Annotated in this window: 51 protein-coding genes and 2 pseudogenes (1 of these 53 only partly in view); 30 read left to right on the plus strand and 23 right to left on the minus strand. The window is 66.9% G+C overall.

Features of this window, described 5'->3' with window-relative positions; translation table 11 throughout:
* Positions 1-285 (minus strand): annotated as a pseudogene (locus tag AmiPiv_RS23940) (deoxyribose-phosphate aldolase); the annotation flags it as partial.
* 222 nt (positions 286-507) lie between these two features.
* Entirely contained in the window at positions 508-1335 is an 828-nt protein-coding gene (locus AmiPiv_RS23945; RefSeq protein WP_340041588.1) for a ferredoxin--NADP reductase, read from the minus strand.
* A gap of 206 nt (positions 1336-1541) precedes the next feature.
* Here AmiPiv_RS23945 and AmiPiv_RS23950 point away from each other — a divergent pair, with 206 nt between their 5' ends.
* Both AmiPiv_RS23950 and AmiPiv_RS23955 read left to right on the plus strand, forming a co-directional pair.
* Positions 1542-3611 (plus strand): hydantoinase/oxoprolinase family protein, encoded by a 2070-nt coding sequence (locus AmiPiv_RS23950; RefSeq protein ID WP_340041589.1) that lies wholly within the window; start codon positions 1542-1544, stop codon positions 3609-3611.
* A gap of 187 nt (positions 3612-3798) precedes the next feature.
* Entirely contained in the window at positions 3799-5532 is a 1734-nt protein-coding gene (locus tag AmiPiv_RS23955; RefSeq protein ID WP_340041591.1) for a hydantoinase B/oxoprolinase family protein, read from the plus strand.
* Between the two features lie 7 nt (positions 5533-5539).
* Here AmiPiv_RS23955 and gcvA read toward each other — a convergent pair whose 3' ends face one another.
* A complete protein-coding gene (gene gcvA / locus AmiPiv_RS23960) occupies positions 5540-6502 on the minus strand; it encodes a transcriptional regulator GcvA (protein WP_340041593.1) in 963 nt (320 codons plus the stop codon).
* Positions 6503-6707: 205 nt separating this feature from the next.
* Between gcvA and speB the strand changes: the two genes are divergently transcribed.
* From speB to AmiPiv_RS24000, 8 genes are all read left to right on the plus strand, one after another.
* Positions 6708-7769: an agmatinase gene (speB, locus tag AmiPiv_RS23965; RefSeq protein WP_340041594.1), complete on the plus strand. Its 1062-nt coding sequence runs from the start codon at positions 6708-6710 to the stop codon at positions 7767-7769.
* A gap of 98 nt (positions 7770-7867) precedes the next feature.
* The gene (locus AmiPiv_RS23970; RefSeq protein ID WP_340041595.1) at positions 7868-8671 is read left to right on the plus strand and encodes a transporter substrate-binding domain-containing protein; all 804 of its coding nucleotides are present in this window, start codon (positions 7868-7870) and stop codon (positions 8669-8671) included.
* A 3-nt stretch (positions 8672-8674) separates the two neighbouring features.
* Positions 8675-9343, plus strand: coding sequence for an amino acid ABC transporter permease (locus AmiPiv_RS23975; RefSeq protein WP_340041596.1), 669 nt, complete (start codon positions 8675-8677; stop codon positions 9341-9343).
* Positions 9340-9987: an amino acid ABC transporter permease gene (locus AmiPiv_RS23980; protein ID WP_340041597.1), complete on the plus strand. Its 648-nt coding sequence runs from the start codon at positions 9340-9342 to the stop codon at positions 9985-9987. The genes AmiPiv_RS23975 and AmiPiv_RS23980 overlap by 4 nt, the downstream gene beginning before the upstream one ends.
* A gap of 74 nt (positions 9988-10061) precedes the next feature.
* On the plus strand, positions 10062-11150 hold the full coding sequence (locus AmiPiv_RS23985) for an ABC transporter substrate-binding protein (RefSeq protein ID WP_445206993.1): 1089 nt from the start codon (positions 10062-10064) through the stop codon (positions 11148-11150).
* 192 nt (positions 11151-11342) lie between these two features.
* Positions 11343-12380, plus strand: coding sequence for an ABC transporter ATP-binding protein (locus AmiPiv_RS23990; RefSeq protein WP_340041598.1), 1038 nt, complete (start codon positions 11343-11345; stop codon positions 12378-12380).
* Positions 12377-13231: an ABC transporter permease gene (locus AmiPiv_RS23995; RefSeq protein WP_340041600.1), complete on the plus strand. Its 855-nt coding sequence runs from the start codon at positions 12377-12379 to the stop codon at positions 13229-13231. Before AmiPiv_RS23990 ends, AmiPiv_RS23995 begins: the two co-directional genes overlap by 4 nt.
* Positions 13228-14028, plus strand: a complete 801-nt coding sequence (locus AmiPiv_RS24000) for an ABC transporter permease (protein WP_340041601.1) — start codon at positions 13228-13230, stop codon at positions 14026-14028. The genes AmiPiv_RS23995 and AmiPiv_RS24000 overlap by 4 nt, the downstream gene beginning before the upstream one ends.
* A gap of 32 nt (positions 14029-14060) precedes the next feature.
* On the opposite strand, the gene AmiPiv_RS24005 is transcribed toward AmiPiv_RS24000, so the two are convergent.
* The 9 genes from AmiPiv_RS24005 to AmiPiv_RS24045 all read right to left on the minus strand — a co-directional run bounded on the left by AmiPiv_RS24005 (position 14061) and on the right by AmiPiv_RS24045 (position 25014).
* Complete coding sequence (locus AmiPiv_RS24005; protein ID WP_340041602.1) at positions 14061-15464, minus strand: MATE family efflux transporter; 1404 nt, start codon at positions 15462-15464, stop codon at positions 14061-14063.
* A 166-nt stretch (positions 15465-15630) separates the two neighbouring features.
* Complete coding sequence (locus tag AmiPiv_RS24010; protein ID WP_340041603.1) at positions 15631-17202, minus strand: FGGY-family carbohydrate kinase; 1572 nt, start codon at positions 17200-17202, stop codon at positions 15631-15633.
* 159 nt (positions 17203-17361) lie between these two features.
* On the minus strand, positions 17362-18840 hold the full coding sequence (locus tag AmiPiv_RS24015; RefSeq protein WP_340041605.1) for a mannitol dehydrogenase family protein: 1479 nt from the start codon (positions 18838-18840) through the stop codon (positions 17362-17364).
* 210 nt (positions 18841-19050) lie between these two features.
* Positions 19051-19827, minus strand: a complete 777-nt coding sequence (locus AmiPiv_RS24020) for an L-iditol 2-dehydrogenase (protein WP_340041606.1) — start codon at positions 19825-19827, stop codon at positions 19051-19053.
* A complete protein-coding gene (locus tag AmiPiv_RS24025) occupies positions 19824-20822 on the minus strand; it encodes an ABC transporter ATP-binding protein (RefSeq protein WP_340041607.1) in 999 nt (332 codons plus the stop codon). Before AmiPiv_RS24025 ends, AmiPiv_RS24020 begins: the two co-directional genes overlap by 4 nt.
* Positions 20823-20843: 21 nt before the next feature.
* Positions 20844-21668, minus strand: a complete 825-nt coding sequence (locus AmiPiv_RS24030; protein WP_340041608.1) for a carbohydrate ABC transporter permease — start codon at positions 21666-21668, stop codon at positions 20844-20846.
* A 10-nt stretch (positions 21669-21678) separates the two neighbouring features.
* Positions 21679-22551: a carbohydrate ABC transporter permease gene (locus AmiPiv_RS24035; protein WP_340041609.1), complete on the minus strand. Its 873-nt coding sequence runs from the start codon at positions 22549-22551 to the stop codon at positions 21679-21681.
* Positions 22552-22630: 79 nt separating this feature from the next.
* Complete coding sequence (locus AmiPiv_RS24040) at positions 22631-23941, minus strand: ABC transporter substrate-binding protein (protein WP_340041610.1); 1311 nt, start codon at positions 23939-23941, stop codon at positions 22631-22633.
* 173 nt (positions 23942-24114) lie between these two features.
* Positions 24115-25014: a LysR substrate-binding domain-containing protein gene (locus AmiPiv_RS24045; RefSeq protein WP_340041611.1), complete on the minus strand. Its 900-nt coding sequence runs from the start codon at positions 25012-25014 to the stop codon at positions 24115-24117.
* Between the two features lie 118 nt (positions 25015-25132).
* On the opposite strand from AmiPiv_RS24045, the gene AmiPiv_RS24050 reads away from it, so the two are divergent.
* Positions 25133-25315, plus strand: a complete 183-nt coding sequence (locus AmiPiv_RS24050; protein ID WP_340041613.1) for a hypothetical protein — start codon at positions 25133-25135, stop codon at positions 25313-25315.
* A 92-nt stretch (positions 25316-25407) separates the two neighbouring features.
* Here AmiPiv_RS24050 and AmiPiv_RS24055 read toward each other — a convergent pair whose 3' ends face one another.
* Positions 25408-26367, minus strand: a complete 960-nt coding sequence (locus tag AmiPiv_RS24055) for a sugar-binding transcriptional regulator (protein ID WP_340041616.1) — start codon at positions 26365-26367, stop codon at positions 25408-25410.
* A gap of 195 nt (positions 26368-26562) precedes the next feature.
* Here AmiPiv_RS24055 and AmiPiv_RS24060 point away from each other — a divergent pair, with 195 nt between their 5' ends.
* Positions 26563-27198 (plus strand): HAD family hydrolase, encoded by a 636-nt coding sequence (locus AmiPiv_RS24060; RefSeq protein WP_340041717.1) that lies wholly within the window; start codon positions 26563-26565, stop codon positions 27196-27198.
* Between the two features lie 24 nt (positions 27199-27222).
* Here the strand turns inward: AmiPiv_RS24060 and AmiPiv_RS24065 are convergent, their stop codons facing one another.
* Entirely contained in the window at positions 27223-27420 is a 198-nt protein-coding gene (locus tag AmiPiv_RS24065) for an oligopeptide/dipeptide ABC transporter ATP-binding protein (RefSeq protein WP_340041619.1), read from the minus strand.
* Between the two features lie 157 nt (positions 27421-27577).
* Between AmiPiv_RS24065 and AmiPiv_RS24805 the strand changes: the two are divergent.
* Positions 27578-27889 (plus strand): annotated as a pseudogene (locus AmiPiv_RS24805) (ornithine cyclodeaminase family protein); the annotation flags it as partial.
* 219 nt (positions 27890-28108) lie between these two features.
* On the opposite strand, the gene AmiPiv_RS24070 reads toward AmiPiv_RS24805, so the two are convergent.
* The 5 genes from AmiPiv_RS24070 to AmiPiv_RS24090 all read right to left on the minus strand — a co-directional run bounded on the left by AmiPiv_RS24070 (position 28109) and on the right by AmiPiv_RS24090 (position 30529).
* Positions 28109-28669 carry a threonine transporter gene (locus tag AmiPiv_RS24070; protein ID WP_340041621.1) on the minus strand — a complete coding sequence of 187 codons (561 nt, stop codon included), beginning with the start codon at positions 28667-28669 and terminating at the stop codon, positions 28109-28111.
* Positions 28670-28844: 175 nt separating this feature from the next.
* Complete coding sequence (locus AmiPiv_RS24075; RefSeq protein WP_340041622.1) at positions 28845-29078, minus strand: hypothetical protein; 234 nt, start codon at positions 29076-29078, stop codon at positions 28845-28847.
* Between the two features lie 45 nt (positions 29079-29123).
* Positions 29124-29765 (minus strand): GntR family transcriptional regulator, encoded by a 642-nt coding sequence (locus AmiPiv_RS24080; protein ID WP_340041623.1) that lies wholly within the window; start codon positions 29763-29765, stop codon positions 29124-29126.
* 139 nt (positions 29766-29904) lie between these two features.
* Positions 29905-30201, minus strand: a complete 297-nt coding sequence (locus tag AmiPiv_RS24085) for a hypothetical protein (RefSeq protein WP_340041625.1) — start codon at positions 30199-30201, stop codon at positions 29905-29907.
* Positions 30176-30529 (minus strand): iron-containing redox enzyme family protein, encoded by a 354-nt coding sequence (locus AmiPiv_RS24090; protein ID WP_340041627.1) that lies wholly within the window; start codon positions 30527-30529, stop codon positions 30176-30178. Before AmiPiv_RS24090 ends, AmiPiv_RS24085 begins: the two co-directional genes overlap by 26 nt.
* A 193-nt stretch (positions 30530-30722) precedes the next feature.
* Between AmiPiv_RS24090 and AmiPiv_RS24095 the strand changes: the two genes are divergently transcribed.
* From AmiPiv_RS24095 to AmiPiv_RS24105, 3 genes are read left to right on the plus strand one after another with little or no spacing between them, the layout of a single operon-like run.
* Complete coding sequence (locus tag AmiPiv_RS24095) at positions 30723-31295, plus strand: sigma-70 family RNA polymerase sigma factor (protein WP_340041628.1); 573 nt, start codon at positions 30723-30725, stop codon at positions 31293-31295.
* Complete coding sequence (locus AmiPiv_RS24100; protein ID WP_340041630.1) at positions 31292-31954, plus strand: anti-sigma factor; 663 nt, start codon at positions 31292-31294, stop codon at positions 31952-31954. Before AmiPiv_RS24095 ends, AmiPiv_RS24100 begins: the two co-directional genes overlap by 4 nt.
* A complete protein-coding gene (locus tag AmiPiv_RS24105) occupies positions 31951-33465 on the plus strand; it encodes a S8 family serine peptidase (RefSeq protein ID WP_340041631.1) in 1515 nt (504 codons plus the stop codon). The genes AmiPiv_RS24100 and AmiPiv_RS24105 overlap by 4 nt, the downstream gene beginning before the upstream one ends.
* 377 nt (positions 33466-33842) lie before the next feature.
* Here AmiPiv_RS24105 and AmiPiv_RS24110 read toward each other — a convergent pair whose 3' ends face one another.
* A complete protein-coding gene (locus tag AmiPiv_RS24110; protein WP_340041632.1) occupies positions 33843-34862 on the minus strand; it encodes a substrate-binding domain-containing protein in 1020 nt (339 codons plus the stop codon).
* A 353-nt stretch (positions 34863-35215) separates the two neighbouring features.
* Here AmiPiv_RS24110 and AmiPiv_RS24115 point away from each other — a divergent pair, with 353 nt between their 5' ends.
* The 5 genes from AmiPiv_RS24115 to AmiPiv_RS24135 all read left to right on the plus strand — a co-directional run bounded on the left by AmiPiv_RS24115 (position 35216) and on the right by AmiPiv_RS24135 (position 41873).
* Positions 35216-36571 carry an ABC transporter substrate-binding protein gene (locus AmiPiv_RS24115; protein ID WP_340041634.1) on the plus strand — a complete coding sequence of 452 codons (1356 nt, stop codon included), beginning with the start codon at positions 35216-35218 and terminating at the stop codon, positions 36569-36571.
* 218 nt (positions 36572-36789) lie between these two features.
* On the plus strand, positions 36790-37806 hold the full coding sequence (locus tag AmiPiv_RS24120) for a carbohydrate ABC transporter permease (protein ID WP_340041636.1): 1017 nt from the start codon (positions 36790-36792) through the stop codon (positions 37804-37806).
* A gap of 1 nt (position 37807) precedes the next feature.
* Positions 37808-38962: a carbohydrate ABC transporter permease gene (locus tag AmiPiv_RS24125; protein WP_340041637.1), complete on the plus strand. Its 1155-nt coding sequence runs from the start codon at positions 37808-37810 to the stop codon at positions 38960-38962.
* Positions 38963-38967: 5 nt separating this feature from the next.
* A complete protein-coding gene (gene bglA / locus AmiPiv_RS24130) occupies positions 38968-40632 on the plus strand; it encodes a beta-galactosidase BglA (RefSeq protein WP_340041639.1) in 1665 nt (554 codons plus the stop codon).
* Between the two features lie 131 nt (positions 40633-40763).
* Complete coding sequence (locus tag AmiPiv_RS24135) at positions 40764-41873, plus strand: ABC transporter ATP-binding protein (protein WP_340041642.1); 1110 nt, start codon at positions 40764-40766, stop codon at positions 41871-41873.
* Between the two features lie 1314 nt (positions 41874-43187).
* Here the strand turns inward: AmiPiv_RS24135 and AmiPiv_RS24140 are convergent.
* Complete coding sequence (locus AmiPiv_RS24140; protein ID WP_340041644.1) at positions 43188-43946, minus strand: glycosyltransferase domain-containing protein; 759 nt, start codon at positions 43944-43946, stop codon at positions 43188-43190.
* A 244-nt stretch (positions 43947-44190) separates the two neighbouring features.
* Between AmiPiv_RS24140 and AmiPiv_RS24145 the strand changes: the two genes are divergently transcribed.
* The 6 genes from AmiPiv_RS24145 (at position 44191) to AmiPiv_RS24170 (ending at position 50135) form a co-directional block, all read left to right on the plus strand.
* Positions 44191-44628 (plus strand): Fur family transcriptional regulator, encoded by a 438-nt coding sequence (locus tag AmiPiv_RS24145; RefSeq protein ID WP_340041646.1) that lies wholly within the window; start codon positions 44191-44193, stop codon positions 44626-44628.
* Positions 44629-44757: 129 nt separating this feature from the next.
* On the plus strand, positions 44758-46176 hold the full coding sequence (gene gndA / locus AmiPiv_RS24150; protein WP_340041647.1) for an NADP-dependent phosphogluconate dehydrogenase: 1419 nt from the start codon (positions 44758-44760) through the stop codon (positions 46174-46176).
* A gap of 22 nt (positions 46177-46198) precedes the next feature.
* Complete coding sequence (locus tag AmiPiv_RS24155) at positions 46199-46945, plus strand: sugar phosphate isomerase/epimerase family protein (RefSeq protein ID WP_340041648.1); 747 nt, start codon at positions 46199-46201, stop codon at positions 46943-46945.
* Between the two features lie 12 nt (positions 46946-46957).
* Positions 46958-48094: a Gfo/Idh/MocA family protein gene (locus tag AmiPiv_RS24160; protein ID WP_340041649.1), complete on the plus strand. Its 1137-nt coding sequence runs from the start codon at positions 46958-46960 to the stop codon at positions 48092-48094.
* Between the two features lie 382 nt (positions 48095-48476).
* The gene (gene mgrA / locus AmiPiv_RS24165; RefSeq protein WP_340041652.1) at positions 48477-49529 is read left to right on the plus strand and encodes an L-glyceraldehyde 3-phosphate reductase; all 1053 of its coding nucleotides are present in this window, start codon (positions 48477-48479) and stop codon (positions 49527-49529) included.
* 192 nt (positions 49530-49721) lie between these two features.
* Positions 49722-50135: a Fur family transcriptional regulator gene (locus AmiPiv_RS24170; RefSeq protein ID WP_340041654.1), complete on the plus strand. Its 414-nt coding sequence runs from the start codon at positions 49722-49724 to the stop codon at positions 50133-50135.
* Between the two features lie 186 nt (positions 50136-50321).
* Here the strand turns inward: AmiPiv_RS24170 and polA are convergent, their stop codons facing one another.
* Both polA and AmiPiv_RS24180 read right to left on the minus strand, forming a co-directional pair.
* Complete coding sequence (polA, locus tag AmiPiv_RS24175; RefSeq protein ID WP_340041656.1) at positions 50322-53333, minus strand: DNA polymerase I; 3012 nt, start codon at positions 53331-53333, stop codon at positions 50322-50324.
* Between the two features lie 99 nt (positions 53334-53432).
* On the minus strand, positions 53433-54242 hold the full coding sequence (locus AmiPiv_RS24180; RefSeq protein ID WP_340041658.1) for a GNAT family N-acetyltransferase: 810 nt from the start codon (positions 54240-54242) through the stop codon (positions 53433-53435).
* Between AmiPiv_RS24180 and AmiPiv_RS24810 the strand changes: the two genes are divergently transcribed.
* From AmiPiv_RS24810 to AmiPiv_RS24190, 3 genes are all read left to right on the plus strand, one after another.
* Positions 54208-54360 carry a hypothetical protein gene (locus AmiPiv_RS24810; RefSeq protein ID WP_445206994.1) on the plus strand — a complete coding sequence of 51 codons (153 nt, stop codon included), beginning with the start codon at positions 54208-54210 and terminating at the stop codon, positions 54358-54360. The two genes, AmiPiv_RS24180 and AmiPiv_RS24810, sit on opposite strands and share 35 nt — an antisense overlap.
* Positions 54297-54506 carry a tautomerase family protein gene (locus tag AmiPiv_RS24185; protein WP_340041659.1) on the plus strand — a complete coding sequence of 70 codons (210 nt, stop codon included), beginning with the start codon at positions 54297-54299 and terminating at the stop codon, positions 54504-54506. Before AmiPiv_RS24810 ends, AmiPiv_RS24185 begins: the two co-directional genes overlap by 64 nt.
* Before the next feature lie 338 nt (positions 54507-54844).
* Positions 54845-55404 carry the start of a M20/M25/M40 family metallo-hydrolase gene (locus tag AmiPiv_RS24190; RefSeq protein WP_340041663.1) on the plus strand. Its footprint extends 829 nt past the window's final position, so only the first 560 of its 1389 coding nucleotides appear in the window; it begins with the start codon at positions 54845-54847; the stop codon falls past the right edge of the window.

Raw genomic sequence — 55404 nt, forward strand, 5'->3', positions numbered from 1 at the left:
GTCGTTGGAGTTGAGCGTCGTCAGGTCCATCAGCGAGATGGACCGCAACAGCCACGCCGCCTGGTTGTCGGCCTTGATCGAGCGCCGCTTGGTCAGCGTCGCCACCCGCCGCTCCAGCGCCGAACGGTTGACGCTGCGCATCGATTCCAGGAAGCCAAGATCCAGCGCCATCCCCGGATTGCGCACGATCCCGTGTGCATCCGCCACGTTGGCGGCCTGGCGCGACGCCAACGGCGTGACGATGGCTGTAGGTTGGGTCTCGGCTTCGCGCAACTTGCCGCTCATCTGACTGCCTTTCCTCCGGACGCCCTGCCACCAGCGTGAGACTGTGGTCGGCGTAACATCTCAGGCACCGCCTGCAGCGGCACGACAAAGAATAGCCCGTGGCGCCAGGCGCCACGAGTCCCCGGAGGTGGAAGATAGACGAAAAATCGGAACGGCGCAGCGTTATTTTGACCGGATGGTCAAAACGCCGGACCGACAGGCGATCCGGCGCTAGGAAAGACGTCAGCCGACGAAGGCGCGCTCGACGACGAAGCTGCCCGGCTCGTGCAGCGAGCCTTCGACGAAGCCGAGGCTTTCGGCGAGTTCCTTGACGTCCTTGAGCATGTGCATCGAGCCGCAGATCATGATGCGGTCGGTTTCGGGATCGAGCTTGTCGATGCCGAGGTCCGAATAGAACTTGCCCGACGAGATCAGCGCGGTGATGCGGCCCATGCGCTCGGACACCTCGCGCGTGGTCGAGTTGTACAGGGTGACGCGGCCCTGGGTCAGTTCGCCGATCAGCGGGTCGTTTTCGAGATCGGCCACCAGTTCGCGGCCGTAGTCGAGCTCGGCCACGTCGCGGCAGGTGTGGGTGAGGACGACCTGCTCGTAGCGCTCGTAGGTGTCGGGGTCGCGCAGCAGGCTGGCGAAGGGCGCGATGCCGGTGCCGGTCGAGATCATGAACAGGCGCTTGCCCGGCGTCAGCGCGTCGAGCACCAGCGTGCCGGTGGACTTCTGGCGGATCAGGATGGTGTCGCCCGGCTGGATCTTCTGCAGCTCCGAGGTCAGCGGACCGTCCGGCACCTTGATCGAGAAGAACTCGAGCTCGTCGTCCCAGGAGGGGCTGGCGACCGAATAGGCGCGGTAGACCGGCTTCTCGGCGTTCGGCAGGCCGATCATCACGAACTCGCCGGAGCGGAAGCGCAGCGACTGCGGACGGGTGACGCGGAAGGCGAACAGGCGGTCGGTGTAGTGCTTCACCGACACCACGGTCTCGGCGTAGACATTCGCCGGAATGGGGAACTGAAGCGGCTTGGCTTCGGCCGTGTTCAGCGCAGCTTGGGTGTTCATCGATCAACCTCTCGCCAGCGGGCGGCAATCATGCTCGTCGGCGCGGCGGCGATTTTCATCCGGCGCGCTGCGGAAATGCGGGCAAATAGTGGGGCCTTGTCGAGGATATTAATTAGTATACAAATGATATGAACGTCAAGGTTTTGGCTTAAAACGCCTTTCCAAACTGGCACATGAACGTAGTCCGCACGTTTCGGGTTTAGTCCATGGTCGAGAAAATTCCCGCTAAGGCGGGAGACGTGGTGGCGGGCATCGACGTCGGCGGGACGTTCACCGACCTGCTGCTCCTCGACGGCGCCGACGGCGGCTCGGTCCGTATAGCAAAGACCCCTACCACCGTCGACAACCAGGCGCATGGCGTGATCGCGGCGCTCGACCAGGCCGGATACCCGATCGCCGGCATCGACCTCATCGTCCACGGCACCACCACCACCACCAACGCGGTGCTGGAGCGCCGGCTCGCCCGCACCGGCATGGTCACCACGCGCGGCTTCCGCGACGTGATCGAACTCGGCCGCCGGACGCGGCCGCAGGCCTACGGCATGACCGGCAGCTTTGTGCCGGTTATTCCGCGCGACCTCAGGCGGGAGGTGACGGAACGGGTCGAGGCGTCGGGCCGGGTGCGCGAGCCGCTCGACGAGGAGGGGATGCGCACCGCGGTGCGCCGGCTGCTCGACGCCGGCTGCGAGGCGCTGGTCATCCACTTCCTCCATTCCTACGCCAATCCGGCGCATGAGCGCCGCGCCGCCGAGATCGCCGCCGAGACCTGGCCGAACGGCCACATCACCACCGGCCACTCGCTGCTGTCCGAGGCGCGCGAGTTCGAGCGCGGCGTCACCGCCTCGGTCAACGCCGCCGTGCAGCCGATCCTGGAACGCTACGTGGCGCGGCTCAGGCAGGAGCTCGGCGCGCGCGGCTACGGCCGCGACTTCCTCGTCATGAACGGCAATGGCGGCATGATCTCGGCCCGCTTCGTCACCGCCGAGTCGGCGAAGACGGTGATGTCCGGCCCGGCCTCGGGCGTCATCGCCGCCGCCTATACCGGCCGCCGCGCCGGCTACGACAACCTTGTCACCTACGACATGGGCGGCACCTCCACCGACGTGGCGCTGATCCGCCATGCCGAGCCCGCCGTCTCCAACGAGATCGAGATCGAATATGCGATGCCGATCCATGTGCCGATGGTGGCCGTGCACACTGTCGGCGCCGGCGGCGGCTCGATCGCCCGCGTCGACGCCTCGGGGCTGATCCAGGTCGGACCCGAAAGTGCCGGCGCCAATCCCGGGCCGATCTGCTACGGCCGCGGCGGCACCGAACCGACCATCACCGACGCCAATCTCGTGCTCGGCCGGCTCGACCCGGGAAAACTGCTTTCGGTCGAAGATCCCGTCACCGTCGAAGCCGTGCGCGCGGTGTTCGAGCAGAAGATCGGACATGCGACGGGCCTCGACGGGGTTGCCGCCGCGGGTGCCGTGCTCAGGCTCGGCAACATCAAGATGGCGGGCGCGATCCGCATGGTGTCGGTGTCGCGCGGCCACGACCCGCGCGACTTCACGCTGTTTGCCTTCGGCGGCGCCGGCCCGCTGCATGCTTCGGCGCTGGCGCGCGAGCTCGGCCTGCCGCGGGTGCTGGTGCCGGCGCGGCCGGGCATCACCAATGCGCTCGGCTGCGTGGTGGCCGACATGCGCCACGACTTCGTCAACACGGTGAACCAGCCGGTGGCAGCGCTCGACGAGGCACGCATGCGCGCAGTCCTCGCCAGGCACCGGGCCGAGGGCGAGGCGCTGATCGCCAAGGAGGCGATCAGGCCCGAGCGCATCCGCGTCGGCCACTCCGCCGACATGCAGTTCCTCGGCCAGACGCATCTCATCAACGTGCCGCTGCCTTCGGCCGAGATCACGCGCGTCATGCTGCAGGACCTGTTCGAGAAGGCCTATTTCGCCCGCTTCAAGGTCGAGCTGCCCGAGATCCGCGCCAATCTGGTCAACCTCAACACCTCGGTCACCGGCGTGCGTCCGGCGATCGACCTCGGCCGGCTGATCGACCCGGCGGGGCGGGCGGCGACGCTCGATCGATCTTTGCGCGAGGTGCGGCCGGTCTGGTTCGACGGCACCTGGCACGACACGCCGGTCTACGAGCGCGAGAAGCTGCCGCTGGAGGCAGTGCTCGAAGGGCCTGCCATTCTCGAGCAGATGGATGCGACCACGGTGCTCGAACCCGGCGACCGGGCGAGGTCGGACCAGGATGGGAACATCATCGTCGAGGTGGGGAGATGAGCCAGGCGCCGACTTCTCCCTCCCCCTTGAGGGGAGGGTGGCCGGGCAAAGCCCGGCCGGGTGGGGTACCCTCCGCAGCGCGGGACGTCCGTAGGAACGTCGAGCCCGTCTTTTGCGACCCCACCCTGCCATCCGCCTCTGGCGGCTGGCTTCCCTCCCCTCAAGGGGGAGGGGGAGGCTGCGCCCCATGACCCTCGACGCCATCACGCTTTCCGTCATCCAGGCAGCGCTGCAGCAGACCTGCGACGAGATGGACCTGGCCTTCTCGCGCGCCGCCTTCTCGCCGGTCATCGCCGAGGCCAACGACCGCTCCGACGGCATCTACTCCGCCGTCGACGGCGCGTTGATCGCGCAGGGCTCGGAAGGCCTGCCGGTGTTCGTCGGGGTCATGCAGCACTCGACCAAAACCATCATCGAGATGATCGCGGATGGCCGCGTGCTGCCGCCGGAGGAAGGCGACATCTACATCGTCAACGACCCCTATCTCGGCGGCACGCACCTGATGGACGTGCGCTTCGCCATGCCGGTGTGGCGGGGCGGCAAGATTTTCTGCTGGCTGTCCAACACCGGCCACTGGCCCGACATCGGCGGCTCGGTGCCCGGCGGCTTCTCGGCCTCGGCGACGGCGGTCGAGCAGGAGGGCCTGCGGCTGCCGCCGGTCAAGCTGTTCAAGAAGGGGGTGATGGACCCCGAGATCTTCGCCATCATCTGCTCCAACATCCGGGTCGCCGACCAGCGCATCGGCGACGTCCGCGCCCAGGCCGCCGCCCTCCATGTCGGCCAGGACAGGTTGTTGCAGGTCCTCGATCGTTACGGCGACGAAACCGTGGTCGCGGCGATCGCCGAGCTGCGCCGCCGCGCCGCCGAGCAGATGCGCGCCCATATCGCGGCGCTGCCCGAGGGCAGCTGGCGGTCGAAGGCCTATGTCGATTCCGACGGGGTGGTCGACGCGCCGCTGACGATCGCGCTCACCATAGAGAAGCAGGGCGACACGCTGGTCTTCGACTTCGCCGGCTCGTCGAAGCCCTGCGCCGGGCCGATGAACAGCGTGCTGGCGACGACGCTGTCGGCGGTCTATCTCGCCATGCGCCACATCTTTCCCGACGTGCCGATCAGCGCCGGCGCCTTCGAGCCGCTGGCGGTCAGGCGGCCGGAAGGCACCTTCCTCGACGCCAAGTATCCACGGCCCGTGTCGGGCTGCGCGGCGGAGGTGTCGCAGCGCATCGCCGAAGCGGTCTTTGCCGCAATGGTGCAGGCCGCGCCCGACAAGGTGACGGCGGCACCTGCCGGCTCGAGCGGCAATTTCGCGCTCGGCGGCAACGATCCGGCGCGCGGCCGCGACTATGTCATGTACCAGATCTCCGGCGGCGGTTATGGCGGCAATGCCGGCCATGACGGGCTGTCCAACGGCTGCTCGACCATCGGCATCTCCAAGTCGCCGCCGGTCGAGATCATGGAGCAGGCCTATCCGGTGCTCTACCGCCGATACGCCCTGCGCGAGGGTTCGGGCGGTGCCGGCCGCCAGCGCGGCGGCTTCGGCCTCGCCTACGAGATCGAGCTCCTGCGCGGCGAGGCCCGCGCTTCCTTCGTCATGGACCACGGCCGCTTCGGGCCGCAGGGCGCGCTCGGCGGCGCCGACGGCATGGTCAATGCGGTGACCGTGTTCCGCGACGGCGAGCCGCACGTGCCGCCGCATCTGTCCAAGGAGCAGGACATCCCGCTCAAGGCCGGCGACCGGGTGCTGGTCGGCACGCCGGGCGGCGGCGGTTACGGCGACCCGCTGGCGCGCGATCCCGAGCTCGTGCTGCGCGACGTGGCGCTGGGCTACTACACGAGGGAACAGGCGGCCGAACTGTTCGGCGTGGCGATCGGCGACGGCGGCGTGGATGTCGTGGCGACCAAGCGGCTGCGGCGAGGCTGAGCGCGGTTCAGCCGGCCGCCGTCGCCCTTGCCCCGCGGCGCTTGCGGATGCTGATCTGGCCGGTCACCGCCTGGTCGGGCCGCGCCGACAGCTCCTCGCGCTGGGCGAACAGCCAGTCGATGAAGACCTGGACGATCGGCGCCGAGCGCACCTCGTTGCGGCAGACGACGTAGAAGGCGTCGACCGCCGGCACCGACAGATTGAAGGGCGTGACGAGCTGGCCCTTGGCGAGCATCGCCGAGGCGGTGACGCTGTCGCCGAGCGCCACGCCATGGCCGTGGATCGCCGCCTCCGTGGCCAGCCGCGCGTCTGCCATGCGGTGCCGCTGCAGCGGCTTGACGTCGAGCGCGTCGGCCGCTGAAAGCCAGGTCTGCCACTCATGGCCGTCGTCGCCATAGAGCAGCACATGGTCGGCGAGGTCGCGCACGCTGCGGATCGGCCGGTTGTTGATCAGCGTCGGGCTGACCACGGGAAACAGCTCGATCCCCGACCACTTCTTCAGCCAGCAGTCGGTCCAGCTGCCGTCGCCGTAGAGCAGGCAGATGTCGACGTCGCCGTCGTGGATGTCGCGCGGATCGTTGGAGGCGTTGAAGGTCAGGCTGATGCCCGGATATTGCCCCATGAAGCTGCCGACCCGCGGGATGAGCCAGAGCGACAGCAGCGCCGGCACGCAGCTGACGGCCAGCTTGCCCGAGCTCGTCGGCCGCGTCATCCGCTCGGTTGCGGCAGCGATGCTCTCGAAGGCGCCGGAGACGGCGGGCAAGAGCTCCGCGCCCTGCGGCGTCAGCTTGAGCCGGGCGCCGGCGCGCTCCAAAAGCTTGACCTTCAGCGTCGCCTCCAGCGCGCGGATCTGGTGGCTGACCGCGCCGTGGGTGACGTTGAGTTCGCCGGCGGCCTTGGTCAGCGAGCCGTGGCGGGCCGTCGCCTCGAAGGCGCGCAGCGGGTTGAGCGGGGGCAGGCGCCTGGACATCGGAGGCTCCGGCGGGGTTGTCTTCCTGTGAGAAAATCTCACAGCCGGGAGCTTAACAATATCAATTGCCATTTCAATGGCTCTGTCTGAAACTCGCGACAAAACAACCATAAGCACACGGGGAACATTCAGCTGATCGGGCGCCGAACCGGGGCGGCCGACGAATCCGTTTCCCGATTGCTGCAGCTGAGCGCAGGAGGCGATCATGGGTTTCGACGTCAAAAAACTCGACGAGTTGCGCAAGAAATATGGCGAGGGCCATGGCGGCGATCTGTTCGACCCGAAGTTCCGCCAGGTCGCCGACAAGATCTTCACCAAGAGCGGCACGCGCCTCGCACCCTATTCCGGCATCCCGACCTTCCTGACCGCGCCCTATTTGCCGGTCGACAACGACAATCCCGACTTCGGCGACCTGCAGGTGGCGATGATCGGCGTGCCGATGGATCTCGGCGTCACCAACCGTCCCGGCTCGCGCTTCGGCCCGCGCGCCCTGCGCGCCATCGAGCGCATCGGCCCCTACAACCACGTGCTCGAATGCGCCCCGGTGCAGGAACTGCGCGTCGCCGACATCGGCGACGTGCCGTTCCGCAGCCGCTACCGCCTCGAACTCAGCCATGAGGACATCGAGCGCCGCGTCGGTCAGGTCGTCGACGCCGGCGTGGTGCCGCTCTCGGTCGGGGGCGACCATTCGATGACACATCCGATCCTCAAGGCGGTTGGCAAGAAGCGCCCCGTCGGCATGATCCACATCGACGCCCATTGCGACACCGGCGGCGCCTACGACCTCACCAAGTTCCATCACGGCGGGCCGTTCCGCAACGCCGTGCTCGACGGCGTGCTCGACCCCACCCGCGTCATCCAGATCGGCATCCGCGGCTCGGCCGAATATCTCTGGGAGTTCTCCTACGAGTCCGGCATGACCGTCATCCATGCCGAGGAGATCACCGGCATGGGCATCCCGGCGGTGATCGAGAAGGCCAAGAAGATCGTCGGCGACGGCCCGACCTATCTGTCCTTCGACATCGACAGCCTCGACCCGGCATTCGCGCCCGGCACCGGCACGCCCGAGGTCGGCGGGCTCACCACGCGCGAGGTGCTCGAGATCGTCCGCGGGCTGAAGGGCCTCAATTTCGTCGGCGGCGACGTCGTCGAGGTGGCGCCGCAATACGATTCGACCACCAACACCGCGCATGCCGGCGCCCAGGTGCTGTTCGAGATCCTGAGCCTGATGGTGTTCAGCCCCTTCGTCACCGGCAACAAGGACTGACCGGACCCGATACGGACTGGCCGTCGCGACTGGAAGCGGCGGCCAGGCGGCAACGACCGCGAACTGCAAAAATCAATCAATCCAGAGGGAACCGAAAAATGAACATCAAGACCGTTTTGCAAACGACGGCTGCCGCCCTCGTCTTCGCCGGCACCGTTGCCTTCGGACTGTCGGCGGCCAATGCCGATGCGCTGGAAGACATCGCCAAGGCCGGCCAGATCAATGTCGGGGTCTTCGCCGACTTCCCGCCCTTTTCCTCGGCCAGCGCCGACATGAGCCTCAAGGGCTACGACATGGACGTGGCGCAGGCGATCGCCGACGCGCTCAAGGTCAAGCTCAATCCGGTCCCGGTGACCGGCCAGAACCGCATTCCCTACCTGACCGACAAGCGTGTCGATCTGCTGATGAGCGTCGGCTACTCCAAGGAGCGCGAGGAGGTCATCGATTTCGCCGCCGCCTACGCGCCCTACTACATCGCCGTGATCGGCCCTGCCGAGCTCAAGGTGGCGGGCAAGGAAGACCTCGGCGACAAGTCGATCGCCGTCAACCGCGGCACCCTCGAAGACACCTCGCTGACCGAGGCCGCGCCCGCCTCCGCCGACATCCGCCGCTTCGACAACTACAACGCCGTCATCCAGGCCTTCATCTCCGGCCAGACCCAGCTGATGGTGGTGGGCAACGACGTCGGCGCCCAGGTGCTGGCCCGCCAGGAGGCGCTGAAGCCGGAGCAGAAGTTCCAGCTGCTCACCTCGCCCTCGCATATCGGCCTCAACAAGAACGAGGAAGGCCTGAAGAAGGTGATCAACGACACGGTCTCGGCGATGCTCGCCGACGGCCGCCTCAACGCCTCGTCGGAAGCCTGGCTCAAGACCCCGCTCAACCCCGAGAACCTCAAGGATTGATCGGTGGGCTACAGCCTCGACTTCGGCTGGCTTGAAGGTGCCGCGGGCGCGATAGCCCGCGGTGCCGTCATGACGATCCTGCTGATCGTGGTGACGACGATTGCCGGCACGGTGATCTCGGTGCTGGCCGCCGCCGGGCGGCGCAGCGGGCCGAAATGGCTGAAGCGCGCCATCACCTGCTATGTCGAGGTGATCAGGAACACCCCGTTCCTGGTGCAGCTGTTCTTCATCTTCTTCGGCCTGCCGAGCCTCGGCATCCGGCTCGACCCGATCGTCGCGGCAATCCTGGCGATGACGCTGAACATGGCCGCCTACACCACCGAGATCGTCGGCGCCGGCCTCGACGCCGTGCCGAGGGGGCAGCGCGAGGCGGCCTTCGCTTTGGGCTTGCGGCCGCGCCAGGTCTTCGTCAAGATCGTGCTGCCGCAGGCGATGAAGGTCATCTTCCCTGCGCTTACGAGCCAGATCGTGATCATGATGCTCGAGTCTTCGGTCGTCTCGCAGATCGCAGTGCGTGAACTCACCTACGAGGCTGACATGCTGCAGGCACGGACCTTCCGTGCCTTCGAGACCTATTTCGTTGTCACCATGGTCTATCTCGGTCTGTCGGTCGCGCTCCGCCGCATCCTCGTCGGCGTCGGCCGCCGCACGCTTTCGGCAGGTGTGTCATGATCGAGTTCACCTTCTGGGACATCCTGCGCAATCTGGTCTTCGCCACGCGCTGGACCGTGCTGTTGTCGGTCGCGGCCTTCGTCGGCGGCGGCATGGTCGGCATCGCCGTCCTGTTCCTGCGCATTTCCAGGACCGGCTGGAAGCGCCGTTTCGCCAGCGGCTACATCGCCCTGTTCCAGGGCACGCCGCTCCTGATGCAGCTGTTCCTGATGTTCTTCGGGCTGCCGATGCTCGGCTTCCGCATCGACCCGTGGACGGCCGCCGTGCTCGGCCTGACCTTCTTTGCCAGCGCCTATCTCGCCGAGATCTGGCGCGGCGGGGTCGACGCGCTGCCGCGCGGCCAGTGGGATGCCGGCGCCAGCCTCGGCCTGCACCGCCTGCAGGAGCTGCGCCTCGTCATCCTGCCGCAGGCCTTCGCCATCACCCGGGCGCCCGTGGTCGGCTTCCTGGTCCAGCTGATCAAGGCCACCGCGCTGACCTCGATCATCGGCTTCGAGGAACTGCTCCGGACCTCCAACGCCATCAACAACGCGACTTTCGAGCCGTTCACAGTCTACGGGCTGGTGGCGCTGATCTTCTTTGTGCTCTGCTACCCGCTGACACAGTATGCCCGCTTTCTGGAGGCCCGTGCCGCAGCTCGCTGAAACGACAGTCCATCATCACCGACAATCAATGGGAACAACCGGCATAAAGCCGGCAACAAATGAGGAGAACGAAGATGTCCAAGATACTCGATAGCCGGATGAGCCGCCGCGCCGTACTGGGCGCCGGCGTCGCGTCGGCCGGCCTGCTCGCCATGCCCTCGATCCTGAGGGCGCAGGAGAAGTCGATCAAGATCGGCGTCTATGGCGGCTACTTCAAGAAATCCTTCGACGAGCACATCTTCCCCGAATTCACCAAGGCGACCGGCATCGCCGTCGAATCCGTCGCCGAGCCGACCGGCGAAGCCTGGCTGGTGCAGCTCGAGCAGGCCGCCAAGGCCGGGCAGGCTCCGGCCGACCTGTCGATGATGTCGCAGACTTCGCTGCTCAAGGGCCAGTCGACGGAGCTGTGGGCGCCGCTCGACCTCGCCAAGATCAAGAACAGTTCCAACCTGATCGAGCACTTCGTCAACAAGTATCCGGACGGCCGCGTCGCCGGCATCGGGGCGGTGGCCTGGTACATCACGCTGGTCACCAACACCAATGTCTATCCGACCGCGCCGGACACCTGGGCGGCCTTCTGGGACCCGGCCAACGCCGACAAGCTCGGCCTGCTGGCGCTCGCCTCGAACTCGTTCCTGCTCGAGGTGACGGCCAAAACCTTCATGGGCGGCACCAACGCGCTGGACACCGAGGAAGGCATCGAGAAGGCCTTCGCCAAGCTCGCCGAAGTCAAGCCCAACGTGCGGCTGTGGTATCGCGACGAGGCGCAGTTCGAACAGGCGCTGAAGTCGGGCGAAATCCCGATGGGCCAGTATTATCACGACGTCACCGGCCTCGCGGCCGCCGACGGCCAGCCGGTGCGCTCGACCTTCCCGAAGGAAGGCGGCATCCAGGATTCCGGCTCCTGGGTGCTGTCGAAGGCGTCGAAGAAGACCGAGGAGGCGCATGCCTTCATCGACCACATGTGCCAGCCCGCCGTGCAGGCGCTGATGTCGCGCAAGGTCGGCACCTCGCCCACGGTCAAGCGCGAGCTGCTCGATCTCAAGCCCGAGGAGTTCGCCGCCGTGTCGTCGGACATTGCGCCGATCATCCCGCGCTACGACCTCTACACCACCAAGGCCGACTGGATTAACCAGAAGTGGACCGAGCTGATCGTCGGCTGATTGGAGAGGGTTGAATAGGCCGCAGGCCAAAGCACCCCCTCACCGGCCCTTCGGGCCACCTCTCCCCTGCCCGGGGGAGAGGAAACGCCAATCGCCGAAGCTGCGATTCCTCTCCCTCACGAAGTGGGGAGAGGTGCCGAGCGAAGCGAGGCGGTGAGGGGGCATTATCACAAGCTCAGATGGGGCAACGCCATGTCCGGCCTGTCATTGCAAAACATCACCAAGTCATTCGGCAACTTCACCGCGGTCGACAACGCCAACCTGTCGGTGCCGCATGGCAAGTTCGTCTGCCTGCTCGGCCCGTCCGGCTGCGGCAAGACCACGCTCCTACGCATGATCGCCGGCCTCGAGGATCCGTCAGGCGGCGCGATCCTGCTCGACGGCGAGGACATCACCCCGGTGCCGACCCACAAGCGCAACCTCGGCATGGTGTTCCAGTCGCTGGCGCTGTTCTCGCACCTTTCGGTGGGCGACAACATCGCCTATCCGCTGCGCATCCGCGGGGCCTCGCGCGAGGAGCAGAAGAAGCGGGCCGGCGACCTGCTCAAGCTCATCCATCTGTCCGGCTACGAGGACCGGCCGGTGTCGAAGCTCTCCGGCGGCCAGCGTCAGCGCGTGGCCATCGCCCGTGCGCTCGCGCTGTCGCCGCGCCTGTTCCTGCTCGACGAACCGCTATCGGCGCTCGACGCCAAGCTGCGCGAAGCCATGCAGGTGGAACTGCGCCAGCTGCAGCAGCGGCTCGGCATCACCACCTTCGTCGTCACCCACGACCAGCGCGAGGCGATGACCATGGCCGACCTCGTGGTGGTCATGGGCAACGGCAAGATCCTGCAGGCGGCACCGCCCATCGAGATCTACCGCAAGCCGGCCGATGCCTTCGTCGCCGACTTCATCGGCATGACCAATCTGCTCGACGCCACCACGGACGGCGCCGGGCGCGTCTCGGTGCTCGGCCAGGCGATCCCTGGCCTCGCCATGCCGGACGGCACGGCCAAGGCCACGCTTTCGATCCGTCCCGAGGACGTCCAGATCGGCCCCGCCGGCGGCAATGCCATCACCGGCACGGTGACCTTCGTGCGCGACCTGGGCGGCACCATCGAGACCTTCGTCGAGGCGGCCGGCAAGGGCATCATCGCGGTCGCAACCCCGCGCGAGCGCCCCGATGTCGTGGCCGGCCAAGAGGTCGGCGTGACGCTTCCGGCCGAAGCCTGCGTGGTGCTCAAGTCATGAAACGCGAGGCGCCGAAATCGCTGGCCGACTACAGCCCGCTGTTCTTCCCCGGGCTGATGCTGATCGTCTTCTTCGTCATCCCGTTTTCGACAATGATCGCGGTGAGCTTCTTCCAGCGCGATCCGTCGGGCTTCTACACGCCCGACTTCGTGTTCTCGAACTACGCCCGCTTCCTCTCCGCCTTCTTCGGCAAGGTGCTCGGCTTCTCGCTGATGCTCGCCGTCATGGTGGCCATCGTCTGCGTGGCGATCGCCTTCCCCTTCACCTTCCTGCTCACCAAGCGGCCGCGCAAGGTCCAGACCGTGTGGCTGGTGTGCCTGCTGTCGGTGCTGTCGCTGTCGGAGGTCATCATCGGCTTCGCCTGGTCGACGCTGTTCTCGCGCACCGCCGGCATCACCAACCTGTTCGTCGCCGTCGGCCTGATGAAGGAGCCGGTGGCGCTGCTGCCGAGCTTCTGGGCGGTGCTCACCGGCATGGTCTACCAGGCGCTGCCCTACACCATCCTGGTGCTCTATCCCGCGCTGGTGCGCCTCGACCCGACGCTGACTGAAGCCGCCCGCACGCTCGGCGCCTCGCCGATGAAGGCTTTCTTCAACGTCGTCGTGCCGGCGCTGCGCAACACCATCGTCGCAACCCTGATCATGGTCTTCGTCTTCGCGCTCGGCTCGTATCTGCTGCCGCAGATCCTCGGCCGGCCGTCGCACTGGACGCTTTCGGTGCTGATCACCGACCAGGCCATCTACCAGTCCAACATGCCTTTCGCCGCGGCGATGGCGGTGTTCCTGGTGCTGATGTCGCTGGCGCTGGTGGGGCTCACCCTGCTTGCCGGACGCAAGGAGAACGCGCTGTGAAAGAAGCTTTCCTTCGCCGGCTCTATTTCGTCGCCGTCGCCTTGTTCCTCGCGGCACCGCTGGTCGTCGTGGCCGGCGTCTCGGTCAACGAGAAGCAGGATCTCGCCTTCCCGCCGAAAGGCTTCTCGCTCGCCTGGTACGGCCAGATCTTCCTCGACGCGGAATGGCGGGCGGCACTTTTCGCCTCCGTCACCCTGGCCGTCACGGCGGCCGCGCTGGCGGTCGCCATCGCGCTGCCGCTCGCCTGGTTCCTGTGGCGGCGCATCGCGCCCTGGGCCAACGTCTTCCAGGTTCTCGGCCTGGCCCCCTTCATCCTGCCGCCGGTCATCACCGCGCTCGGCATGCTGACCTTCTGGGCGACGACCGGCTTCTACGGCCAGCCGTGGACGGCCGTCATCAGCCACGCGATCTTCTTCGTCACCCTGCCGCTGGTGACGCTGTCGCTCGGCTTCGCCTCGATCGACCGGTCGCTGGTCGAGGCCGCCGCGACCATGGGCGCCGACGACCGCACGGTGCTGAAGACCGTCGTCTTGCCGCTGATCAGGCCCTATCTCGTCTCCGGCTATGCGTTTGCCTTCGTGCTGTCGCTCAACGAGTACATCGTCGCCTACATGACGGTCGGCTTCACCATCGAGACGCTGCCGATCAAGATCTTCAACGCCCTGCGCTACGGCTACACGCCGACCATGGCCTCGGTGTCGGTGTTCTTCGTGGCGGTGGCGGCACTCGTCTTCGGCCTGATCGCCAGGTTCGGCGACATCCGGCGGCTGCTGGGCGCCATGTCGTCCGAGAGCTGAACCGACGAGGCCGCGGTCCCGCGGCCTCTTCGTCAGATCACCGGCTTGTCCATCAGGCCGAGCTTCTCGCGTCGCAGCCAGCGCCACAGCAGGAGCAGCGCAACGGCGGCGAGGCCGGAGAATAGGCCGATCCAGATGCCGCGGCCCTCGAAGCCGAAGCGGAAGGCGAGCAGCACGCCGAACGGCAGGCCGATGCCCCAGTAGCCGATCGCCGCCAGGATCATCGGCACGGTCGTGTCCTGCAGTCCGCGCAGCATGCCCGACGCCACCGCCTGGGCGCCGTCGGCGACCTGGAACAGCGCGGCGAAGACCAGGAAGGTGACCGCCAGCGATATGACTTCGGCATTGGCCTGGTCGTCGATGTCGATGAAGGCGCCGATCAGCACGCGCGGCCACAACACCATCACCAGGGCCATCAGCGCCATGAAGGCGACGCCGAGCGCATAGGCGGTCCAGCCGGCGCGGGTGATGCCCTCGTGGTCCTTTGCGCCATAGGCCAGCCCGACGCGCACGGTGACCGCCTGTCCCAGCCCCATCGGGATCATGAAGGTCACCGAGCAGATCTGGATGGCGATGGCGTGGGCTGCGAGCGAGGCCGAGTTGATCAGCCCCATCAGGAAGGCGGCGGCGTTGAAGATCGTCACCTCGAAGGCGAGGATGCCCGAGATCGGCGCGCCGAGCCTGAGCAGGGCCTTGAAGCGCGGCCAGTCGGCCCGCCAGAAGCGGCCGAACAGGTGGTAGCGGCGGAATTTCTTCTCCAGCGAGACAACGGCGATCATGCCGAAGAACATCAGCGCGCTGGCGATGCTGGTGGCGAGGCCCGAGCCGGCGATGCCCATCTGCGGGAAACCCCACTTGCCGAACACCAGGAGCCAGTTGCCCACGGCGTTGACAACCACCGCCACTGCCATGATGGCCAGCGCCCAGCCGGGACGCTCCAGCGCCGAGATGAAGGAGCGCAGCACGATGTAGCCGTAGAAGGGCAGCACCGCCCATTGCAGGTGGCGGACATAGATTGCGGCCTGCTCGGCGAGCTTCGGCTCCTGGCCCATGGCAAGCAGGATGGCTTCGGCGTTCCACAACAGGATCCAGATCGGGATGACCACGATGACGGCGAGCCAGAGCCCCTGGCGCACGGTGCGGCGCACGTCGCGCACCGAGTGGCGCATGCGCCCGAGCTCGGCCGCCATCATCGGCGAGGTCGCGTACATCAGGCCGAGGCCGAAGATCAGCGGCGCGAAATAGAGGTTGGAGCCGAGCGCGCCGGCAGCCAGCGAGTCCGGTCCGAGCCGGCCGATCATCATCACGTCGGTGGCCGTCATCGCCGTCTGCGCCAGGTTGGTCAACACCATCGGCCAGGCAAGCGCCAGCATCGCGCGGAGCTCGCCACGCCAAGGGTTAGCCGGTGATTGCGCGCCGGTTTCGATCACAGACATCTTTCCGTCTTTCGGTGCGATATCGCGAATCCGAGCGCCGATATCGTTGGTTCTGGCCGCAAACTCCGCCGATTTGCCTCGCAGCCATCCGGGTATTTGAATCAAAGCGCCCGATGTGGCAAGCCGTCACGGCCGCCAAGGATTGTACCAGACCGGGCCGCAGGCTTCAGCCGATGGCGTCGAGCGCCCGCCGCTGGCGGTGCATCTCGAGGAACACCCGGTAGTCGCGGTCGAAGCGCGGCCGGGCGGCCTCGTTGGGCCGCCGCGCCCGGCCTTCCTGGCGCATTCCCGCGCAGGCCGCCTCGAGGCCGGGGTAGAGCCCGGCGGCGGCCGCCGCCGCCATCGCCGTGCCCAGAAGCACCGCATCGCTGCCCATCGGCTCGACGACGGTGCAGCCGGTGGCGTCGGCATAGAGCTCCATCAACAGCGGGTTTCTGGTGTGGCCGCCGGTGACGTGCAGCGTGTCGATGCCGTAGCCGTTGGCATTCAGCGCCTCGAGCACGTGGCGGATGCCGAGCGCGATCGCCACCGCCGTGCGCCAGTAGAGCCGGCACAGGCTGTCGAAGGAGGCGTCCAGCGTCAGCCCGCTGATCACGCCCACCGCATGCGGGTCGGCCAGCGGCGAGCGGTTGCCGTGGAAGTCGGGCAGCACGTGCAGCCGTCCGGCCAGGTCGAGGCCTTCGGCGGCGCGCAGCTGCATGATGCGGTCGGTGATCCTGCGATGCATCGCAGCGTCCGGTTCCCCGCCGGCGCCGTGCCAGCGGATGACGTGGTCGAGCAGCGCGCCGGTGGCCGACTGGCCGCCTTCGCTCAGCCAGAGATCGGGCAGGGCGGCACCGTAATACGGCCCCCACACGCCGGCGAAGGCACGCGGCTCGGCCGACATCGCCATCAGGCAGCTCGACGTGCCGGCGATCAGCGCCAGGTGCCGCTCTATGCCGGGCCGGCCGCCGATCACGCCGAGCGCGCCGGCAAAGGCGTCGATCAGCCCGGCGCCGACGCGGCAGCTGGTGGTGAGCCCAAGGGCCGCGGCCGCATCGCGGGTGAGCGGGCCGAGGTCGGAGCCGACCGGGCTGGCGCGCGCGGGCAGGGCGGCGTGGTCGAAGACGTCGGCGAGGCCGACGGCCGCGAAGAAGTCGTGCCGCCAGCCCTCGCGCTCATGCGCGAGATAGGTCCATTTGGCGGCCAGCGTGCATTGCGAGCGGGCGAGCGAGCCGCTGGCCTTGTGGGTCAGGAAGTCGGCGAGGTCGAACAGCCTGCCGGTGCGGGCCCAGCTTCCAGGCAGGTTGCGCTTCACCCACATCAGCTTCGGCGTCGCCATTTCCGGCGACATCACGCCGCCGACATAGTTCAGCACCTCGTGCCGGGTCGCCGTGCATTCGTCCGCCTCGGCGAGCGCCCGGTGGTCGAGCCAGACGATGGTGTCCCAGCGGTCGTCGCCGTCGCTCGACACCGAAATCTGCTCGCCGTCCTTGCCCCTGAACACGGTCGAGCAGGTGGCGTCGAACGAGATGCCGGCGACGTCGCCGGGCGCGATGCCGGCCGCGTCGCGTGCGGCGCGCACGGCTGCGCATGCGGCGGCCCAGATGTCTTCGGAATCGTGCTCGGCATGGCCCTCGGCCGAGCGGTTCATGGCGATCGGCCGCTCGGCCCGGCCCATCAGCGTGCCGCCGCGGTCGAAGATGCCGGCGCGCGCGCTTCCCGTTCCGACGTCGACGGCGCAGAGATGCTCAGCCATCAGGACGACTTCGCCCCCGCGGCGACGCCGCGCCCGGCACGGGCAGCAGGGCCGCGCTCGGCGGCCTGCAGTTTCGCTGTCGATCGGAGCGCCGCAAATGAGACCATGACGCGCAGTCTATATGCGCGCCCTGGGCAATTCCAGCGCTGGCCGCCTCGCTCAGAGCGCGCCGTCCAGGTAGCGCGTCAGCGTTTCCCTGGTGCCGAGGCTCCAGAGCGTGCGCAGGCCGTGCGCGAAGGCCGCTGCGAAGACCGGCGAGCGTCCGACCTCGCCGTAGATGTCTTCCATGGCGAGCCATGCCTGCGGATCGTCCTTCGCGGCCTTGGCGGTGGCCTGCATCCGGTCCCAGTTGGGGTCGTTCGGCTCGATGCCGGCGCCCGAATCGGTGGTCCCGAAGCAGTAGCGGCACCACAGCGCCGATTCGAGCGCCAGGCCGTCGATGCCGGCGCCGGCCTTCAGCCGGTCGGCGATGGTCGGGATGATGAATTTCGGCTGGCGGTTCGAGCCGTCGAGGCAGAGCCGCCGCACCGTGTCGCCGATCTTGGGGTTGGCGAAGCGCCGTTCGATGAGCTTGCAGTAGTCCTCAAGCACCACGCCGGGCACCGGCGGTACGGTCGGCATGATCTCGTCGCGTTCCAGCCTGGCCAGGAAGGCGCTCACCAGCGGGTGCGCCATCGCCTCGTGGACGAAGTGGATGTCCATCAGGCCTGCGGGATAGGCGATCGTCGCGTGCCCGCCGTTGAGGATCCTGATCTTCATCAGCTCGAAGGGCGCGACGTCCTCGACGAACTGCGCGCCGGCCTTTTCCAGCGCCGGCCGTCCGGCGGGGAAACGGTCTTCCAGCACCCATTGCTTGAACGGCTCGCAGAATACCGGCCAGGCGTCGTCGACGCCGAACTGCTCGGCCAGCATGGCGCGTTCCCGGTCCGTGGTAGCGGGGGTGATGCGGTCGACCATGCTGTTGGGGAAGGCGACATGTTCCCCGACCCAGTCGGCAAGCCGCCCGTCGACCAGCCGCGCCAGGCCGATCACGGCGTCGGCCGTGACGCGGCCATTGTGGGGGATGTTGTCGCAGGACATGACGGTGAAGGGAACCGTGCCCTCGTCGCGGCGGCGCATCAGGCCCGCGAGGATCAGCCCGAACACGGTCGCGGGGGCCGCGATGTCGGCGGCGTCGGCGACGATCTGCGGGTGCGTCGGGTTGAACGCACCCGATGCCGGGTCGATGAAATAGCCGCCCTCGGTGATGGTCAGCGACACGATGCGGATGGCGGGATCGGCGAGCCGGTCGATAACGGCCGCCGTGTCGCCCGGTTTGATGAAGTCGATCATCGCGCCGGTGACGCGCGCGCTCATGTGGCCGCTGTCCTGCTCCACCACCGTCGTCAGCCAGTCCTGCCCGGCGAGTTTTTGCCGGCCCGCCTCCTCGGCCGGGAAGACGCCGGCGCCGACGATCGCCCAGTCGTGGTCGAGCCCGGCGTCGAACAGCTGGTCGAGATAGACCGCCTGGTGCGAGCGGTGGAAGTTGCCGACGCCGAAATGCAGGATCCCGGCCCCGAGCGCGGCGCGGTCGTAGGCAGGGCGCGCGACGCCGGCGGGCAGGTTTGGCAGGTTCGCCTGGGAGAGTTTTGTGGTCATGACATTTCGCGCTTTCCGATTTCACCGTTTCGGGGACCCCCTCACCGCCTCGCTGCGCTCGGCACCTCTCCCCCACTCCGTGGGGGCGAGGAACTCAAGCTGGAGACGCGCCGGTGCCGCCACTGCGATTCCTCTCCCCCGGGCAGGGGGAGGGGTGGCCCGAAGGGCCGGTAAGGGGGTGTTTCAATAGTGAGAAGTCGGCGCCCACCTTCAGCTCATCCACTGGCCGCCATCGACGTTGTAGGTCTGGGCGACGATGTATTCGGCCTCGTCGCTGGCGAGGAAGACGGCCATTCCGGTGAGGTCCTCGGCGCGCCCCATGCGGCCGTAGGGCACGCTCTCGCCGACGATCCGCTTCTTCTCGCCGAGCGGCCGGTCCTCGTATTTGGCGAACAGCGCGTCGACATGGTCCCAGTGCTCGCCGTCGACCACGCCGGGCGCGATGGCGTTGACGTTGATGCGGTGCTTGATGAGGTCGAGCCCGGCTGACTGGGTGAGCGAGATGACGGCGGCCTTGGTGGCGCAGTAGACGGCGACCAGCGCCTCGCCGCGCCGGCCGGCCTGGCTCGCCATGTTGATGATCCTGCCGCCCTGGCCGCGCGCGATCATCGCCTTCGCCGCCGCCTGCAGCGTGAACAGCGTGCCGGCGACATTGACCGCAAACAGCCTGTCGTAGCTCGCCTTGCCGATCTCGACGATCGGCGCGAGGTCGAACAGCGCCGCGTTGTTGACGAGGATGTCGAGCCCGCCGGTCCTGGCCTCGACGGTCCGCACCGCGGCCTCGATGGAATCGAGGTCGGTGACGTCGAGCCTGACGGCGTAGGCGCCGGGGCCGATCTCGCCGGCCGTGCGCTCGGCCGCTTCCAGGTCGATGTCGCCGATGGCAACCGTCGCGCCCTCGCGCACATAGGCCTCGGCGAAGGCCCGGCCGATGCCGCGCGCGGCACCGGTGATCAGCGCCGACCTGCCTGCGAGCCTGCCGGTCAAAGCGCCCTCCCGTCGGCCCCGAAGCGGTGCAGCTTGGTGGGGTCGGGCGTGAGATAGACGGTGTCGCCGTGCTTGACCCCGACCTCGCCGCTGGCCCGCACGTTGAGGGTGCCGAGGCCGTTGGTGTGGACATGCAGGAAGGTGTCGGCGCCGAGATGCTCGGCGACGCCGACGGTGCCCTGCCAGTCGCCGGCCGTGGTTGAGATGTTGATGTGCTCGGGGCGCACGCCGATGGTGGCAGCACCCTGCCTGGCGGCGGTCGCGCCCTCGATGAAGTTCATCTTCGGCGAGCCGATGAAGCCGGCCACGAACAGGTTCCTGGGCGAGCGGTAGAGCTCCAGCGGCGAGCCGACCTGCTCGATGTTGCCGGCGTTGAGCACCACGATCTTGTCGGCCATGGTCATCGCCTCGACCTGGTCGTGGGTGACGTAGATCATCGTCGTCTTGAGCTGGTGGTGCAGTTCGCTGATCTCGAGCCGCATCGAGCCGCGCAGGGCGGCGTCGAGGTTGGACAGAGGCTCATCGAACAGGAAGGCCGAGGGCTGGCGCACGATGGCGCGGCCGATGGCGACGCGCTGGCGCTGGCCGCCCGACAGCTGGCCGGGCCGCCGGTCGAGATAGTTGGTGAGGTTGAGCACGCGCGCCGCGTCGTTGACCTTGCGGTCGATCGCTGCCTTGTCCTCGCCCGCCATCTTGAGCGGGAAGGCGATGTTGTTGCGCACGGTCATGTGCGGATAGAGCGCGTAGGACTGGAACACCATGGCGAGCTTGCGCTTGGCCGGCGCCTCGGCGGTCACGTCGCGGCCGTCGATGCTGATGCTGCCGGCGGACGTATCCTCGAGCCCGGCGATCAGGCGCAGCAGCGTGGACTTGCCGCAGCCGGAGGGGCCGACGAAGACGACGAACTCGCCGTCCTCGATCTCCAGGTCGATCTTGGGGATGATCGTCGTCGTTCCGAACGACTTCGACACCTTGTCGAGAACTATGTTGCCCATCGTTTCCTCCCGGGGACTTTTCTATTTGACGGCGCCGAAGGTCAGGCCGCGGACGAGCTGGCGCTGCGAGAACCAGCCCATGATGAGGATCGGCGCGATCGCCAGCGTCGAGGCCGCCGAAAGCTTCGCCCAGAACAACCCCTGCGGGCTCGAGAACGAGGCGATGAAGGCGGTCAGCGGCGCTGCGTTCGCCGCCGAGAGCCGGATCGACCAGAACGCCTCGTTCCAGGCCAGGATGATGTTGAGCAGCAAGGTCGAGGCGATGCCGGGCACCGCCATCGGGGTCAGCACGTAGACGATCTCATTGAACAGCGTGGCGCCGTCCATCCGCGCCGCCTCGAGGATCTCGCCGGGGATCTCGCGGAAGTAGGTGTAGAGCATCCAGATGACGATCGGCAGGTTGATCAGCGTCAGGATGATCGTCAGGCCGAGCCGCGTGTCGAGCAGGCCGGTGTCGCGGAACAAGAGGTACATCGGCACCAGCACGCCGACCGCCGGCATCATCTTGGTCGACAGCATCCACATCAGCACGTCCTTGGTGCGCTTGGTCGGCGAGAACGCCATCGACCAGGCGGACGGGATGGCGATGAGCAGCGCGATCAGCGTCGAGCCGACCGAGATCACCACCGAATTCATGAACGGCTTGAAGTAGTCGCGCTGCGACTGCACCTCGACGTAGTTCTCGAACGTTCCGGACGGCACCAGGCTGATGCCGGCGATGGCCTCGGCCTCGGTCTTGAAGCTGGTGAGCACGGTGTAGAGGATCGGGAAGAAGATCACGAAGGCGACCGCCCACGCCGCGATGGTGAAGCCGATCTTGCGCCTGGTGGAGATTGCGCGTGCCATGGTGCTCCTCCTACTTGTCGAGGTTCTTGCCGACGGCGCGCATCAGGAAGATGGCGACGATGTTGGCGAGGATGACGGCGATCACGCCGCCTGCGGACGCCCCGCCGACGTCGTAGCCCAGCAGCGCCGTGCGGTAGATCAGGAAGGCGAGGTTGGTCGAGGCGTAGCCCGGGCCGCCATTGGTGGTGACCAGGATCTCCGCATAGACGCCGAGCAGGAAGATGGTCTGGATCAGGATCACGACGGTGATGGCGCGGGCCAGATGCGGCAGCGTCAGGTACCAGAAGCGGTTGGCGAAGTTGGCGCCGTCCATCTCGGCCGCCTCCTTCTGCTCCTCGTCGAGCGACTGAAGCGCGGTGAGCAGGATCAGCGTCGCGAACGGCAGCCATTGCCAGGCGACGATGATGACGATCGACAGCAGCGGATATTGCGCGAACCAGTCGACCGGCCTCAGCCCGAAGAACTTGTTGATGTCGGCCAGCACCCCGTAGCCCGGGTGCATGATCATGTTCTTCCACACGAGAGCCGCCACCGGCGGCATGACGAAGAAGGGCGAGATCACCAGGATGCGGACGATGCCCTGGCCGAACATCGGCTGGTCGAGCAGCATCGCCAGCGCGGTGCCGCCGACGACGGTGATGATGAGCACGCCGCCGACGATGACGAGCGTGTTCCAGATCGACTGGAAGAATGCCGGGTCGGTGTAGAAGTACGTGTAGTTGAACAGGCCGGCGAAGCTGACATTGGCTGGATTGAGCAGGTTGTAGTTCTGGAAGGAGAACCACAGTGTCATCACCAGCGGCACGATCATCCACACGAACAGCAGGATGACCGACGGCGCCATCATCAGGCGTGCCAGCGTCCGGGTTTGTCGAGTAGCCATGGGAGCACCCCTTCGGTCGAACCGGTCGGAAAAGGCGGCCGCCCGACTGGGAAACGGGCGGCCGAGGCTCCGGGAGGTTCTATTTTATGTAGCCGGCGCGGGTCATCTCGCGCACCGAGACCTGCTGTGCCTGGGCCAGCGCGTCGTCGACCGACATCTGGCCGGCAAGCGCTGCCGAGAACAGCTGGCCGACTGTCGTGCCCAGCCCCTGGAACTCGGGAATGGCCACGAACTGCACGCCGACGTAAGGAACCGGCTTGACGGTGGGCTTGGTCGGGTCGGCCGAGTTGATCGAATCCAGCGTCATCTTCGCGAAGGGCGCGGCCTTCTGGTACTCGGGATTGCCGTAGAGCGAGGTGCGCGTGCCGGGCGGCACGTTGGCCCAGCCCTCCTTCGCGGCGACGAGGTCGAGATAGCCCTTGCTGGTCGCCCAGGCGACGAATTTCTGCGCCGCTTCCGCCTTCTGCGTGCCGGCGGGAATGCCGAGCGACCAGGCCCACAGCCAGTTGCCGCGCTTGCCCAGGCCGTTGTCGGGCGCCAGCGCATAGCCGACCTTGTCGGCGACGGTCGAGTTCTTCGGGTCGGAGACGAAGGATGCGGCGACGGTGGCGTCGATCCACATGCCGCACTTGCCCTGCTGGAACAGCGCCAGGTTCTCGTTGAAGCCGTTGGACGAGGCGCCCTGCGGGCCGGCGTCGTTCATCAGCTTGACGTAGAAGTCGAGCGTCGACTTCCACTCCGGCTGGTCGAACTGCGGCTGCCACTTCTCGTCGAACCATCGCGCGCCGAACGAGTTCGAGGTGGCCGTCAGGAAGGCCATGTTCTCGCCCCAGCCGGCCTTGCCGCGCAGGCAGACGCCGTTGATGTCGTTGGCGCGGTCGGTCATCTTGCGCGCCGCGTCCGCAATGAACTCCCAGGTCGGCGCGTCGGGCATGGTGAGCCCGGCCTTCTCCATCAGGTCCTTGCGGTACATGACGAAGGAGCTCTCGCCGTAGAAGGGCGCGGCATAGAGCTTGCCGTCGGCCGACAGGCCGCCCCTGATCGCCGGGATGATGTCGTCGACGTCGTAGTCGGCGCCGAGGTTGTCGAGCGGCAAGAGCCATTGCTGCTTGGCCCAGATCGGAACCTCGTAGGTGCCGATGGTGAGCACGTCATACTGCCCGCCCTTGGTGGCGATGTCGGTGGTGACGCGCTCGCGCAGGACGTTCTCTTCCAGCGTCACCCATTGCAGGTCGATATCGGGGTTCTTGGCCTTGAAGTCGTCCGTCAGCTTCTGCATCCGGATCATGTCGCCGTTGTTCACCGTGGCGATCGTGATGGTCTCGGCGTGCGCGGCGAACGCAAGCGCGCTCGCACCGCACAGGCCCAAAAAGAGCGTGGTCAGTCTCATCGAAATCCTCCCATGGACCAAGGTGAGCATTTGCCTTGGTTGTGAGCAATTATTCACTCGGCATGATTTATGTCAAGCGTGAATCTGCTCGGCCACGCCGCATCGCCCGGCGCGGGTTGCACCGGCGACGGTGGGGCAGGACTGAAGACGGAGGGGGTGGAGGGGCGCGCCGCCTATCCGATCGAGCCGGGCCGCGCGATCTCGGCGAGGATCCAGTCGCGGAAGGCGCGGATGTTGGGCGCGTTGCGGCGGGCTTCGGGATAGACCAGCCAGTAGCCCTGGCCGTCGTCGCCGATCAGGTCGAAGGGCTGGATCAGCCGGCCCTCGGCGAGTTCGCTGGTGAAAAAGGCGCAGGTGAGGATGGCGACGCCCTGGCCGGCCATCGCGGCGCTTGCTTCATAGGCCTGGGAGCCCATACTGGTGTCGGGCCGCCCCGAGAGGCTGTCGGCCGGCAGGCCGGCAAGCGCGAACCATCGCTTCCACCAGATGTCGCCCGGATCGAGGATGTTCAGCTTGAGCAGGTCGGCCGGCTCCTTCACCCCGCCGATGCTTTCGGCGAGCTTTGGGCTCAGCATCGGCGTGTACTGGGCGCGGAACAGCCGGTGCGCCACCAGCCCCGGCCATGTGCCGTCGCCCGAGCGGATGCCGACATCGACGTCCTCGCGCGCGAAGTCGACCATCCGGCTCGACGTGTCGAGCCGGACCGCGATTCCCGGATGGCGCATCTGGAACGAACCGATGTGGCGCGCCAGCCAGTTCGAGGCGAAGGTCAGCACGGTCGATACGCACAGCGTTCCCGCCGAGCCGCCGCGCGCCGCCGCATAGGCCTCGCCGAGGATCGCGAAAGCCTCGCTCGCGGCCGGGGCCAGGCGGCGGCCCACCTCCGTCAGGGCGACCTGGCGCGGGCGGCGCAGGAAGAGCGGCGCGCCGACCCGCTCCTCGAGCAGCTTGATCTGGTAGCTGACCGCCGCCTGGGTCATGCCCAGCTCCGCCGCCGCCTTGGTGAAGCTCGCATGCCGGGCCGCCGCCTCGAACACCCTGATCGCGGTCAATGGCGGCAGTTGCAGGGCCATGATGCATAAGCTCTCTTAATGGGTCCAGATCGACATTCGATTGGAATTCAAGGCTTTCATGAACCAAATGTCTGGTCAACCCATCAGCGGGCTTAAGTATCAGCGGAGGTTCACGATCATGGGCGCAGCACAGGCAAGGCTCAACCATTGCCAGCCGGCATCATGGACCGAAAGGCTTGGCCTGGCGTTCGGCTGGCGCACGCGCGCCCGGCGCGTCCTCGATCCGCGCGACCTGTCGGATCATCTCAAGCGCGACATCGGCGTGCTCGACGGCAACGACCCCTGCGGCCGGCGTGCTTGATCGTCTTGTGCGTTCGAACGAACGCACGAGGACGCTCCAAGCTTTTTGAATCTGCGCCTTTCAAAAATCGATTGCGATTTTGGGCCGATGCGCTAGCTCGCCGCGAGCAGGCCGGCCGCGGTGCGCTCGTCGGTGATGAGGCCGTTGACCAGCCGTCGCGTGACGGCGGCGAGGATGCCCGGCAGCTTGCGCTCGCCCATGGCGAGCGCCACCACCAGCGACCTTTCGCGCGACGGCAGGGGAGCGGAAGCGACCCTGTCGTTGGTGATTCCCTCGATCAGCCGCCCGTCGCGATCGAAGGCCCAGCCGACGATCTCGCCGACCGCGCCTGCCTTCTGCAGCGCCTTCAGTTCCGTTTCGGTGATGAAGCCGTCCTCGTAGAGCGGCGCCTTCGGGCCCATGTCGCCGACGCCGACGAAGGTGACGTTGGCCTGCGCTGCCAGCGCCAGCGTCGGCTGGATCAGCGGCTGGCTGTGCAGCATGCGGCGTTCCTCGGCCGACGAGGCGATCGCCGGCAGCGGCATCGGGAAGCTGCGCGCCTTGATCGTGTCCGCCATGGTGAAGATGACGTTGTAGAAGGCGGCCGAGCCGTCCGGCGAGATGTTGCCGGTCAGCGAGACCACCTTGTGCTGCGGGCATTCCATCGGCGGCAGCTGCTCGATCGCCGCCTTCAGCGTGCGGCCGGTGCCGATCGCCATGACGATGGGCTCGGCCGAGCGCAGCCACTTCTCGATCTCGGCGGCCGCCGCCTGGGCAATGCCGATCGTCGTCGACGACGAATCCGGATCGCTCGGCGTCACCTCGACCAGGTCCAGGGCGAAGCGCGACCGCAGCCGTTCGGCGAGGTCGAGGCAGCTGGCGATCGGGTGGTCGACCCGCACCTTGATCAGCCCTTCCGACATGGCCAGCGACACCAGCCGCTGCGCCGTCTGGCGCGAGACGCCGAGCTTCGTGGCGATCTGGTCCTGGGTGTTGCCGGCGACGTAATAGAGCCAGCCGGCGCGGGCGGCGTCGTCGAGCCTGGGATTGGCGCTTTCCTGCCGGGCGCTCATGCTTTATGCCTCTTGATCTGCCTGCTTCGCCAGTTTCGCAGGCTTTTGGCCATTGCGCAATTGCCCGATTGATGCGTCATTTGTTCATCGCGCATTTGCTGTGTTATGGTGCGTCTGGCCTGACCGCCCTCGGCAATTGGCCGGTTCAAGTCGACCTCCGAAGCCTCTATGAACCAGACGAAAGGGGCACGTTCGATGATTCCGAAGGCAGTGTACTGGGACATGGACGGCACGCTGATCGACAGCGAGCCGCTGCACGAACGGTCGCTGATTGCCGCCCTCCGCAGCGTCGGCATCGAGCCGCCGGTCGACCTGCATGCCCGCGTCGTCGGCCAGGCGGCGCGGCCGGTCTACGAGGTGCTGCGCGACCAGTTCGGGCTGGCGCTCGAATTCGACGAATGGATCGCCCGCAAATACGACCACTACATGAGCCATGCCCCGGGCCTTCTGCCGCGCGACGGCGCGATGGAGATCTTCGGCGATCTCAAGGCGCGCGGGACCGTGCAGGCCATCGTGTCGAATTCCGACCGCATGGTGGTCGACGCCAATCTCAGGGCCGTCGGCCTGCACGAACCGGCGATGCGCACCATCAGCCGCAACGACGTGCGTTGCGGCAAGCCCGACCCCGAGCCCTATCTGCGCGCCGCCTGGCTGACCGGCATCGACCCGGCCGATACGGTGGTTATGGAAGACAGCTTCACCGGGGCGAGCGCCGGCGTCGCCGCCGGCATGCGCACCATCTTCTGGCCGCAGGACCCGGTGGACGGCCCGGACGGCGCCCTGGTTGCGCACAGTGCGGGCGACGTGCGCGCCTTCCTCGGGCTGAACTGACCGCGGCGCCCGCGCGGTCGGGCGTCACCTGTTCCAGCAGGCGACCAGGTGCCCGGGCGTGCGCTCGCTCAGCTTCGGCGCCATTTCCCGGCACTGCGCCGTCGCCAGCGGGCATCGCGTCGAGAATCGGCAGCCGGAGGGCGGGTTGACCAGGTCGGGGATCTCGCCGCCATAGACGATGCGCTTGCGCTGCCGCTGCGTGCGCGGATCGGGCACCGGCACGGTCGACGCTCGCTGTCTTCGGCTCCGGTCCGCTCGGCGGGGCTCATGCGATGCAGATGGCCGAAGCCTTCCCGCTCCGGCGCGTGCTCTTGGCCAGCCGCTCATCCGATCCGGCCTGGCCGCCGAGCTGGAAGCCGCCTGCGGCGTTCCCACGCGCATGGCCACGGCCGAACAAGCCACTGCCGAAGCCGACATCGTGGTCACCGCCTCGCGCTCGCCGACAGCGCTGTTCTCCGGCGACTTGCTTAAGCCCGGTTCCTTCGCCGCGGCCGTCGGTTCCAGCCTGCCCAGCACCCGCGAGCTCGACGATCGCGCAATCGCACGCGCCTCGCTCGTCGCCGTCGAATGGCGCGACCAGAGCCTGCGCGAGGCCGGCGACCTCGCGCTCGCCGACCCCGCGGCCCTGCCTCGATCCAAGATCGTCGAGCTCGGCGAAATCCTTGCCGGCAAGGCCCGTGGCCGCGCGACCGACCAGGAGATCACCGTCTACAAGTCGGTCGGCGTCGGCCTGCAGGACATCGCGCTGGCTGGCTGGCCTACAGGCGGATTGTGGGCGGCTAGAGCATTTTGCGGCCAGACGGAATCGTCCGGCGTTGCACGAATGCGGCTGAGAAAATCAGCTTGGGCGGCGGAATTGCATTCGTCGGAAGGCCCGCCGCTCCAGCCGTTTCGGCCCGATCGCCAGGCGTCAGGCATGGACTGCGCTGACGGCGGCCGCGACCGAGAAGGAGCCGACGATCAGCGCTGCCGCCCTGTAGGAATACCGGCGCAGGGAAACCGGCAGTGCCGCGCCCAGCGCCGTCCAGCCGATACCGGCCAGCGTCGAGAGCAGGACGAATCCGGCCACCCCGCCGGCCGGGCTTTCCGCCATCAGGCTTGGGATGACGATGGTGCCGACCAGCATCGCCTTTGGGTTCAGCATCGTCGTCGCAAGCACGCGCCAGAATGCGCCATTGCGGGCGTTGATGCCCGGCACCACGGGCTGCGACCACAACCGGATCGCGGACACCAGCAGCCAGGCGGAAGCTGCGGCCTTCATGAAGGCAAGCGCTGCCGGCCCGTCCCGGAACTGCTCCTGTAGCACAAGGAACAGGCTGACCGCGACGGCGTAGCCGAGCGCCTCGGCGAGTGGCAAGTGAAGCGCGTTGCGCAATCCCATCGCCGCGCCCGAGGCGGCCAGCATGGTGTTGGTCGGCCCCGGGGTCAGCAGGACGGCAAGGGCTGCGGCGACGAAGGGCAGGACGGACATCGGGCATGGTTCCGTGGATCTCGCCTGCCATCTATGCCGATGGGCAGCGGCCGGCCTTGATGCAGGTCAAGCCGTGTCCGGCAGTGGGCGTGCCATCGCATCGCGCAACCGACCCCGCCTAAAGACTTGATGGCAACAGTAGGCCTCCGCCAATTCGTCTTGATACAAAATCAGATCAGCGCGGCGGATCAAGAGACCAAAGCACGGCGGCTAACGTTGCAATGGCCACCATCACAGCGAGTGAGAGTGCTTTGAGCCATCCGAGAAGTTCGTATTTCCTGTAATGCTCCTCGAAGCGTCGCCTTGTCCCCGACAAATCCCGAATGTCGACGCGGGGCTGGTCGCCGTCGGATTGCATCAGCATGAACCGCTCCAGCGGCCCGGGTTTGCCGTTTTCCGTCTTGCCCATCAGGTTGTCTAAGAGAATTGGTTTAGCTCTTCGGCGGCCACAGCCCTACTCCTGCGGCATCTCCGCCGCATTGTACACATGCCGTGCCGCGAGCAGTGCGGCGAGTTCGCTGTCGCCGGCGATCACCGCGCGCAGGATGCCGGCGTGCTCTTCCCAGGTCTGGCGCCCGCGGCGCCTGCTGATCGGCGCGAACAGCATCACCGTGCGGTCGCGCAGCGAGCGCACCATGTCCTGCAGCACCGAATTGGCGGCAACCGTCGCCAGCGCCTCGTGGAACTCGGTGTTCTGGCGCGCCAGAAGCACCGGGTCGTCGGTGTCGGCGAGCTTGGCGCCGTCGTCGAGGATCTTCTGCAGCGCGGCGATCTGCTGCGGGTCGTGGCGCTTGGCGGCGAGCTTGGCGTTCAGCGCCTCGAGCGTCGCCCGCACTTCCACCAGCTCGCGCTTCTGCTCCTCGCTGAACACGGTGACCGAGGCGCCGCGGCGCGGCTCGATGGTGACGATGCCCTCGGCGGCGAGTTCGCGCAGCGCCTCGCGCACGGGCATGCGCGACACGCCCATCTCCTCGGACAGGCGGCCTTCGACCAGCCTCTCGCCGACGGCGATCTCGCCGCTGACGATGCGCTCGCGCAGCGCGTTGGTGATCAGCCTGGTCAGCGGGGCGTGGATTTCACCCAAAATGGCGGTCATGTGCACTTCCTGGTAGCGGTGCGTATCAACCTGCGGAAGCAACTCCTAATGGAGGATGATACAGCCGGGCAAGGATTGATTACAATATCCAATCCGCTGCGGCGCTTTGCCCGGTCCCGGCCGATCATGCCGCGACCTCCTATTCCGCCGGCGCCAGCGTGTGCTGGAAGTTGAAGGCGTCGGCATAGATGAAGCCGGGGTTGGCGCCGCGCTCGACGAACAGCTTTTTCGCGCTGGCGATCATGTCGGGCGAGCCGCACATGTAGATGGCGTGTTCGGAGAAGTCGCCGATGTCCTCGGTCGCCACTTCCTGCACATAGCCCTGCCGTCCCTCCCAGTCCGCGCCGGGGCGCGACAGCACGGGCACATACTGGAAATCGCAGAGACGTTCGCCCCAGGACCGGATCTCGTCATGCAGGTAGAGGTCTTCCTCCATCCGCGCCGAAGCGGACCAGAAGGTCGGTGTGGCGGTCGCCGCCGATCTCCTCCTCATACATGTTGGCGAGCAGGAAGTCCTTGGCCTCGGTGTAGCCCTCCGGCATGCGCGCGTAGATGTAGCCGAGGTAATCCGCGAACGGTCCGACATAGTGGTAGTGGTTCTCGGCCCAGCGGGCGAGGTGCTCGCGGCTCAGCTTGCCGCTCGCCCAGCCGACGCTGAAGGGCGACGGTTGGCGCTCTTGCCCTTGATGGCGTTTTCGAGCGCGGTGCGGAATTCGTCCGGGTTCATGGCGACGGTCATGCGGATGCTCCTGAGGCACGATCATTTTGGGATACTGTATGCCAAAATGATCGCCGTGCAAGCCCCGCCGCTGCAACGGACTCTCCCGTCTGGGTTGCTCCCATCCACTGGTCACGCTGCGTCAGTTCGGTTAGCTTGGTGGCGTCCGAAACAAACCGGTGAACCTTTTTGCGGCGACCAGCGACTATGCAGACAGGAGCCCGGCGGTTGCTTCGGCCATGAACATCGCATCCGATCCACTGTCAGATCGCGAGCTCGTCGGCCGGGTCGCAAACGGCGACCGCGCCGCTTTGCGGCTCCTGTTCACGCGACACCACGCACGGGTCTACCGTTTCGTGGCGCGCCAGACGGGGTCCGAAGCCGTGGCGGATGATGTTGCAAACGAGGTGTTTCTGGAGCTGTGGCGCCAGGCGCCGCAATTCGAGGGCCGGTCGGAGGTGTCGACCTGGCTGCTCGGCATAGCGCGCTTCAAGGCGCTGTCTCAGCTGCGCAAGCGCAAGGAGGACTGGCTCGACGACGACGATGCGGCGGCCGTGCCCGACGACGCGGACACGCCCGAGGTCGCCGCCATGAAACAGGACAAGGGGGCGGCGCTGCGCCGCTTGGTCGATGCCCTCGCCGAGGAGCATCGCACCGTCGTCGACCTCGCCTATTATCATGGGAAATCGGTGACCGAGATCGGCGACATCCTCGACATCCCCGTCGCCACCGTGAAGACGCGGATGTTCTACGCCCGCAAGAAGCTGGGCGAGGCCTTGAAGGCCGCCGGATACGACAGGGGGTGGCCATGAGCGCTGCCGAAAAGATGACCCGCCGCGACGAGATCGAGACGCTGCTGCCCTTCTACCTGAACGGCACGCTGGAAGGCGCCGAGCTCGCCACCGTCGAGGACTGGCTCGCCACCGACCCGGCCGCGCCCGCGGCGCTCGAGGCCGCCGAGGCCGAGTTTTCCGGGGCGCTCGCCGCCAACGAGGCGATCCGCCCGCCGGCCGATGCGCTGAGCCGCTTCTCCAGGCTGCTCGAAGCCGAGGCCGGGCCGGTGCGCGAACCGCGCGCGCAGTCGCTGCTGTCGCGTGCCTGGCAGGGCTTCATGGGCCTGCCGGTCGGCGTCGCCTGGGCGGCGGCCGCGGCCCTGCTCGCCTTCGTGGTGGTGCAGGGCGCGATGCAGCGGCCGGGCACGGGCAACGACGTCGAGATCGCCGGCACCGGCGAGGATGCAGCCAAGTTGCCCTTCGTGCTGGTCACCTTCAAGCCGGATGCGAAGATGTCCGACATCGCCGCCCTGCTCGGCGACAACGGCGCCTCGATCATCGGCGGGCCGACGGCGAGCGGCGTCTTCCGCGTCGCGATCGCCGCCGACAAGGCCGCCGACTTCGACCGCATCGTGGCGGCGATTTCCGCCGCCCCCTTTGCCGATACGGTAACGGTCGGGAGGAAGCCGGCCGAATGAGCCCGGGCGCGCAGCTTCTGCGGTTCCTGCTGGCGGCGAGCCTGCTCGCCGCCGCCCCCGTTCGCGCCCAGACCAACGACCCCAACCTGACGCCCGAGCAGCTCGACTGCCTCAGCCGCGCCACTGCCGCCACCAGCGGCGACTGCCTGAAGCCCGGCGCCCGGCCGACGCCGGGTGGCCCCGCGCCGGAGGGCGGCCGCTTGCCCGGCGCCGTCAGCCTGCCCGAGCTGCTGGTCGACCTGTTCCCGAATCCCGGCGATTTCCCCGGCGTGCCCTCGGGCGGCCAGTCCGCCGTGCCTTTGCCCACGCCCAATCCGCAGCGCGGCCCTGCCGCGCCGGCCGATCCCTCGGCCGGCGGCGCCCCGGCCGTCGCCTCCGCCACCCCGCAGGCATCGCCCGGCGGCACCCCACCCGGCAGCCTGGCGACCAGCGTGCTGGCCGCGCCGCCGCGCGCCGTCTCCGGCGCGTTCGTGCCCGACGAGGTGCTGGCGACGGTCGACGGCGGCCCGGCGGTCGCGCAGGCGGTCGCCGCCGATTTCGGCCTCGAGATCCGGTCGCAGCGCCAGTCGGCCCTGCTCGGCACCAGCCTCGTGCGCTTCGGCATTCCCGACGGCCGCCCCGTCGGCGTCGTGCTCGCCCAGCTCGCCGGCGACGGCCGCACCACCTCGCGCGAGCCCAACCACATCTACGACCTGCAGCAGGCGGCGGCGTCCCCTAGCTTTGCCTTCCAGCGCATCTCGCTCGACGAGGCGGAGGCCAATGGCGAGAACGTCGGTGTCGCCGTCATCGACACGGCGATCGACGACACCCATCCGGCGCTCGAGGGCGTGATCGCCGCAAGCTTCGACGCCATGCCCGGCGTCAAGGTCACCGCCCGCGACCATGCCACCTCGGTCGCCGGGCTGATCGCCGGCACGGGCACCTTCAAGGGCATGGCGCCGGGTTCGAAGGTCTTCCATGCGCGCGCCTTCGAGGGCGGCAAGTCCAACATGGAGGTCATCCTCAACGCGCTGGACTGGGCCGCCGAGCAGGACGTGCGCATCGTCAACATGAGCTTCGTCGGGCCGAAGAACGCGTTGCTCGAACAGGCCTGCCTCGCCGCGCGCGCCCGCGGCCTGATCCTGGTCGCCGCCGCCGGCAACAATGGCCCCGGCGCGCCCTACGGCTACCCGGCCGCCTACGATGGCGTCATCGCCGTCACCGCCACCGACGCCAGGGACGGGCTGATGAAGCAGGCCAACCGCGGTCCCTACGTCTATGTCTCCGCCCCCGGCGTCGACGTGCTGGCGCCCGTCGGCGGCGGCACCGACCTCGTCACCGGCACGTCCTTCGCCGCAGCCGTCGTCAGCGGCGCCATCGCCAACCTCCTGCACCGCGAGCCCGAACGCTCGGCCGCCTGGGTCGAGAAGGCGCTCGCCGCCACCGCTACCGACCTCGGCGACAAGGGCCGCGACACCGACTTCGGCTTCGGGCTCATCAACACCAAGGCGGCGCAGGCGGCGAAGGAGTAGAGGGGCAGATGCCCGTTGCGTCGGCTGTCTGCCGAAGCGCATTTGGCCGGGCCGCATGTCTTCGTACTCCCCCTCTGCCCTGACGGGCATCTCCCTCACACGGGGGGAGATTGGCAGCCTCAGCTCCTGCGCCCAAGCTCCAACGTTGCCGATTGGCGAGGACCGTGCCGCAGCTAATCTCCCCCCTTGTGGGGGAGATGCCCGGCAGGGCAGAGGGGGGTGGGAAGGATCGCTGTGCCTCCTTGCGCCCACCACTCATGAGCCGGCGAAATTCACCCTAACCCCTCCCCGGTCTGAACACCTGTTCGCGATGTCCCCGGTCTGAACAGTGGGGAGGGGTCAGGGGTGGGGCAACTTCCCTTTCAAATCCAAACGACTTACCGCGCCCCCGCGATCGACCCGCGCACCACCAGATCCACCGGCCACACCTCGCCGCGCGCCCCGTCCTCGAGCCCCGAGATCCGCGCCGCCAGCCGTTCGGCGACGCGCGCGCCGGCCGAGCGGATGGACGAGCGCGTGGTCGACAGCGGCACGGGAAAATTCTCCGGCTTCAACCACGGAAAGACGTCGTCATGGCTGATCAGCGACACGTCGCCGGGGATCGAAAGATTGAGGTCGCGCACCGCCCGCACTACCCCCAGCGACATGTGCAGGCTCGAGCAGACGATCGCGGTCGGCGCGTCGGCGGCCTCGAGCAGGCTGCGCGCGGCGCGGTAGCCGTTCTCCTCGGTCATCACCGCCGAGCGGACGTGCCGCGGCTCGAGCGCGAGCCCGCTGCTGGCGAGCGCGCGGCTCACCCCGCGTTCGCGGAAGATGGCGAAGGTCTGGGTGTCGTCGCCGTTGATCAGACCGACGCGCTTGTGCCCGAGCTGGACGAAGAGCCGGGTGGCGTCGTGGAAGGCGCCCTCGTTGTCGATGTCGATGAAGGGGTAGTCGAAGTCGAGCCCCTCGCTGCGGCCGTGCACGATGAAGGGGATGCCGAGCTGGTGGACGAGCGCGATGCGCCTGTCGGCGCGGCGCGGGGCGGAGATGTAGAGCGCATCCACCTGCTTGTTCGCCACCACCCGCCGGTAGGTCGTCTCCTCCTCGGCGGCGTCGGCCGGGCTCAGCACCAGGTCGAGCTCGTGGCCGCGCGCATAGTCGCCCAGGCCTGACAGGAACTCGACGAAATGCGGATCGATGTCGACGGCGGCGCCCGTCGGCAGCACGTAGCCGATCATGCCGGCCTTGCCGGTCGCCAGCCGCCGTGCGCTCGGGTTCGGCCGGTAGCCATGGCGCTTGGCGGCGTCCATCACCCGCCGGCGCGTCTCCTCGCTGACCTCGGGATAGCCGTTCAGGGCGCGGCTCACCGTCGTCTGTGAAAGTTCGAGCATCTTCGACAGCTGTTTGAGGTTCACCGTGGCCTCGAATTCCAAAGCGCTTTAAATCGTGATGCTCGCTGCGTCGGACGAACGCTGGCTGCATGCCGTCACGATAGGCGCGTCGAAAGCCGCTTTGAAGCAAAATTTGCTGCTGCAATGCCGAAAAACCGTGCTGCAGCGCACATGCCGATCGAATTTAAATCGATTAGTTGCGCGCGGCTCTTGACTCCTGATCATTTCGATGGCGTGATGAAAGCAGCCAAAGCGCTTTGAAATGCCCTGACGTCAGCGAGTTGCAGGCGGCGCGATACTGGAGCATTGTTCGGGGCGGTGTCGGCGGGCGGAATGGAGGTTCCGTCCGGAGTTTTCTGTTCACTGGGAGGAAGACCATGAAGAAGACCCTGATGCTGGGGGTGGCGCTGGCGGCCTTTGCCCTCACGGCGCCCGCGTCGGCGGAGCTGAAATTCAAGCCGGGCGAGGACGCCCGCTTCACCTGGGCCAATTTCGACGAACTCAAGAAGATCGATCTCAAGGGCGAGACGCTGACCATCTTCGGGCCGTGGCGCGGCGAGGACGAGGCGCTGGCGCGCTCGGTGCTCGACTACTTCAGCGAGGCCACGGGCGCCGAGATCAAATACTCCTCGTCCGAGAACTACGAGCAGCAGATCGTCATCGACACGCAGGCCGGCAGCCCGCCCAACATCGCCATCCTGCCCCAGCCCGGCCTGATCCAGGATCTCGCCTCCAAGGGCCTGCTCACCCCGCTCGACGAGGGCACCGCCAATTTCGTCAAGGAGAACTACGGCGCCGGCCAGTCCTGGGTCGATCTCGGCACCTACAAGGACAAGGACGGCAAGCCCGGCTTCTACGGCTTCCCCTTCAAGGCCGACCTGAAGTCGCTGGTCTGGTACGTGCCGGAGAATTTCGAGGAGGCCGGCTACGAGGTTCCCAAGACCTGGGAGGACCTGCAGGCCCTGACCGACAAGATCGTTGCCGATGGCGGCGTGCCGTGGTGCATTGGCCTGGGTTCGGGCGGCGCCACCGGCTGGCCGGCGACCGACTGGGTCGAGGACATCATGCTGCGCACCCAGGCACCCGACGTCTACGACAAGTGGACCAAGAACGAGATCCCGTTCAACGATCCGGCCGTCGTCAACGCCCTCGACATCTTCGCCAAGATCGCCACCAACGACAAATATGTCGACGGCGGCAAGGCGGCCGTTGCGGCAACCGACTTCCGCGACAGCCCCAAGGGCCTCTTCGCCGTTCCGCCCAAGTGCTACCTGCACCGCCAGGCGTCGTTCATCTCGTCCTTCTTCCCCGAAGGCACCAAGCTCGGCCAGGACGCCGACTTCTTCTACCTGCCGCCGATGGCCGCCAAGCCCGAGCTCGGCAATCCGGTGCTCGGCGGCGGCACGCTGTTCACCATCGCCAAGGACTCCAAGGCCGCGCGCGCCTTCATCGACTTCCTGAAGATGCCGCTCGCCCATGAGGTCTGGATGGCGCAGTCGGGCTTCCTCACCCCGCTCAAGACGGCCAACAAGGAGGCCTATGCCAACGACGCGCTGAAGAAGCAGGGCGAGATCCTGGTCAACGCCTCGACCTTCCGCTTCGACGGCTCCGACCTGATGCCCGGCAAGATCGGCGCCGGCGCCTTCTGGACCGGCATGATCGATCTCGTCGGCGGCAAGGCTCCGGCTGACGTCGCCGCCGACATCCAGAAGAGCTGGGACGCGATCAAGTAAGGGCAGCGCGCCGGCGGGCTTGCCCGTTCACCCGCCCTCCGCTTCGCCCCTTCGGCAAGCTCAAGGGCACCCTCTCGCCGATAGGGAGAGGGTGCCGGCGAGGGGCCGCTTCCTCTTCTCCCCGTCGGGGCGAAGGTGGCCGCGCAGCGGCCGGATGAGGGGGCGGTCCTCTGAGGTATCCCACGCTCGAACCAGCCCGTTGAAAAGGGACTGATCCCATGACGGCACAGATACTTTCGGCCATCTTCACGGTCATCGTCGGCGTCGGCGGCTGCGTCGCCTATTTCTGGGGCGCCAACAAGCTCCTCGACGTCGTCTTCCCCTCGCGCGGCGTCTCCGGCACCGCAGCGGTCGACAATCTCCGCCGCCAGGGCATGATCCGTCCGTGGCTGTTCGTCGGCCCGGCGCTGCTCATCGTCACCGTCTACCTCATCTATCCGGTGATCGACACGCTGCGGCTGTCCTTCATGGACCGCACCGGCCAGAACGTGGTCGGCCTCGCCAACTACAGCTGGGCCTTCGGCGACCGCGAGTTCCGCAACTCGATCTTCAACAACCTGCTCTGGCTGATCGTCGTGCCGGCGGCCTGCACCTTCCTCGGCCTGATCATCGCAGTCCTCACCGACAAGATCTGGTGGGGCAACATCGCCAAGAGCCTGGTGTTCATGCCGCTCGCCATCTCGTTCGTCGGCGCCAGCGTCATCTGGAAGTTCGTCTACGAATACCGCGCCGAGGGGCAGACGCAGATCGGCATCCTCAACGCCGTCGTGCAATATTTCGGCGGCACGCCGCAGGTGTGGATCTCGACGCCCTTCTGGAACAACTTCTTCCTGATGGTCATCCTGATCTGGATCCAGACCGGCTTCGCCATGGTCATCCTGTCGTCGGCCCTGCGCGGCATCCCGGAGGAGACCATCGAGGCCGCGGTCATCGACGGCGCCAACCCGTTCCAGATCTTCTGGAAGATCATGGTGCCGCAGATCTGGGGCACGATCGCGGTTGTCTGGACCACCATCACCATCCTCGTCCTCAAGGTCTTCGACATCGTGCTCACCATGACCAACGGCCAATGGAACAGCCAGGTGCTCGCCAATCTGATGTTCGACTGGATGTTCCGCGGCGGCGGCGACTTCGGCCGCGGCGCCGCCATCGCCGTCATCATCATGCTGGCCGTCGTGCCGATCATGGTCTGGAACATCCGCCAGGCCAATCGCGAAGGCGGGGGAGGGCACTGACATGTCCAGTCCAAGCGGAAAGTCCTTCCTCGGCCGCTTCGGCGTCCACATCGCGGTGTTCGTCTTCGTCGCGATCTGGACCATCCCGACGCTCGGCATCCTGGTGAGCTCGCTGCGCGACAAGGACCAGCTCGTCGTCTCCGGCTGGTGGACGGCGCTGTCGACCTCGTCCGAGACCCAGGCGGGGCGCACCGACGCCGCCGACAAGCAGGTCGAGAAGGACGGCAGGTTCCTCATCATGGGCAATCTGTTCGGCGCCGGCGATGCCCGCACGCTGACCGCCTTCGGCACACGCGCCCAGCAGCCGACCCAATACGCGGCCGGCGAAACGGCCGACCTCGGCGAGGGCGTCACCCTGCAGGTCACCGACGACGGCGCCTACGTCATGTCCTCGCCCAAGGCCTTCGAGGGCAGCCGCGGCCAGCGCGTCTACTACTCGGCGTCGATGCCGCCGCGCTTCACCACCGAGAATTACCAGTCGGTGCTGTTCTCGGAAGGCATCGGCCGGTCCTTCATCAATTCGCTGACGGTGACGATCCCGTCCACCATCATCCCGATCCTGATCGCCGCCTTCGCCGCCTATGCGCTCGCCTGGATGCGCTTTCCCGGCCGCGCGCTGTTGATTGCCGTCATCATCGGCCTGCTCGTCGTGCCGCTGCAGATGTCGCTGATCCCGCTGCTCAAGCTCTACAACGGCGTCGGCCTGTTCTTCGGCGTGCCGGCCAAGACCTATCTCGGCATCTGGCTGGCGCATACCGGCTTCGGCCTGCCCTTCGCCATCTACCTGCTCAGGGCCTACATCGCCGGCCTGCCGCGCGAGATCATGGAATCGGCCCGCATCGACGGCGCCAGCGACTTCGAGATCTTCGTCAAGATCGTGCTGCCGCTGTCCTTCCCGGTGCTCGCCTCCTTCGCCATCTTCCAGTTCCTATGGGTCTGGAACGACCTGCTGGTGGCGATGGTGTTCCTGCGCGCCGACGCCGACCAGATCGTGCTCACCGCCAAGCTCAACAACCTGCTCGGCTCGCGCGGCGGTGACTGGGAAATCCTCACCACCTCGGCCTTCGTCACCATCATCGTGCCGCTGGTCGTGTTCTTCTCGCTCCAACGTTATTTCGTCCGCGGCCTGCTCGCGGGCTCGGTCAAGGGAGGCTAGCTCCAATGCAGTCCGCCGTGCGCAAAATCGAAAATCCCGTTCCCGCAGTGGATCGCGACTGGTGGCGGGGGGCGGTGATCTACCAGATCTACCCCCGCAGCTTCCAGGACTCGAACGGCGACGGCATCGGCGACCTCGAGGGCATCATCTCCCGGCTTCCGCACATCGCGGAGCTTGGCGCCGACGCCATCTGGATTTCGCCCTTCTTCAAGTCGCCGATGAAGGATTTCGGCTACGACGTCTCGGACTATCTCGACATCGACCCGATGTTCGGCACCCTCGCCGACTTCGACGCCATGATCGCCGAGGCCCACCGTCTCGGCCTCAAGGTGATGATCGACGGCGTCATCTCGCATACCTCCGACCTGCACCCCTGGTTCAAGGAAAGCCGCTCGAGCCGCGACAACGCCAAGGCCGGCTGGTACGTCTGGGCCGACGCCAGGCCCGACGGCAGCCCGCCCAACAACTGGCTGTCGATCTTCGGCGGCTCGGCCTGGCAGTGGGACACCAGGCGGATGCAGTATTACTTGCACAACTTCCTCGCCGAGCAGCCGGACCTCAACTTCCACAACCGCGACGTCCAGGACGCGCTGCTCGACGTCACCCGCTTCTGGCTCGACCGCGGCGTCGACGGCTTCCGCCTCGACACCATCAACTTCTACTTCCACTCGGCCGGGCTGGAGGACAATCCGCCGCTGCCGCCGGACCAGCGCAACGACCAGACGGCACCCGCCGTGAACCCTTACAATTTCCAGGACCACATCTACGACAAGAGCCGGCCGGAAAACCTCGACTTCCTCGCCCGCTTCCGCGCCGTGCTCGACGAATACCCGGCGGCGGCAGCCGTCGGCGAGGTCGGCGATTCCCAGCGCGGGCTCGAGGTCGTCGCCTCCTACACCGGCGGCGGCGACAAGGTGCAGATGTGCTACGCCTTCGATTTCCTCGCGCCCGAGAAGATCAGCGCCGCCAAGGTCCGCGCGGTGCTCGAGGATTTCGGCCGCGTCGCCAGCGACGGCTGGTCGTGCTGGGCCTTCTCCAACCACGACGTCGTCCGCCACGCCTCGCGCTGGGGCATGGGCGAGGCCGACCGCACCGCCTATCTCAAGGTCGTCTCGGCGCTGCTGATGTCGCTGCGCGGCTCGGTCTGCATCTACCAGGGCGAGGAGCTCGGCCTGACCGAGGCCAACCTCGCCTTCGAGGACCTGCAGGACCCCTATGGCATCCGCTTCTGGCCCGAATTCAAGGGCCGCGACGGCTGCCGCACGCCGATGGTGTGGAGCAAGGACGCCAAAAATGGCGGCTTCTCGCAGGCCAGGCCCTGGCTGCCGGTGCCGGCCGAGCATGTCGCCAGGGCCGTCGACACGCAGGCCGGCGATCCCGCCTCGCTGCTCGAGCACTATCGCCGCTTCCTCGCCTTCCGGCGTTCGCACCCCGCGCTCGCCAAGGGCGATATCCGCTTCCTCGACGTCGAGGGCGATGCCATCGCCTTCAGCCGCCGCGAGGGCAACGAGGAGATCGTCTGCGTCTTCAACCTCGGCAGCGCGCCAGCGACCGTCGATCTCGGCGGCCGCGGCCTGCAGGCGCTGCCGGGGCATGGGCTCGACGGCAAGACGCATGCCGGCGCGGTCCGGCTCGGCGGCTACGGCGCCTGGTTCGGGCGCTTCGCCTGACCGCATCGGCCCGAAAATCGGAATCGATTTTCGGAAAGCACGATGCGGAGACTAAAAATTGCCGGAGCGTCCTTTGCGCGTACACGTGGACGCGCGGCGCTCCAGGAAAGACAAGCTTCTGGGAGGAAACCATGGCCGATCTAACGCTTAGGGACGTCAAGAAGTCCTACGGCAACCTGAACATCCTTCATGGCATCGACCTCGACATCAAGTCGGGCGAGTTCATCGTCTTCGTCGGCCCCTCGGGCTGCGGCAAGTCGACCTTGCTGCGCTCCATCGCCGGCCTCGAGGAGATCACCTCGGGCGAACTCCACATCGCCGGCGAGCGGGTCAACGACGTGCCGCCGTCCAAGCGCGGCATCGCCATGGTCTTCCAGTCCTACGCGCTCTATCCGCACATGACGGTCTACGACAACATGGCCTTCGGCATGAAGATCGCCAAGGAAAGCAAGGCCGAGATCGACAAGCGGGTGCGTGCCGCGGCCGAGATCCTGCAGCTGACCAAATTTCTCGACCGCCTGCCCAAGGCGATGTCGGGCGGCCAGCGCCAGCGCGTCGCCATCGGCCGCGCCATCGTGCGCAATCCCAAGGTCTTCCTGTTCGACGAGCCGCTTTCCAACCTCGACGCGGCGCTTCGCGTCGCCACCCGCATCGAGATCGCCAAGCTCAAGGAATCGATGCCTCAGACGACGATGATCTACGTCACCCACGACCAGGTCGAGGCGATGACGCTGGCCGACCGCATCGTCGTGCTCAAGGATGGCCGCATTGAGCAGGTCGGCACGCCGATGGAGCTCTACAAGCATCCGGGCAACCTGTTCGTCGCCCAGTTCATCGGCTCGCCGGCCATGAACATCCTGCCGGCCACCATCGATCGCGCCGGCGAGACCAGTCTGGTTTCCCACGTCGCCGGCCGCAAGACGCCAGTGCCGATCGCCACCCCCGCCGAGGCCCAGGGCAAGGCCGTCAGCTTCGGCGTCCGCCCCGAGGATCTCTATGTCGCCACCGGCGACGACTTCCTGTTCGAGGGCATGATCGACTACGTCGAGCAGCTCGGCGAGGTCCAGCTCGTCTATGTCGACATCGGCCGCGGCGACCAGCCGCTGACCGCCAAGCTGCCGGGCAATGTCGAGATCAAGCGCGGCACGGTCATCCGGCTTGCCGCCAGCCCCGACGACCTGCACATCTTCGACGCCGACGGCCGTTCCTACGACCGCCGCCGCACCGCGGTCGCGGCGTAGGTTTTTTTCCCGCGACGACGGCGGCGCAATGGCCTTGGGTTGGCGAAGGCCGTGGCGACAGCCAATCCCCCCCTGGGAGATGTCCGGCCCTTCGACAGGCTCAGGACAGAGGGGGCAAGGGATGAGGCGCTGCCTCTTGCGTTCGTCATCCCAGGGCGGAGCAGGCGCATTGGCGCCGTCGCGGAGACCCTGGGATCTATGCCGTGACCCTTCGCACGTGGAGGCATTTTCCACGGGCAAGCGATTTTTCGCGCGGCCAGCCCTTCATCTGGTCGCGCTTGAGGACCGCCTCATTCCTTCCCACCCCCCTCTGGGCTGCCGCCCATCTCCCCCACAAGGGGGGAGATTGGCAGCTCCGGCGTCTCGCCCGTTTCTGCCGGCTGCTAAGAGTGGCTTTTGCAACGGTGGCGATTGGCAAAGGCCGTGGCGACAGCCAATCTCCCCCCTTGTGGGGGAGATGTCCGGTAGGACAGAGGGGGGTGGGAAGGAATAAGACGTAGAAGGTCTGCCTTCCGCGCACGCCTCGTTTTGTCAGTAACTCTGTCAGCAGACCGCGTGGAGAAATCTTGCCGTTTTTCCACCCCCTCCCAAACCTTCCGTATTCTTGTGCCATCGCCCTTGTCGGGACCTGGTGCGCACCGGGTGTCAGGAAGGGCGGCGGTGACCTCCCGCCACGGCTGCGGTAGCCGTGGCTCCGAGGGCCCGTCGACAGGCCGGCGTCGTCCGGCACGCGCCGCAAATGGCGGGTGCCGAACGGTGCGGAGAAGCCGCGGGTTCAGGCCACGAAAAGACCGTGGGACGGACCTGTGACCGGCCGACCGAGGGACAGACACCGGGCGGGGCGCGCGGTTCGCGCCACGTACAAAACTATCGGAAGGCTCGGCCGCGCGCCCCGCTTCCCGAACTTTTCACCACAATGGCCAGACCGGAAACGGGGCGTGGCAACGGAGACGTGCGAAATGTTGGCAAGCTGCATTCCTTCGCGCCCCCCTCTGGTCCTGAGTCAATCGAAGGGCCGGCCATCTCCCCCACAGGTGGGGAGATCAGCCGTCATCACGACCTTCGCCAACCTTCTACCTTGCAAGACGAGCCAGACGGGTGACGCTGCTAATCTCCCCACCTGTGGGGGGGGTGAGGAGTGGTCGCCGAAGGCGACGAAAAGCCAATTGCTTGGCTTTTCGAACGACGAACGCCGGCAGGCCAGAGGGGGGCAACGTAGGGTGAGGCGTGCGTGACTTTCCCTCCCCCTCGAGGGGAGGGTCGATCCGCGCGGCGGATCGGGGTGGGGTCGCCCGAGGCAACGCGCCGACAATCCTATCTCCAGGCACGGCCCTCGGCGGCGCCTTGGGTGATGTAGTGCTTGCGCGGGTTAATCCCCGAGGCGGCGACATCCGGGTTGAGCCGCAGGTAGTCCTCGTCGCGAAACCCGCGCGGCAGCCGGTGGCCCTTGACCCGCGGCCATTTCAGCAGCTTGTTGCGATAGGGCGTGCCCGGCAGGTAGCCCGGCTGGAAACCGCGCCGGCGGGCGACGAAATTGAAGGACAACTGGTCGCGATAGGACCACTTGCCGACCTCGGCGGCCCAGTCCTCCATCGTGGCGATCACCGAAGGATCGTTGTGCCGCCGCAGGATCACCGTGCCGGTAATAAGGCCGGCTCCGATCGGGTGTCCGTGCGAGCGGTACTGGTCCATCTGGGCATTGATGACGTCCGGGTCGTCGTAGCGCAGGTCGAGCAGGACGGCGGCCTCGTCGTAGATGCAGTTTCGCTCCGGATGGCGGAAGCACAGCATTGGTGCCGGGCTCGCGTCCAGGAGCGCGAAGAAGCGCCTGGACGGGACCTTGGGCTTGACGGTGTTGTCCATGTAGAGGCTCGACGCATACTCGCCCAGGAAGCGGTGGGGCAGATGCTTGATCATCTTCGAGGTGCGGACGGGACCGAGCTCGGCGGAATCGACATATCTGAATTGCCACCGCCTGGACTTGAGCGAGCGGTCGTCCGTGAAGCAGATGAAGTCGGTCGTGCGGTCCGCCCGGAAATGGCGGTCGGCGAACTGCTCCGAATGACCGAACATGCACGTATAGACGACCCGGTGAGGTCGCGCTTGCCGGATGCCCGGCAACCAGCTCAAGAACCGCAGCAAACTTGTTCCCCCGTCCAACGTCGACACGACGTATGGCCTTCCCCGGCTCGAAGCATGGCGCGGGCGCATCGGTTGTGCAAGCGAAACGAGGGCGGCGAGCGGCGCCTCTCTGCGCTGGGGATGAATGGACGGATAATCTTTTGCAACTGGGTGTCATCTGGCACATAGTCGCGCCATGAAGAAGCATGCCCCTGCCCCCGTTCCGACCAAGCCCGACTACGAGAAAGCGCTGCGAAAGGCCGGTATCCGGGTCACCCGTCCGCGCAAGGTGATCCTGACGATCCTGCGCGAGACCGAGGACCATCCCGACGCGCTCGAAATCTTCCGCCGCGCCGAGCAGGTCGACAAGAGCATCTCCCTGTCGACCGTCTATCGCACCATGAAGCTGCTCGAGGCGATGGGCGCGATCTACCGCCACGCCTTCGAGGGTGGGCCGTCGCGATTCGAGCAGGCGGGCGGCGACCATCACGACCACCTCATCGACATCGACACCGGCGACGTCATCGAGTTCCGCTCCGACCGCATCGAGCAGCTGCAGCAGGAGATCGCCCGCCAGCTCGGCTACGACATCGTCCATCACCGGCTCGAACTCTACGGACGCCGGCGCCGCTAGAAGTGGAACGCACGGCGAGTTGATCGAGGTCCGGCAACCGCGCGTGGCCTCGCGAGTTGACCTCCGCCGGCAAGCCGGTCAATCATCCGCGCCGATCCATTCGCAACATCGAAGGCAGGAAGAGAGACCATGGAAAAGGCCGAAATCGGATTGATCGGGCTGGGCACGATGGGCTCGAACCTGGCGCTGAACATCGCCGAAAAAGGCCACCGCATCGCCGTCTACAACCGCACGCCGGCGCGCACCCAGGCCTTCATCGAAAATGCCGGCGCGCTGCGCGACATGATCGTGCCCTGCGCCTCCATCGCCGAGCTGGCCGGGGCGATCCGGCCGCCGCGGCCGGTCATCATCATGGTGGTCGCCGGCAGTCCGGTCGACGAGCAGATCGCCGCCCTGCGTGGCGTGCTTTCGGCCAACGACATCATCATCGATGCCGGTAACGCCAATTTCCGCGACACCCGCCGCCGCTTCGGCGAGCTCGAAGGCACCGGCCTCACCTTCATCGGCATGGGCGTGTCGGGCGGCGAGGAGGGCGCGCGCCACGGTCCCTCGATCATGGTCGGCGGCACACAGGACTCGTGGAAGCGCGTCGAGGGCGTGCTCACCGCGATCTCGGCCAAGTACAAGGGCGAGCCCTGCGCCGCCTGGCTCGGGCCGGACGGCGCCGGCCACTTCGTCAAGACCGTCCACAACGGCATCGAATATGCCGACATGCAGATGATCGCCGAGATCTACGGCGTGCTGCGCGACGGCCTCGGCATGGCGCCCAGGGAGATCGCGCCGATCTTCGCGGGATGGAACAAGGGCCGGCTCGAATCCTACCTGATCGAGATCACCGCCAGCGTGCTTGCCGCCGACGATCCGAAGACCGGCCGTCCCGTGGTCGACATCATCCTCGACCGCGCCGGCCAGAAAGGCACCGGCAAGTGGTCGGTGATCGAGGCCCAGCAGCTCGGCATTCCGGCGACCGCGATCGAGGCGGCGGTGGCGGCACGCGTGCTGTCGTCGATGAAGGGCGAGCGGCTGGCGGCGGAAAAGGCCTATGGCGCCAACACGGCCAGGTTCTCGGGCGCCAAGGGCGACCTTCTGGGTGATCTGGAACTCGCGCTCTTCGCCGGCAAGATAGCCGCCTATGCGCAGGGCTTCGCCGTCATGGCCGGCGCCTCGAAGGAGTTCGGCTGGAACCTGCCGATGCCGACCATCGCCAAGATCTGGCGCGCCGGCTGCATCATCCGCTCGCAGTTCCTCGACACCATCGCCGAGGCCTTCGGCAAGGCCGACCAGCCGACCAACCTGCTCATGGCGCCGGCCTTCGTCGACATGATGGGCAAGGCGCATCCCTCGCTCCGCCGCATCGTTGCCCGCGCCGCCGAGGCGGGGCTGCCGGTGCCGGCGCTGTCGTCGGCGCTCGCCTATTTCGACGGCTACCGACAGGGCCGCGGCACCTCGGATCTGATCCAGGCGCAACGCGACTTCTTCGGCGCGCACGGCTTCGAGCGCATCGACGCGCCCGGCGCCCACCATGGCCCGTGGGGCGATCAAGGCTAGGAAGCACGGGAGCGGCGGGCGCATGGACTGGTCGTTTCAACTCTACAGCGCCCGCAACTTCCAGCCCTGGGAGGACGTGCTGAAGACGCTCGCCTCCCTCGGCTATCGTCAGGTCGAGGGTTTTGGCGTGGTCTACGACGACCCGGCGGCGTTCCGCGCCCTGCTCGATGAGAACGGCCTCGCCATGCCGAGCGGCCATTTCGGCATCGACCTTCTGGAGCAGGATTTCGCCAAGGCCGTCTCGATCGCCACGACGCTCGGCATGCAGCTGATCGCCTGTCCCTGGCTGGAGGTGGCCGAGCGCCCGACCGATGCCGACGGCTGGCGCGCCCTCGGCAAGCGCCTCGCAGCTATCGGGAAAAAGGCAAAGGACGCCGGCTTCGGTTTCGCCTGGCACAACCACGATTTCGAGTTTGCGCCGCTTGCCGACGGCTCCGTGCCGCTGCGCCTGATGCTGGAGGCGGCTCCCGACGTCGGCTGCGAGATGGACGTCGCCTGGGTGATCCGCGGCGGCTGCGACCCGCTGCCCTGGATCGACGAATTCGGCTCGCGCATCCTGGCCGTCCACGTCAAGGACATCGCCCCTCACGGCACGGCCCCCGGCGAGGATGGCTGGTGCGATGTCGGCCACGGCAGCGTCGACTGGGCCGGGCTGTTGACCGCCCTGCGCAACCGCACGCCGGCACGCCATTACGTCATGGAGCACGACAATCCGGCTGATTTCGAGCGCTTCGCGCGCCGGTCGATCGAGGCGGCACGGCGGTTCTGAGGGGGAGGGGAAATGGCGAGCCAGCTCGGTGTCGGGGTGATCGGCTGCGGCAACATCTCGAAGACCTACTTTCAACGCGCGCCCGCGTTCAGGGGCATCGAGATGCGCGCCTGCGCCGACATCAACATGGATGCGGCCAAGGCGCGGGCGAAGGAGTTCAAGCTGCGCGCCGAGACGGTCGACGACCTGCTCGCGGCCAAGGACATCGACATCGTCGTCAACCTGACGGTGCCGATGGTGCATTACGACGTGTCGAAGCGGGCGATCGAGGCGGGCAAGCACGTCTATTCGGAAAAGCCGTTCGTGCTGGCGATCGAGGACGGGCTCGACCTCAAGAAGCGGGCCGACAGGAAGGGCCTGCGCATCGGCTCGGCGCCCGACACCTTTCTCGGCGGCTCGCACCAGCTGGCGCGCCATCTGATCGACACGGGCAAGCTCGGCAAGATCACCTCGGGCACCTGCCATGTGATGAGCCATGGCATGGAGCACTGGCACCCCAACCCCGACTTCTTCTTCCAGCCGGGCGGCGGGCCGATCCTCGACCTCGGGCCCTACTACATCGCCAACCTCGTCCAGCTGGTCGGCCCGGTTGCCCGCGTCGCCGCACTGTCGTCGATCCCGGCCAAGGAGCGCACGATCTCGTCCAAGCCGCGCGCGGGTGAAAAGATCCCGGTGACGACGCCGACGACCATCCTGGCGCTGATGGAGTTCGAAGGCGGGGCCGTCTTCACCTTCAACGCCAGCTGGGATGTCTGGGACCACGGCCACGCGCCGATGGAGCTCTATGGCGAGGCAGGCTCGCTGCACATGCCCGACCCCAACTTCTTCGGCGGCGAGCTTCGCTACACCAGGGGCGGCAAGCCGGCCAAGACGCCGCCGAGGTGGGATCACCCCTTCGGCGTGCCCAATGAGAATCATCCGGAAGGCATGATGGCCAATTACCGCACGGCCGGCCTCGCCGACATGGCGCTGGCGATCATGCAGGGTCGGCCGCACCGCTGCTCGCTGGAGCTGGCGAACCACGTCATCGACGTCATGACCGGCATGCTGAAGTCGGGCGAGACGAAGAAATTCGTCGAGATGCAGACCACCTGCGAGCAGCCCGCGCCGCTCGGGCCTGCGGCGGCGAAGGGGTTGCTGACCAAGTAGCTGCTGGCAAGTTGTGCCCCCCATTACCCCCACCCCCAGCCCCTCCCCACAAGGGGGAGGGGACCTGCTCGCCGCCCTTGCCGCCAAAAATTGCCGGCGGTTGGCGCATGACGGCCGTGCCACAAAGCCCCCCTCCCCCTTGTGGGGAGGGGTCAGGGGTGGGGGTGTCTTCGCATATTGCTGTCCGTTCAGCCCCCGTGCTGGTCGGCTGAGCCGAGGTGGGGGAGTGACAGGTGGTAGTGCAACCAAGTATCTAGGCATGCGAAGCGCCATTGCTGGGCACCCCACCCCGTTTCGCATGTCGCGCACCGACATGCCTCACGACCCTCTCCACAAGGGGGAGGGTAGCGCGTCGGCGCGACGAACAATTCGAGGACCTGATATGTCTTACGTGCCCGCCCCGAACCGTTACGAGAACATGGTCTACAACCGCTGCGGCAGGTCGGGGCTGAAGCTGCCGGCGATCTCGCTCGGCCTGTGGCACAATTTCGGCGAGGACACGCCGCACGCGACCAAGCGCGCCATCTGCCGGAAGGCCTTCGACCTCGGCATCACCCATTTCGACCTCGCCAACAATTACGGCCCGCCGCCCGGTTCGGCCGAGACCGCTTTCGGCGAGATACTGCGCACCGACTTCGCCGGTCTGCGCGACGAGATGATCGTCTCGACCAAGGCCGGCTACGACATGTGGCCCGGGCCCTACGGCGAGTGGGGCAGCCGCAAATATGTGCTGGCGAGCCTCGACCAGAGCCTGAAGCGCATGGGTCTCGACTATGTCGACATCTTCTACTCGCACCGCTTCGACCCGGACACTCCGCTCAAAGAGACGATGGGCGCGCTCGACCATGCCGTGCGCTCGGGCAAGGCGCTCTATGCCGGCATCTCGTCCTACAACGCCCAGCGCACCCGCGAGGCGGCCGACATATTGCGCCAGCTCGGCACGCCCTGCCTGATCCACCAGCCAAGCTATTCGATGATCAACCGCTGGGTCGAGGACGACGGCCTGCTCGACGCGCTCGACGGTCTCGGCATCGGCTCGATCGTGTTCTCGCCGCTGGCGCAGGGCATGCTCACCGGCAAGTATCTGCAAGGCGTGCCGGAAGGCAGCCGTGCAGCGCAGGGCAAGTCGCTGCGCCCGGCCTTCCTCAATGACAGGAACCTCGCCAACATCCGTGCGCTGAACGCCATTGCCGAGCGGCGCGGCCAGACCCTGGCGCAGATGGCGCTGGCCTGGGTGCTGCGCGGCGGGCGGGTCACCTCGGCGCTGATCGGCGCCAGCCGTCCCGAGCAGGTCGAGGATTGCGTCGGCGCGCTGAAGAACCTCGCCTTCAGCGAGGCCGAGCTCGCCGAGATCGACGGCTATGCCCGCGAGGCCGACATCAACCTCTGGGCCCGTTCGTCCGAGCGCGAAGGCCCGGCGCGGCAGAAGAAATAGGCCGGCCGTCGTCCTGACGATTGCAGGCGGCGAGCGGCGTCGCCTGCAGGCTGTGGATCGGGAGCCGGCCGGGCTCCGAGATTGTCTTTGCTTGCCGGACGCGCTAGCAAAACCTCGAGCCAATCGCCACATTTGGGGCGGTGCGATAGCGCGGGAGGCTGGGCTTCCCGCGAGGAAAGGTTAGGCGCAGGAATGGCGGCGCGCGTTACGCTGACGAAGAACCAGCAGAAGGTCCTGGAAAAGCTCGAGGCCGCGAGCGGCCCGCTCAGCGCCTACATGCTGCTCGACCAGTTGCGCGACGAGGGCTTCCGCGCGCCGCTGCAGGTCTATCGCGCCCTCGAAGTGCTGGTGAAGGACGGCTTCGTCCACCGCCTCGAAAGCCTCAACGCCTTCGTCGCCTGCTCGGAGCCGCACGACCACGCCCATCACGACCACAGCATGACGGCGTTCGCCATCTGCGACACCTGCGGCCAGGTCACCGAGATCTCTGACGAGCTGATCGGCAAGCGCCTCGACGATTGGGTCGGCTCGACCGGCTTCGTCGCCAAGAAGGCGGTGATCGAGTTCCGCGGCATCTGCGCCAAATGCGCAGCACTCGCCGCCTGATCAATTAAACACTGCGTTTAATTGATGCGTCGATATGGGGCATCGACTATAGCAAGCTATCGCGAATTCAGGGCAAATGCCGGCTGTTCGAACCAGCGCCGGCGTTGGAGTAGCCCGCCCTATCGCCGCGACGTCAGTGCGAAAGAGGCGAGCGTCGACGCATCCGACGACGTCGCGAACTCCACCTCAATGCGCCTCGTCCCAACTATCGGCGCCGTGCGCATCTACATGCAGCGGCACCGACATCGACACGGCGGGCATTGCGGCATTTTCCATGACGTGGCGGACGACCGGGATCGTCGCCTGGACCTCGCTTTCGACCGTCTCGAAGATCAGTTCGTCGTGCACCTGCAGCAGCATGCGTGCCGAGAGCTTCGCCTCGGCGAGCGCGCCTTCCATGTGGATCATGGCGCGGCGGATGATGTCGGCGGCCGTGCCCTGCAGGCGGGCGTTGATCGAGGCGCGTTCGTTGAAGGCACGCACCGAAGGGTTGGGCGAACGGATTTCGGGATAGTGGATGCGGCGGCCGAAGATGGTTTCCACATAACCCTTGTCGCGGCATGACGCCTTGGTCTCGTCCATATAGGCGCGGATGCCCGGAAATCGCTCGAAATACTTCTTGATGTAGTCCGAGGCTTCCTCGCGCGGGATCGACAGCTGGTTGGCGAGGCCGAAGGCCGAGATGCCGTAGATGATGCCGAAGTTGATCGCCTTGGCGCGGCGGCGCACCTCGGACGGCATGCCCTCGACCGGCACCGAGAACATCTCGGAGGCCGTCATCGCATGGATGTCGACACCATCGGCGAAGGCCTGCTTGAGCTGGGCGATGTCGGCGACATGGGCGAGCACGCGCAGTTCGATCTGGCTGTAGTCGGCCGAGATCAGCTTGTTGCCCTTGTCGGCGATGAAGGCGGTGCGGATCTTGCGGCCTTCGGCGGTGCGGATCGGGATGTTCTGCAGGTTCGGGTCCGACGACGACAGCCGGCCGGTGGTCGTGGCAGCGAGCGCATAGGAGGTGTGGACGCGCTTGGTCTCCGGGTTGATGTAGCCGGGCAGCGCGTCGGTGTAGGTGGATTTCAGCTTGGTCAGCTGGCGCCAGTCGACGATCTTGCGTGGCAGCTCGTGGCCCTCGGCGGCGAGGTCTTCCAGCACCTGCGCCGAGGTCGACCACTGGCCGGTCTTGGTCTTGGTGCCGCCGGGCAGGCCCATGCGGCCGAACAGGATGTCGCCGAGCTGCTTGGGCGAGCCGATGTTGAAGCGTTCGCCGGCAAGCGTGTTGATCTCGTCTTCGAGGCGTGCGGCCCCCTGTGCGAGTTCGCCCGACAGCCGCGACAGGATCTGCCGGTCGACGGAAATCCCGCGCTGCTCCATATGCGCAAGCACCGGCACCAGCGGCCGCTCCAGCCGCTCGTAGACCGAGACGAGGCCCTTGGCGGCGAGGCGCGGCTTGAGCACCTGCCAGAGGCGCAGCGTCACGTCTGCATCCTCGCTCGCATAGGCGGTGGCCCTGTCGATGTCGACCTGGTCGAAGCCGACGAAGCTCTTGCCCGAACCGGCGATGTCCTTGAACGGGATCGGCGTATGGCCGAGCCACTTCTCCGACAGGGAATCCATGCCGTGGCCGCCATTGGTGCCGCCGTCGAGCACGTAGGAAATGAGCATCGTGTCGTCGAAGGACTTCACGTCGACGCCGTAGCGGTTCATCACCACGAGGTCGTATTTGAGGTTCTGCGCGACCTTGAGAACCGAGGCGTCCTCGAGCAGCGGCTTGAGGACGGCGATCGCTTCGCGCACCGGGATCTGGTTGTCGACCAGCCCGCCCCCGAGCAGGTCGCCTCGCCCGCTTTTGTGGCCGAGCGGCACATAGGCGGCGCGGCCCGGCGCGGTCGCCAGCGAAAAGCCGACGAGCTCGGCCTGCATCGGGTCGAGCGAGGTGGTCTCGGTGTCGAAGGCGACGACGCCGGCCTCGGTCGCCTCGGCGATCCAGCCTTTCAGCGTGGCGAGGTCGCGGACAGTGACATAGGCGCCGTGGTCGAACCTCTGGGCCGGCGCGGCCTCGGCGAGCTTCGCGGCGAGGGCTGCGGGAGTGTCGCCGGTCTCACCCTCCCCCTTGTGGGGAGGGTCGGCGCGTAGCGCCGGGGTGGGGGTGCCGGTGGCGACATTGCCACCCCCACCCGCGCCTTCGCTTTGCTCGGGTTTGCGACCTCCCCACAAGGGGGAGGTAGGGGCACCCGAACCGACATCCGGGCCGTGCGCATCCGCGCCGCGCTCGACCGACACCGAAGCCGCCTCGACCTCGCCGGCATCCGTGCCGGTGGCCTCGGCGACGCGACGGGTCAGCGTGGTGAACTCCATCGCCTTGAGGAAGGCGATCAGCCGAGGACCGTTCGGCGGCTGCAGCGAGAACGTGTCCAGGCCGTCGCCGACGGCCACGTCGTTCTTGAGCCGCACCAGCTCGCGCGAGATGCGGGCCTTGTCGGCATTGTCGATGATCGACTGGCGGCGCTTGTCCTGCTTGATCTCGGAGGCGCGGGCGAGCAGCGTGTCGAGATCGCCGAATTGTTCGAGCAGCTGCGCGGCGGTCTTCGGGCCGATGCCGGGCACGCCCGGCACGTTGTCGATGGAATCGCCCGTCAGCGACTGCAGGTCGATCATCTTTTCCGGCGGCACGCCCCACTTCTCGATGACTTCGGGGATGTTGATCTGGCGGTCCTTCATCGGGTCGTACATCGACACGGTCGGGCCGACCAGCTGCATCAGGTCCTTGTCGGAGGAGATGATGGTGGTGTCGCCGCCGGCCTCGCGGGCAAGGCGGGCATAGGTGGCGATCAGGTCGTCGGCTTCGAAGCCCTCCATCTCGATGCAGGGCAGGTCGAAGGCGCGCGTCGCATGGCGGATCAGTCCGAATTGCGGGACCAGGTCCTCCGGCGGGGCCGAGCGGTTGGCCTTGTATTCGGGATAGAGCTCGTTGCGGAAGGTCTTCGAGGAATAGTCGAAGATGACGGCGAAGTGGGTGGGCGTGACGCCGACGTCGGTGTTGCGCGCGTCCTGCATCAGCTTCCACACCATGTTGCAGAAGCCGAGCACTGCATTGGTGGGCAGCCCGTCGGACTTGCGGGTGAGCGGCGGCAGCGCGTGATAGGCGCGGAAGATGTAGCCGGAGCCGTCGACAAGGAACAGATGATCGCCTTTTTTCATGGCGATACGGGTAGCTTGGCGCAGCCGCCCTGTCCATGGCGAAGGCGGCTCTGCCGCCGACTGCTGACAAGTCGTTGGCCGGTGTTGGGCGGCAGGCCTCTAGAGGGGAGCAAATCGCTTGGAAATGGTCTCCGCGCCTTCCCGATAATCGGTGAAGCCGATGCCCTCGTAGAAGGCCTGGCCGACGGTGTTTTCCCTGCGAATTGTCGCGTCGATGAAGCTGACGCCCGCCTTTTTCGCGGCTTCCACCGTGTTGGCGAACAATGCCCGTCCGGCGCCCTTCTTGTGCACATGTGGATCCACGTAGGTCGCGACAATCCCCCAGCCGGCAGGCAGCCGGTCGCCTGGCCAGTCGGGGTCGGACCATTCGAGTGATTGGAACCCCAAGAGCTGCGACCTCTCCAGCGCCACGAAGCAGCTGATTCCGAGTTTCGGTGAGATGAAATAGTCGATGATGCGATTTTCGTCGAAATGCTCGCGATGCGCCGTCGTCCCTCCGATCTCGATAATCTTGTTCAGGATTCGCGCCATCGCGCTTGCATCTTGCGGCAGGGCCGCTCGGACATGCAGGGGCATGGATTGGTCATTCCACTGTTGGCTTGCCGGATTTGCTGCAAGGTAGGCGGCCCACAGCCGTTCTGCAAAGGGCTGGATTTTCACAACTGACATTGGTCGTCGGCCTGCGGGGTTAGATCCCAGGATCGCCGCACTGTCGGAATGGCTGGCAATCTGCCGATTGTGATCGTCGCCGGCGAGCCGGTCCGAACCGCGCGCCGACCGCGTCGTTTCAATCGAGTTCACCGGGCCGGTTACAGCTTTTGTTCGGCTCAACTGAGCCATTGGGCCGAAGCCATTCACCGATTTGCTGAGCCTGGTGAAGGTCGATGGCCGCTGGCGGATCGCCTCCAAGGTCTTCCATTTCGACCTGCAGTCGAACCGAGGGCACGGCGAGGAAGAGACAGCATGCCGTATGTCGACATCAAGGTCACCCGCGAGAGCGTCACGCGCGAGCAGAAATCGGCCCTGATCAAGGGCGCGACAGGACTTCTCGTAGACATGCTCGGCGAGGACCGGGCCACCACCTTCCTGGTTATTGATGAGGTGGATTTGGAGGTCCGGGGCGTCGGCGGAATGCCGGTGCGGCAATACAGGGACACGCTCCGAAAGGGGTAGGGCAGGCGGGGTGGGCCTCACGGATATGTTACAAAAGTGTAATGTTCGTGCCCTTGAAACGCCATGTTCGGAGGAACAAATATGGGCCATCGGCAGTTTTTGCCGAAGTCCGGTCTCAGGCCCGTCCCCCGCCTATCCGGACCCTGCGGCAGCCTCATCCCCCTCTCCGGGCTGCCGCACCGTTTTGAAAGTGCCGCCGTGGTACCCCTCCACCACGGCGGCTTTTTCATGCGCGCCTTCCGGATGACGCCGCGTCGTCTCCTGGCCCAATCCTGCCGGCTTTGCGTTTCGGGTGCCTGCCGGTAGTTTGCGCCCAGAAGAATCGAAAGGCACCCCGAATGTCTGCACTCGCTCCCGTCCTCGACCGCCTCGACAAAAATCTCGACCAGAGCCTCGAGCGCCTGTTCGGCCTGCTCCGGATCAAGTCGATCTCCACCGATCCGGCCTTTGCCGGCGACTGCCGCAAGGCGGCCGAATGGCTCGTCGCCGACCTCAAGACGATCGGCTTCGACGCCAGCGTGCGCGACACGCCCGGCCATCCGATGGTGGTCGCCCATCACGACGGCCCGGCCGGCTCGCCGCATGTGCTTTTCTACGGCCATTACGACGTCCAGCCGGTCGATCCGCTCAACCTCTGGGAGGACGATCCCTTCGATCCGAAGCTCAAGCAGCTCGAGCCGGGCCGCAAGGTCATCACCGGCCGCGGCTCGTCCGACGACAAGGGCCAGCTGATGCTGTTCGTCGAGGCCTGCCGGGCCTGGAAGGAAGTGCATGGCAGCCTGCCCTGCAGGATCACGCTGTTGTTCGAGGGCGAGGAGGAGTCCGGCTCGCCGTCGCTCAAGCCCTTCCTCGAAGCCAATGCGGAGGAGCTCAAGGCCGATTTCGCCATGGTCTGCGA

Origin of the sequence: Aminobacter sp. Piv2-1 (genome assembly GCF_037625995.1) — a bacterium.
In the GTDB taxonomy this organism is placed as follows: domain Bacteria; phylum Pseudomonadota; class Alphaproteobacteria; order Rhizobiales; family Rhizobiaceae; genus Aminobacter.

Excerpts from the sequence above, each read along its gene's own strand:
- AmiPiv_RS24105 (WP_340041631.1), top strand. The coding sequence starts at position 31,951 with ATGAGCCCGGGCGCGCAGCTTCTGCGGTTCCTGCTGGCGGCGAGCCTG.
- gcvA (WP_340041593.1), bottom strand. The coding sequence starts at position 6,502 with ATGTCCAGGCGCCTGCCCCCGCTCAACCCGCTGCGCGCCTTCGAGGCG.
- AmiPiv_RS24160 (WP_340041649.1), top strand. The coding sequence starts at position 46,958 with ATGGCGAGCCAGCTCGGTGTCGGGGTGATCGGCTGCGGCAACATCTCG.
- AmiPiv_RS24030 (WP_340041608.1), bottom strand. The coding sequence starts at position 21,668 with ATGGCACGCGCAATCTCCACCAGGCGCAAGATCGGCTTCACCATCGCG.
- AmiPiv_RS24140 (WP_340041644.1), bottom strand. The coding sequence starts at position 43,946 with ATGTTCGGTCATTCGGAGCAGTTCGCCGACCGCCATTTCCGGGCGGAC.
- polA (WP_340041656.1), bottom strand. The coding sequence starts at position 53,333 with ATGAAAAAAGGCGATCATCTGTTCCTTGTCGACGGCTCCGGCTACATC.
- mgrA (WP_340041652.1), top strand. The coding sequence starts at position 48,477 with ATGTCTTACGTGCCCGCCCCGAACCGTTACGAGAACATGGTCTACAAC.
- AmiPiv_RS23955 (WP_340041591.1), top strand. The coding sequence starts at position 3,799 with ATGACCCTCGACGCCATCACGCTTTCCGTCATCCAGGCAGCGCTGCAG.
- AmiPiv_RS24075 (WP_340041622.1), bottom strand. The coding sequence starts at position 29,078 with ATGGGCAAGACGGAAAACGGCAAACCCGGGCCGCTGGAGCGGTTCATG.
- AmiPiv_RS24095 (WP_340041628.1), top strand. The coding sequence starts at position 30,723 with ATGAACATCGCATCCGATCCACTGTCAGATCGCGAGCTCGTCGGCCGG.
- AmiPiv_RS24045 (WP_340041611.1), bottom strand. The coding sequence starts at position 25,014 with ATGGCCCTGCAACTGCCGCCATTGACCGCGATCAGGGTGTTCGAGGCG.
- AmiPiv_RS24170 (WP_340041654.1), top strand. The coding sequence starts at position 49,722 with ATGGCGGCGCGCGTTACGCTGACGAAGAACCAGCAGAAGGTCCTGGAA.
- AmiPiv_RS24090 (WP_340041627.1), bottom strand. The coding sequence starts at position 30,529 with ATGATCGTGCCTCAGGAGCATCCGCATGACCGTCGCCATGAACCCGGA.
- AmiPiv_RS24155 (WP_340041648.1), top strand. The coding sequence starts at position 46,199 with ATGGACTGGTCGTTTCAACTCTACAGCGCCCGCAACTTCCAGCCCTGG.
- AmiPiv_RS24125 (WP_340041637.1), top strand. The coding sequence starts at position 37,808 with ATGTCCAGTCCAAGCGGAAAGTCCTTCCTCGGCCGCTTCGGCGTCCAC.
- AmiPiv_RS24120 (WP_340041636.1), top strand. The coding sequence starts at position 36,790 with ATGACGGCACAGATACTTTCGGCCATCTTCACGGTCATCGTCGGCGTC.
- AmiPiv_RS24060 (WP_340041717.1), top strand. The coding sequence starts at position 26,563 with ATGATTCCGAAGGCAGTGTACTGGGACATGGACGGCACGCTGATCGAC.
- AmiPiv_RS24015 (WP_340041605.1), bottom strand. The coding sequence starts at position 18,840 with ATGACCACAAAACTCTCCCAGGCGAACCTGCCAAACCTGCCCGCCGGC.
- AmiPiv_RS24185 (WP_340041659.1), top strand. The coding sequence starts at position 54,297 with ATGCCGTATGTCGACATCAAGGTCACCCGCGAGAGCGTCACGCGCGAG.
- gndA (WP_340041647.1), top strand. The coding sequence starts at position 44,758 with ATGGAAAAGGCCGAAATCGGATTGATCGGGCTGGGCACGATGGGCTCG.
- AmiPiv_RS24025 (WP_340041607.1), bottom strand. The coding sequence starts at position 20,822 with ATGGGCAACATAGTTCTCGACAAGGTGTCGAAGTCGTTCGGAACGACG.
- AmiPiv_RS23980 (WP_340041597.1), top strand. The coding sequence starts at position 9,340 with ATGATCGAGTTCACCTTCTGGGACATCCTGCGCAATCTGGTCTTCGCC.
- AmiPiv_RS23945 (WP_340041588.1), bottom strand. The coding sequence starts at position 1,335 with ATGAACACCCAAGCTGCGCTGAACACGGCCGAAGCCAAGCCGCTTCAG.
- AmiPiv_RS24115 (WP_340041634.1), top strand. The coding sequence starts at position 35,216 with ATGAAGAAGACCCTGATGCTGGGGGTGGCGCTGGCGGCCTTTGCCCTC.
- speB (WP_340041594.1), top strand. The coding sequence starts at position 6,708 with ATGGGTTTCGACGTCAAAAAACTCGACGAGTTGCGCAAGAAATATGGC.
- AmiPiv_RS24145 (WP_340041646.1), top strand. The coding sequence starts at position 44,191 with ATGAAGAAGCATGCCCCTGCCCCCGTTCCGACCAAGCCCGACTACGAG.
- AmiPiv_RS23995 (WP_340041600.1), top strand. The coding sequence starts at position 12,377 with ATGAAACGCGAGGCGCCGAAATCGCTGGCCGACTACAGCCCGCTGTTC.
- AmiPiv_RS24035 (WP_340041609.1), bottom strand. The coding sequence starts at position 22,551 with ATGGCTACTCGACAAACCCGGACGCTGGCACGCCTGATGATGGCGCCG.
- AmiPiv_RS24005 (WP_340041602.1), bottom strand. The coding sequence starts at position 15,464 with ATGTCTGTGATCGAAACCGGCGCGCAATCACCGGCTAACCCTTGGCGT.
- AmiPiv_RS24080 (WP_340041623.1), bottom strand. The coding sequence starts at position 29,765 with ATGACCGCCATTTTGGGTGAAATCCACGCCCCGCTGACCAGGCTGATC.
- AmiPiv_RS24135 (WP_340041642.1), top strand. The coding sequence starts at position 40,764 with ATGGCCGATCTAACGCTTAGGGACGTCAAGAAGTCCTACGGCAACCTG.
- AmiPiv_RS24050 (WP_340041613.1), top strand. The coding sequence starts at position 25,133 with ATGGGCGCAGCACAGGCAAGGCTCAACCATTGCCAGCCGGCATCATGG.
- AmiPiv_RS23950 (WP_340041589.1), top strand. The coding sequence starts at position 1,542 with ATGGTCGAGAAAATTCCCGCTAAGGCGGGAGACGTGGTGGCGGGCATC.
- AmiPiv_RS24055 (WP_340041616.1), bottom strand. The coding sequence starts at position 26,367 with ATGAGCGCCCGGCAGGAAAGCGCCAATCCCAGGCTCGACGACGCCGCC.
- AmiPiv_RS24010 (WP_340041603.1), bottom strand. The coding sequence starts at position 17,202 with ATGGCTGAGCATCTCTGCGCCGTCGACGTCGGAACGGGAAGCGCGCGC.
- AmiPiv_RS24070 (WP_340041621.1), bottom strand. The coding sequence starts at position 28,669 with ATGTCCGTCCTGCCCTTCGTCGCCGCAGCCCTTGCCGTCCTGCTGACC.
- AmiPiv_RS23990 (WP_340041598.1), top strand. The coding sequence starts at position 11,343 with ATGTCCGGCCTGTCATTGCAAAACATCACCAAGTCATTCGGCAACTTC.
- AmiPiv_RS24040 (WP_340041610.1), bottom strand. The coding sequence starts at position 23,941 with ATGAGACTGACCACGCTCTTTTTGGGCCTGTGCGGTGCGAGCGCGCTT.
- AmiPiv_RS24100 (WP_340041630.1), top strand. The coding sequence starts at position 31,292 with ATGAGCGCTGCCGAAAAGATGACCCGCCGCGACGAGATCGAGACGCTG.
- bglA (WP_340041639.1), top strand. The coding sequence starts at position 38,968 with ATGCAGTCCGCCGTGCGCAAAATCGAAAATCCCGTTCCCGCAGTGGAT.
- AmiPiv_RS23970 (WP_340041595.1), top strand. The coding sequence starts at position 7,868 with ATGAACATCAAGACCGTTTTGCAAACGACGGCTGCCGCCCTCGTCTTC.
- AmiPiv_RS23985 (WP_445206993.1), top strand. The coding sequence starts at position 10,062 with ATGTCCAAGATACTCGATAGCCGGATGAGCCGCCGCGCCGTACTGGGC.
- AmiPiv_RS24085 (WP_340041625.1), bottom strand. The coding sequence starts at position 30,201 with ATGGAGGAAGACCTCTACCTGCATGACGAGATCCGGTCCTGGGGCGAA.